At 55.6% G+C, this 57671-nt stretch carries 54 protein-coding genes and 1 tRNA gene (2 of these 55 cut by a window edge); 40 read left to right on the top strand and 15 right to left on the bottom strand.

Annotated features, from left to right (window positions below):
• From QP109_RS02385 to QP109_RS02290, 20 genes are all read left to right on the top strand, one after another.
• Positions 1–1473 carry the 3' portion of an HAD-IIA family hydrolase gene (locus QP109_RS02385; RefSeq protein ID WP_285023084.1) on the top strand. The gene continues 999 nt to the left of window position 1, outside the view, so only the last 1473 of its 2472 coding nucleotides appear in the window; the start codon falls outside the window, past its left edge; the stop codon is at positions 1471–1473.
• Positions 1473–1682 carry a hypothetical protein gene (locus QP109_RS02380; RefSeq protein WP_285023082.1) on the top strand — a complete coding sequence of 70 codons (210 nt, stop codon included), beginning with the start codon at positions 1473–1475 and terminating at the stop codon, positions 1680–1682. The genes QP109_RS02385 and QP109_RS02380 overlap by 1 nt, the downstream gene beginning before the upstream one ends.
• Positions 1679–2512 carry a TlyA family RNA methyltransferase gene (locus QP109_RS02375; RefSeq protein WP_270772330.1) on the top strand — a complete coding sequence of 278 codons (834 nt, stop codon included), beginning with the start codon at positions 1679–1681 and terminating at the stop codon, positions 2510–2512. The genes QP109_RS02380 and QP109_RS02375 overlap by 4 nt, the downstream gene beginning before the upstream one ends.
• Positions 2509–3357 carry an NAD kinase gene (locus tag QP109_RS02370; RefSeq protein ID WP_285023079.1) on the top strand — a complete coding sequence of 283 codons (849 nt, stop codon included), beginning with the start codon at positions 2509–2511 and terminating at the stop codon, positions 3355–3357. Before QP109_RS02375 ends, QP109_RS02370 begins: the two co-directional genes overlap by 4 nt.
• On the top strand, positions 3354–5024 hold the full coding sequence (gene recN / locus QP109_RS02365; protein ID WP_285023077.1) for a DNA repair protein RecN: 1671 nt from the start codon (positions 3354–3356) through the stop codon (positions 5022–5024). The genes QP109_RS02370 and recN overlap by 4 nt, the downstream gene beginning before the upstream one ends.
• On the top strand, positions 5021–6199 hold the full coding sequence (steA, locus tag QP109_RS02360; RefSeq protein WP_285023075.1) for a putative cytokinetic ring protein SteA: 1179 nt from the start codon (positions 5021–5023) through the stop codon (positions 6197–6199). Before recN ends, steA begins: the two co-directional genes overlap by 4 nt.
• Before the next feature lie 11 nt (positions 6200–6210).
• Positions 6211–7137, top strand: a complete 927-nt coding sequence (locus tag QP109_RS02355; RefSeq protein WP_285023074.1) for a copper transporter — start codon at positions 6211–6213, stop codon at positions 7135–7137.
• A gap of 147 nt (positions 7138–7284) precedes the next feature.
• Positions 7285–9006 (top strand): CTP synthase, encoded by a 1722-nt coding sequence (pyrG, locus tag QP109_RS02350; RefSeq protein WP_285023073.1) that lies wholly within the window; start codon positions 7285–7287, stop codon positions 9004–9006.
• The gene (locus tag QP109_RS02345; RefSeq protein ID WP_101628226.1) at positions 9003–9653 is read left to right on the top strand and encodes an NUDIX domain-containing protein; all 651 of its coding nucleotides are present in this window, start codon (positions 9003–9005) and stop codon (positions 9651–9653) included. Before pyrG ends, QP109_RS02345 begins: the two co-directional genes overlap by 4 nt.
• 93 nt (positions 9654–9746) lie before the next feature.
• Positions 9747–10457, top strand: a complete 711-nt coding sequence (locus tag QP109_RS02340) for a helix-turn-helix transcriptional regulator (protein WP_285023071.1) — start codon at positions 9747–9749, stop codon at positions 10455–10457.
• 38 nt (positions 10458–10495) lie between these two features.
• Positions 10496–11944: a Fe-S cluster assembly protein SufB gene (sufB, locus tag QP109_RS02335; protein WP_101628225.1), complete on the top strand. Its 1449-nt coding sequence runs from the start codon at positions 10496–10498 to the stop codon at positions 11942–11944.
• A 1-nt stretch (position 11945) separates the two neighbouring features.
• Entirely contained in the window at positions 11946–13124 is a 1179-nt protein-coding gene (gene sufD, locus QP109_RS02330; protein WP_285023069.1) for a Fe-S cluster assembly protein SufD, read from the top strand.
• 56 nt (positions 13125–13180) lie between these two features.
• Positions 13181–13933: a Fe-S cluster assembly ATPase SufC gene (gene sufC, locus QP109_RS02325; RefSeq protein ID WP_006680947.1), complete on the top strand. Its 753-nt coding sequence runs from the start codon at positions 13181–13183 to the stop codon at positions 13931–13933.
• 5 nt (positions 13934–13938) lie between these two features.
• Complete coding sequence (locus tag QP109_RS02320; protein ID WP_285023067.1) at positions 13939–15231, top strand: SufS family cysteine desulfurase; 1293 nt, start codon at positions 13939–13941, stop codon at positions 15229–15231.
• Entirely contained in the window at positions 15231–15698 is a 468-nt protein-coding gene (sufU, locus tag QP109_RS02315) for a Fe-S cluster assembly sulfur transfer protein SufU (protein ID WP_285023066.1), read from the top strand. The genes QP109_RS02320 and sufU overlap by 1 nt, the downstream gene beginning before the upstream one ends.
• Positions 15695–16120 carry a metal-sulfur cluster assembly factor gene (locus tag QP109_RS02310; protein WP_101628221.1) on the top strand — a complete coding sequence of 142 codons (426 nt, stop codon included), beginning with the start codon at positions 15695–15697 and terminating at the stop codon, positions 16118–16120. The genes sufU and QP109_RS02310 overlap by 4 nt, the downstream gene beginning before the upstream one ends.
• Entirely contained in the window at positions 16086–16262 is a 177-nt protein-coding gene (locus QP109_RS02305; protein ID WP_285023065.1) for a hypothetical protein, read from the top strand. The genes QP109_RS02310 and QP109_RS02305 overlap by 35 nt, the downstream gene beginning before the upstream one ends.
• Before the next feature lie 256 nt (positions 16263–16518).
• Positions 16519–17586, top strand: a complete 1068-nt coding sequence (locus tag QP109_RS02300) for a hypothetical protein (RefSeq protein ID WP_285023063.1) — start codon at positions 16519–16521, stop codon at positions 17584–17586.
• A gap of 46 nt (positions 17587–17632) precedes the next feature.
• Complete coding sequence (locus tag QP109_RS02295) at positions 17633–19300, top strand: ABC transporter ATP-binding protein/permease (protein ID WP_285023062.1); 1668 nt, start codon at positions 17633–17635, stop codon at positions 19298–19300.
• Complete coding sequence (locus QP109_RS02290; RefSeq protein WP_285023061.1) at positions 19300–21018, top strand: amino acid ABC transporter ATP-binding/permease protein; 1719 nt, start codon at positions 19300–19302, stop codon at positions 21016–21018. The genes QP109_RS02295 and QP109_RS02290 overlap by 1 nt, the downstream gene beginning before the upstream one ends.
• Before the next feature lie 63 nt (positions 21019–21081).
• On the opposite strand, the gene QP109_RS09270 is transcribed toward QP109_RS02290, so the two are convergent.
• The 4 genes from QP109_RS09270 to QP109_RS02275 are packed head-to-tail and all read right to left on the bottom strand — an operon-like array spanning position 21082 to position 23416.
• On the bottom strand, positions 21082–21171 hold the full coding sequence (locus QP109_RS09270; protein WP_350224204.1) for a hypothetical protein: 90 nt from the start codon (positions 21169–21171) through the stop codon (positions 21082–21084).
• A gap of 16 nt (positions 21172–21187) precedes the next feature.
• Entirely contained in the window at positions 21188–21385 is a 198-nt protein-coding gene (locus QP109_RS02285) for a hypothetical protein (protein WP_285023060.1), read from the bottom strand.
• Between the two features lie 31 nt (positions 21386–21416).
• On the bottom strand, positions 21417–22739 hold the full coding sequence (gene tgt / locus QP109_RS02280; protein WP_285023059.1) for a tRNA guanosine(34) transglycosylase Tgt: 1323 nt from the start codon (positions 22737–22739) through the stop codon (positions 21417–21419).
• Positions 22736–23416, bottom strand: a complete 681-nt coding sequence (locus QP109_RS02275; RefSeq protein WP_285023058.1) for a queuosine precursor transporter — start codon at positions 23414–23416, stop codon at positions 22736–22738. Before QP109_RS02275 ends, tgt begins: the two co-directional genes overlap by 4 nt.
• A gap of 111 nt (positions 23417–23527) precedes the next feature.
• On the opposite strand from QP109_RS02275, the gene QP109_RS02270 reads away from it, so the two are divergent.
• Positions 23528–25138, top strand: a complete 1611-nt coding sequence (locus QP109_RS02270) for an ABC-F family ATP-binding cassette domain-containing protein (RefSeq protein WP_285023056.1) — start codon at positions 23528–23530, stop codon at positions 25136–25138.
• A gap of 119 nt (positions 25139–25257) precedes the next feature.
• On the opposite strand, the gene QP109_RS02265 is transcribed toward QP109_RS02270, so the two are convergent.
• The 4 genes from QP109_RS02265 to QP109_RS02250 all read right to left on the bottom strand — a co-directional run bounded on the left by QP109_RS02265 (position 25258) and on the right by QP109_RS02250 (position 28719).
• Positions 25258–26031, bottom strand: a complete 774-nt coding sequence (locus tag QP109_RS02265) for an amino acid ABC transporter ATP-binding protein (RefSeq protein ID WP_285023054.1) — start codon at positions 26029–26031, stop codon at positions 25258–25260.
• Positions 26028–26930 (bottom strand): amino acid ABC transporter permease, encoded by a 903-nt coding sequence (locus QP109_RS02260; RefSeq protein ID WP_101628213.1) that lies wholly within the window; start codon positions 26928–26930, stop codon positions 26028–26030. Before QP109_RS02260 ends, QP109_RS02265 begins: the two co-directional genes overlap by 4 nt.
• Positions 26931–27001: 71 nt before the next feature.
• Positions 27002–27931: an ABC transporter substrate-binding protein gene (locus QP109_RS02255; protein ID WP_285023053.1), complete on the bottom strand. Its 930-nt coding sequence runs from the start codon at positions 27929–27931 to the stop codon at positions 27002–27004.
• 95 nt (positions 27932–28026) lie between these two features.
• The gene (locus QP109_RS02250; protein ID WP_285023052.1) at positions 28027–28719 is read right to left on the bottom strand and encodes a DUF4191 domain-containing protein; all 693 of its coding nucleotides are present in this window, start codon (positions 28717–28719) and stop codon (positions 28027–28029) included.
• A 112-nt stretch (positions 28720–28831) separates the two neighbouring features.
• On the opposite strand from QP109_RS02250, the gene QP109_RS02245 reads away from it, so the two are divergent.
• Positions 28832–30223, top strand: coding sequence for a protein kinase domain-containing protein (locus tag QP109_RS02245; protein ID WP_285023050.1), 1392 nt, complete (start codon positions 28832–28834; stop codon positions 30221–30223).
• A gap of 98 nt (positions 30224–30321) precedes the next feature.
• On the opposite strand, the gene sucB is transcribed toward QP109_RS02245, so the two are convergent.
• Both sucB and lpdA read right to left on the bottom strand, forming a co-directional pair.
• Positions 30322–32052 carry a 2-oxoglutarate dehydrogenase, E2 component, dihydrolipoamide succinyltransferase gene (sucB, locus tag QP109_RS02240; protein WP_285023049.1) on the bottom strand — a complete coding sequence of 577 codons (1731 nt, stop codon included), beginning with the start codon at positions 32050–32052 and terminating at the stop codon, positions 30322–30324.
• Between the two features lie 27 nt (positions 32053–32079).
• Entirely contained in the window at positions 32080–33453 is a 1374-nt protein-coding gene (gene lpdA, locus QP109_RS02235) for a dihydrolipoyl dehydrogenase (RefSeq protein WP_285023047.1), read from the bottom strand.
• 175 nt (positions 33454–33628) lie between these two features.
• Between lpdA and QP109_RS02230 the strand changes: the two genes are divergently transcribed.
• Positions 33629–34129, top strand: coding sequence for a hypothetical protein (locus QP109_RS02230; RefSeq protein ID WP_270772366.1), 501 nt, complete (start codon positions 33629–33631; stop codon positions 34127–34129).
• A 92-nt stretch (positions 34130–34221) separates the two neighbouring features.
• On the opposite strand, the gene QP109_RS02225 is transcribed toward QP109_RS02230, so the two are convergent.
• On the bottom strand, positions 34222–34683 hold the full coding sequence (locus QP109_RS02225) for a tRNA (cytidine(34)-2'-O)-methyltransferase (RefSeq protein ID WP_101628207.1): 462 nt from the start codon (positions 34681–34683) through the stop codon (positions 34222–34224).
• A 244-nt stretch (positions 34684–34927) separates the two neighbouring features.
• Here QP109_RS02225 and QP109_RS02220 point away from each other — a divergent pair, with 244 nt between their 5' ends.
• Positions 34928–35635 carry a DNA polymerase Y family protein gene (locus QP109_RS02220; RefSeq protein WP_285023046.1) on the top strand — a complete coding sequence of 236 codons (708 nt, stop codon included), beginning with the start codon at positions 34928–34930 and terminating at the stop codon, positions 35633–35635.
• A gap of 384 nt (positions 35636–36019) precedes the next feature.
• On the opposite strand, the gene QP109_RS02215 is transcribed toward QP109_RS02220, so the two are convergent.
• A complete protein-coding gene (locus tag QP109_RS02215) occupies positions 36020–36211 on the bottom strand; it encodes a hypothetical protein (RefSeq protein ID WP_207760318.1) in 192 nt (63 codons plus the stop codon).
• Here QP109_RS02215 and QP109_RS02210 point away from each other — a divergent pair.
• The 4 genes from QP109_RS02210 (at position 36194) to QP109_RS02195 (ending at position 44248) form a co-directional block, all read left to right on the top strand.
• Entirely contained in the window at positions 36194–36280 is an 87-nt protein-coding gene (locus QP109_RS02210) for a helix-turn-helix domain-containing protein (protein WP_243381234.1), read from the top strand. The genes QP109_RS02215 and QP109_RS02210 overlap by 18 nt on opposite strands.
• Before the next feature lie 129 nt (positions 36281–36409).
• Complete coding sequence (locus tag QP109_RS02205; RefSeq protein ID WP_285023045.1) at positions 36410–38278, top strand: site-specific DNA-methyltransferase; 1869 nt, start codon at positions 36410–36412, stop codon at positions 38276–38278.
• Complete coding sequence (locus QP109_RS02200; RefSeq protein WP_285023043.1) at positions 38278–40845, top strand: DEAD/DEAH box helicase; 2568 nt, start codon at positions 38278–38280, stop codon at positions 40843–40845. Before QP109_RS02205 ends, QP109_RS02200 begins: the two co-directional genes overlap by 1 nt.
• 214 nt (positions 40846–41059) lie before the next feature.
• Complete coding sequence (locus tag QP109_RS02195; RefSeq protein ID WP_285023042.1) at positions 41060–44248, top strand: DEAD/DEAH box helicase; 3189 nt, start codon at positions 41060–41062, stop codon at positions 44246–44248.
• A gap of 58 nt (positions 44249–44306) precedes the next feature.
• Here QP109_RS02195 and QP109_RS02190 read toward each other — a convergent pair whose 3' ends face one another.
• The gene (locus QP109_RS02190; RefSeq protein ID WP_285023040.1) at positions 44307–44966 is read right to left on the bottom strand and encodes an HAD family hydrolase; all 660 of its coding nucleotides are present in this window, start codon (positions 44964–44966) and stop codon (positions 44307–44309) included.
• A gap of 193 nt (positions 44967–45159) precedes the next feature.
• Between QP109_RS02190 and QP109_RS02185 the strand changes: the two genes are divergently transcribed.
• From QP109_RS02185 to QP109_RS02160, 6 genes are all read left to right on the top strand, one after another.
• Positions 45160–45654, top strand: coding sequence for a MarR family winged helix-turn-helix transcriptional regulator (locus QP109_RS02185; protein ID WP_502929265.1), 495 nt, complete (start codon positions 45160–45162; stop codon positions 45652–45654).
• A gap of 176 nt (positions 45655–45830) precedes the next feature.
• A tRNA-Leu gene (locus QP109_RS02180) sits at positions 45831–45916 on the top strand.
• A 114-nt stretch (positions 45917–46030) separates the two neighbouring features.
• Positions 46031–46714, top strand: coding sequence for a DsbA family oxidoreductase (locus QP109_RS02175; RefSeq protein WP_285023039.1), 684 nt, complete (start codon positions 46031–46033; stop codon positions 46712–46714).
• The gene (locus QP109_RS02170) at positions 46711–47751 is read left to right on the top strand and encodes a GNAT family N-acetyltransferase (RefSeq protein WP_285023038.1); all 1041 of its coding nucleotides are present in this window, start codon (positions 46711–46713) and stop codon (positions 47749–47751) included. The genes QP109_RS02175 and QP109_RS02170 overlap by 4 nt, the downstream gene beginning before the upstream one ends.
• Positions 47752–47825: 74 nt before the next feature.
• Complete coding sequence (locus QP109_RS02165) at positions 47826–48923, top strand: FAD-dependent oxidoreductase (RefSeq protein WP_270772454.1); 1098 nt, start codon at positions 47826–47828, stop codon at positions 48921–48923.
• 31 nt (positions 48924–48954) lie between these two features.
• Positions 48955–49254, top strand: coding sequence for a DNA primase (locus QP109_RS02160; RefSeq protein WP_195224330.1), 300 nt, complete (start codon positions 48955–48957; stop codon positions 49252–49254).
• Positions 49255–49378: 124 nt separating this feature from the next.
• Here the strand turns inward: QP109_RS02160 and QP109_RS02155 are convergent, their stop codons facing one another.
• Positions 49379–50317 carry an aldo/keto reductase gene (locus QP109_RS02155; RefSeq protein ID WP_285023037.1) on the bottom strand — a complete coding sequence of 313 codons (939 nt, stop codon included), beginning with the start codon at positions 50315–50317 and terminating at the stop codon, positions 49379–49381.
• Positions 50318–50404: 87 nt separating this feature from the next.
• On the opposite strand from QP109_RS02155, the gene QP109_RS02150 reads away from it, so the two are divergent.
• Entirely contained in the window at positions 50405–51259 is an 855-nt protein-coding gene (locus tag QP109_RS02150; protein WP_285023036.1) for an undecaprenyl-diphosphate phosphatase, read from the top strand.
• 33 nt (positions 51260–51292) lie between these two features.
• Here QP109_RS02150 and QP109_RS02145 read toward each other — a convergent pair whose 3' ends face one another.
• The gene (locus tag QP109_RS02145) at positions 51293–52171 is read right to left on the bottom strand and encodes a RecB family exonuclease (protein ID WP_285023034.1); all 879 of its coding nucleotides are present in this window, start codon (positions 52169–52171) and stop codon (positions 51293–51295) included.
• 79 nt (positions 52172–52250) lie between these two features.
• On the opposite strand from QP109_RS02145, the gene QP109_RS02140 reads away from it, so the two are divergent.
• The 5 genes in view from QP109_RS02140 to pafA are tightly spaced (at most 56 nt apart) and all read left to right on the top strand, a layout consistent with a single transcriptional unit that may run on beyond the window.
• Entirely contained in the window at positions 52251–53294 is a 1044-nt protein-coding gene (locus tag QP109_RS02140; RefSeq protein ID WP_285023033.1) for a tRNA (adenine-N1)-methyltransferase, read from the top strand.
• Positions 53287–54837, top strand: coding sequence for a proteasome ATPase (gene arc, locus QP109_RS02135; RefSeq protein WP_285023032.1), 1551 nt, complete (start codon positions 53287–53289; stop codon positions 54835–54837). The genes QP109_RS02140 and arc overlap by 8 nt, the downstream gene beginning before the upstream one ends.
• Before the next feature lies 1 nt (position 54838).
• A complete protein-coding gene (gene dop / locus QP109_RS02130; RefSeq protein WP_285023030.1) occupies positions 54839–56362 on the top strand; it encodes a depupylase/deamidase Dop in 1524 nt (507 codons plus the stop codon).
• A 56-nt stretch (positions 56363–56418) separates the two neighbouring features.
• The gene (locus tag QP109_RS02125) at positions 56419–56601 is read left to right on the top strand and encodes a ubiquitin-like protein Pup (RefSeq protein ID WP_101628190.1); all 183 of its coding nucleotides are present in this window, start codon (positions 56419–56421) and stop codon (positions 56599–56601) included.
• A gap of 1 nt (position 56602) precedes the next feature.
• A protein-coding gene (pafA, locus tag QP109_RS02120) for a Pup--protein ligase (RefSeq protein ID WP_285023029.1) crosses the window boundary here: on the top strand, positions 56603–57671 show its 5' portion. The gene runs 317 nt beyond the window's last position; only the first 1069 of its 1386 coding nucleotides appear in the window; the start codon lies at positions 56603–56605; the stop codon falls past the right edge of the window.

Below are 57671 nucleotides of genomic sequence, written 5' to 3'. Positions count from 1 at the left end.
GGTCTGCTCATCGTCGATGATGCGTTGGCTGTATTGCCCGCAGACACGGATCCCTTCCTCCTGCGTCGCTTGAACGAGGTCAAGATTGATCGTCTGCGCGAACTTGGACGCGATGATGAAGCCGACGAACTCGAATCCCAACTTCCTGAAGAAATCGAAGACCCCGATATCGTTGATATTTCGCTCTATGCGGATGCTGACGTTGACAATAAGCGCACTCAGCTTCGTGCAATGTCAAGACCGCTGGTCGAAGAATTCGATGTTGCCCTCTTTGATCTCGATGGCACCGCATGGAATGGTGATGAGCCGATCGAACATGCAGCTGACGCAGTGAAAGAAGCACGCGAAGCCGGCATGAAGACCGTGTTCGTTACGAATAACGCGATGCGTAGCCCTCGCCAGGTTGCCGACAAACTGAACACGATGGACTTTGAAGCAGATCCGTCGATGGTGATGACCTCCGCCATGGATGTTATTGCTTTGATGAAGGAACGTATCGAAGACGGTTCGAAGGTCTTTGCTATCGGTGGCGACGGTCTTCGCGTTGCACTGACTGAAGCGGGATATGAGCTTGTTGATTCCGCTGATGATGAGCCGGTTGCCGTTGTTCAGGGCCTCGACAAGGACGTGAACTGGGCGCTCATGTCGGAAGGCGCATTTGCCATTCAACGTGGTGCGCGCTTCTTCGCAACGAACCTTGACACAACTCTTCCACAGGAACGTGGCTTTGCTCTTGGCAACGGCTCTCTTGTCGCCGCCATTGAACATGCAACGGGCAAGCGTGCGTTTGCAGCGGGCAAGCCGGAACCGGGTATTTACCAGCGTGCTGCTGCGCTGGTTGGCGGCGAGAAGCCGATCGCTGTTGGCGACCGCCTTGAAACCGACATCCTGGGTGCTATTCGCGCAGGCATGCCGGCAATGCATGTTCTTACTGGTATTCATGACGCACAAGCCATTGTGACGGCTCCTCGTGGCCAGCGCCCCAGCTTCCTTGCCCTCGATATCCGAGGCCTTCAGGACACTCATCCGCGCGCTAAGCACCACCTGGATAACTCCTGGACCTGTGGCGTCTCTCAGGTCGTCCGCATCGCACGTCGCGGTGGAATTTTCGTCGACGATGTTGAACTGGCCGAGGATGAGATCTACACGATTACGCTCGACACCTACCGTGCAATGGCGGCAGCAGGCTGGGATTACTCTGACGAAAACGCCGGAGAGACCCCGCGTTGCCCCAAGCTCACAGTCGTTCCGAACGACGATGAGTCCGGAATCGTTGTTGCGCCGATTGAAATCTTAGAAGACGCAGAAAGCGACGAGGGCTTCACCTCCTCTGACGAACTGCTTGCAGTTCAAGCAGATGAACTTGATGAAGCATTGGAAACTCCTGCGTTCCTTCCCGGCGAAGAAGAACTCGAACGTCTTCTTGCCGAAACTGAAGACGATGACGAAGCGGGCGAAACTCAAGGCGAGTGATGACTAATCTCAGTGACGGTTCTGGGGCGAGCGTGACGCCGCCCCAGAACCGGAGCCTCGGCAATGATGATGCTCGCCAAGCTACGAATTCAGGGCAGAATATCCAGTCTGAAACAGTGAGCATCGAAGAGCTTGAACGCGAAATCGTTCGTTTGAAAGAACGCGACGTTGTTCTACGCACGCGTCTATCCGGTCCGGAGTTCTTGTGAAACTGCGTCGAATTGATTCGGAGCTTGTGCGCAGAGGATTGGCTCGATCTCGTACCCATGCCCAAGAAATGATCGCTGACCAGCGTGTGAAGCTCGACGGAGAAATCGTCCTGAAGCCCGCACGTCAAATGGATCCTGCACAGGCGATCGTGATCAGCGAGGCACCAGAGATTGAATACGTGTCTCGTGGCGCGCATAAGCTGGCCGGTGCCCTAGATATTCTGGGCGATACTGCTCCCACGATCTCGGACGCAGTGTGTATGGACGCAGGCGCTTCAACCGGTGGATTCACTGAGGTGTTGTTACGCGCGGGAGCGCGCCAGGTGTTTGCCGTTGACGTTGGTTACGGTCAGCTTGCTTGGAAGCTCCAGTCAGATCCTCGTGTCGTCGTGATGGATCGTACTAACGTACGCACGATGAAAGACGGTGATCTGGATCCGAAGCCACAGATCGTTGTTGGCGATATGTCCTTTATTTCGCTGACGCTTGTTATCCCGGCTCTCGTTGAAGTTGCAACCGATGACGCTGATTTCCTGCTGATGGTGAAGCCGCAGTTTGAGATCGGCAAAGAACGTCTCGGCCACGGTGGCGTTGTTCGCAACCCGAACCATCACGTGGAAACCGTCGAAAATGTTGCGCTCTGCGCCATCGACAACGGTCTAACAATCCGTGCAGTCGCAGCATCGCCTCTTCCGGGGCCTTCTGGGAACGTTGAGTACTTTATTCATATGTCCGCATCTGGCTCAGGCGGAATTGATGCTGATGAGTTACGCTCACGTATCAAAGAGGCAGTGATTGCTGGCCCCGCAGATTCGAAGGGACTTCAATGATTCGTCGCGTCATGCTTGTCTGGCATAGGCATCGTCCTGACGCCCAGACAGCAGCATCGGTCATGATGAGCGAGCTCGACTCTCTTGGCGTCGAGGTCGTCGAAGACGCGCGCCCAAATTCTGCCGATCTTGTTCTTGCCCTCGGTGGCGATGGAACGATCCTTGCGGCAGCTGAATATGCTCGCCGTTGCGATGTGCCCCTTCTCGGCGTGAACCTCGGCCACATGGGCTTTCTTGCCGAGGCAACCGATCAGGGGCTCGACGAACTGGCACAACGCATCGCGAACGAAGATTTCCATCTGGAAACCCGCATAACGTTGGACGTTGTTGTTCGCCAACCCGATGGGACGGTCATTACTGACTGGGCGTTGAACGAAGCGGTCGTTATCCACACGGATGTTGCCCATCCGGTGCATCTTGCCCTGGCAGTCGACGGACAGGACGTTTCAACGTACGGCGCTGATGGCATTGTTTTGGCGACGCCAACGGGCTCAACCGCATATAGTTTCTCCGCTGGAGGACCAGTTGTATGGCCCGATACCGAGGCAATCGTGATGGCGCCGTTGGCGGCTCATGGATTGTTTACGAGGCCGCTTGTCGTGGGTCCGTCTTCCAAGCTTGAAGTGGGCGTGCTCAGTGAAAACTGGACCTCGCCAGAACTATGGTGCGATGGAAAACGACGGACCAGTTTGCCTCCGGGCTCCAGTGTGACTACCACGGTTGGTCAGTGGCCGGTGAGACTTGTCCGTCTTGATGACACCCCATTCTCGACTCGTCTGGTTCAGAAATTTAATCTTCCGACCCGCGGTTGGAGGAACGGACGTAACAGGTCGGTCGCGAAATGATTTCAACGATTGAAATCTCCGGGATCGGTGTGATTGACCGCGCCACTCTTGATTTCGGTGAGGGTCTCACGGTTCTTACCGGCGAGACGGGTGCCGGTAAGACGATGGTGCTCACATCGGTAAACCTTCTATTGGGCTCGCGGGCAGAGCCAGCCTTAGTGCGCGAAGGACGATCTCGCGCGCAAGTCGATGGTGTCTTCACTCTGGATGAGCAACAAATAGCTCCTCTGGTCGAAGAGGGAATTGACGTTGAAGATTCAGAGCTGATCGTTTCGCGTACCGTTCTTGCCCAGGGTCGCTCGCGCGCACACGTCGGTGGGCGAATGGTTCCAGCATCGGCGCTTGCCCAGACAGTTGCCCCCCTGATCACAGTGCACGGGCAGGCCGAACAGATGCGTTTAAAAAACCCGAACGCGCAACGTGACCTCGTAGATTCCTACGGCGACCAAGCGCACCAAGACCTGCTGGCCGAATACGGGAAAGCCTGGAAAGAAGCGGTGAACGCCAAACGTTCTTTCGACGACATTACGAAGAACGCAGATGAGCGTATCGAAGAAACAGAATCGTTGAGCGCAGCTCTTGAAGCGATTGATGCTTTCAACCCTCATGAAGGTGAGGACGAAGAGCTACGACTCGAAGCGCGTCGCCTGATGAGCGTGGAAGACCTCCGACGGTTTATTGATACTGCAACGGCTTTCATCCGAGGAACTGACGATACAGATGGAGCCTCGAGCCTTCTTCGACAAAGTCGCGATCAAATTTCTTCCGCGCGCAGTCTCGACGAGTCGCTCGCGTCTCTTGAACGACAGGCAGAATCCATCGCAATCGATGTTGAGACTTTGGGGGATGACCTAGGAGCCTACGCTCGTAGCCTCGACGCTGACCCCACTCGTCTTGCATGGGTTCATTCGCGACGCGCTGATCTGAAGAAACTTCTTGAAGGCCGGGCCGATGATGCGAGTGGCCTCATTGAATGGGCGCAACGCGCACGTAAGCGTCTTGAAGAGCTTGTGACCAGTGGAAATAATCCTGAGGCCGCCGAAAAGAAACTGAAGGAAGCTCAAGCGCGCGTCCTCGAAGTCGGTTCATGCCTCCACGATTCCCGCGTCCGATGCGGTCGTGAGCTGGCGGAAAAAGTAACGGGAGAGTTGCACGCGCTTGCCATGGCAGACGCGAAGCTTATTAGTACCGTTGAAAAGACAAAACCTACGTCGCATGGCCTCGACGAGGTCACTATCCTGCTTCAACCGCACTCATCGGCCACACCACGCCCACTTGGGCAGGGAGCCTCTGGTGGCGAGCTGTCCCGCATCATGCTGGGACTCGAAGTCGTCTTGGGTGAAAAGAGCACTACGAAGACCTTCATTTTCGACGAAGTTGATGCGGGAATTGGCGGGCAAACGGCGACTGAAGTGGGTGCCCGCTTGAAACGCCTGGCACAAAACCGGCAGGTTATTGTCGTCACTCACCTCCCGCAGGTCGCTGTCTTCGCCTCGCACCACCTAGTGGTGACGAAGAATGACGGTCTCACCGACGTGCACGTGGTGGAAGGTGAAGCCAGAGAGGCTGAATTAACGCGGATGATGGGTGGAGATGCTCACTCTCCGGCGGCGCGCCGGCACGCTATCGAAGTCCTGACTTCAGCCGTGCCACAATCACAGGGATGAGTAGCGAAAAAATCCAGTCCGCTTCAGGCGCGACACAAATCACGGGTATCGCACGCGTTGACAGTCGTGTTCGAAACATTACTGCTCGCATGGAACCCGGTGACATTGCAGTAATCGATCAGGTTGACCTTGATCGTCAAAGCGCGCACGCTCTCGTGTCGCGCAAACCGAAGGCCGTCCTTAATGCCGCGCCTTCTTCATCAGGTCGCCAACAGGTGCGCGGGCCTCGTGTGCTTCTCGAAGCAGGAATCATCATCATCGATGATCTTGGCCCCGACGTGATGTCCCTGCATGAAGGTGACACCATCACAATCGACGGTGGTCGTGTTCTTCGCGACGATGAAGTCGTATCGACAGGTCGTCTGCTTTCCCTGCGCGATTTGGAAAACGACGAAGTTGAAAGCCGACAGCTCATTTCAACGCAGATCGGTTCGTTCGCAGCCTCGATCGAAGAATTCCTTGATCGTGATGGAGACGTCCTACGAGGTGTTGGTGTTCCGACCTTTAAGAAGGACCTCGAAGGAAAGCCCGTTGTCGTCGTCCTTGACGACTCCCAGACCAAACAACAGCTGAAGAACCTGAAGCGTTGGATCGGCGATGCTTCTCCGATCATCATCGGCGTTGACGGAGGTAGTGATCTGGCGCGTTCTGCCGGGTTTAAACCTCAGATCGTTGTCGGTGACATGGATCAGATCGGCGATAAGGTTCTTCGTGGAGCAGGCCGTAGGATTCTTCGACGCGGTCACGACGGTATCGCTCAAGGAAGCGAACGACTCAACCGCATGGGGCTGCACGCCGACGTCGTCGAAATGTCGGGTTCGTCCGAAGACGTTGCCCTGCTGGTAGCTAAGCATTCGGGTGCCTCGTCGATCGTTCTCGTCGGTGGCCACCACGATCTTGACGATTTCGTTGACCGTGGTCGCTCCGCGATGTCGCCGTCATTCTTTACTCGACTCGTTGCCGGGGATGAACTCGTTCAGGCTCGAGCAGTTGCCGCCACCCACCGCCCACGACTCTCAGGTTTCTGGATCGTGCTACTGGCGTTGGTGATGATTGGTGGAATCGGTGTTGCTCTCTGGGCGACGCCGTGGGGCAACGATTTGTTCTCATCGATTATTTCGCTTGCGAGCCCGTCCACCCCAATGTCCCCTGACTCTTTGACGAACCTCAACTGAGGAGATACAAAATGATGAATTTCCGTTACCACCTGGTATCGCTGATTGCAGTGTTCGTGGCGCTTTCGATCGGTGTCATCCTCGGTTCTGGTCCGTTGCAGTCCCGAATCTCTGGGGCTCTTGCAGATAAGAATGCAACATCTTCCGTTGCCGATGCCCAGGCTCTTGCTCAGGCTCAAGCTTTGGCAAGCGCTGAAGCAGCAGGTCTTGATGCGATTGCATCGAACAAGCTTGACGGCACTCTGTCCGGCATGAAAGTAACAACAATTGGTCTGCCCGGAGCTACGGCTGAAGACATTACTACGGTCAGCGATCAGCTGTCCGCCGCTGGCGCCGAGGTAATCGGCCATGTCTCGCTGACGGACAACTTCGATAACGCTGGAATGTCTCAGTACCGTGAGACCCTTTCAAGCCCGCTTTCGAGCCATATGTCTAATCTGCCCTCATCTGCATCGGGCGAAGCAATCATCAGCTTCGGCATCGTTGCAGTCTTGACGACTACGGGTTCTGAAACGGACCTCGTGAAGGAGATTTTGACTGACGATTCCACTCCGATCATGTCGATCACCACGGATCCGGCCGGAGCAACGGAAGCCATCGTTGTCGTCGGCCCGCGTGCTTCGACAACTGCTTTAGCTCAGAACTCTGCAGATGCTTCCCAGTCTGGCGTTGTGGAACGTGCTCCTCAGGCGTGGATGGGTCTTGCTCAGGCGGTCACTTCTGTTCCGAAGTCTGCGGTTATCGTCGCCGATGCTTCGACGGATTCGTCCATGGGACAGGTTCTGCGCACTCAGGGTGCCCAGGTTACGTCAATCGATTCGCCTGGTACGACGTTGTCGGCAATCTCAGCCGTCATCTCCCTGAAGGATGCGTCTGCAACTGCTCGCGCATACGGCGTTCAAAATGGCGCCACTGCGGTTATACCCGAGCTTCCGTGATAGGAGCTATCGCTTCGCCTCAACGTTCGTGACAGCGAGCCACTAGCGCTTCTGCCACGTGATGTTTCCAACTGTGCGGTGCGTATCATCTTGACCTTTTGAGTCGAGGCGATACGCACCGTTTTGTTATGCTGGAGTCCCATGGTGATGTCTTCAACGCGCGCTATGGGCGCAGATCAAATGGTGACCAAGCAGATTTTTGTTACTGGCGGTGTCGTCAGTTCACTGGGTAAAGGCTTGACCGCTTCAAGTCTTGGTCGTCTTCTTCGCTCTCGTGGTCTTTCTGTTGTTATGCAGAAGCTTGATCCGTACATTAACGTCGATCCGGGCACAATGAATCCCTTCCAGCACGGTGAAGTTTTCGTGACGGAAGATGGTGCTGAGACCGACCTCGATATTGGTCACTACGAGCGTTTCCTTGATGTTGCTCTTTCGGGTGACGCAAACGCGACAACCGGTCAGGTCTACTCGACGGTGATCGCGAAGGAGCGTCGTGGTGAATACCTTGGTGATACCGTCCAGGTTATCCCGCATATTACTGATGAAATTAAGCGCGTGATGCGTTCCCAGGCTCATCCCGACGCCGAGGGCAACACTCCTGACGTGATTATCACGGAAATTGGTGGCACCGTCGGTGATATTGAGTCTCAGCCGTTTCTCGAAGCCGCACGTCAAGTGCGCGCCGATCTTGGTCGCGAGAACGTTGCCTTTGTTCACGTTTCGCTGATTCCGTTCCTGCCGGCTGCCGGCGAACTGAAGACGAAGCCGACGCAGCACTCTGTTGCTGCTCTTCGTTCGATTGGTATTGCTCCCGATGCTCTTGTGCTGCGCACGGATCGTCCGCTTCCTGAGGGAATTAAAGGCAAGGTTGCACTGATGTGCGACGTCGACCGCGATGCCGTCATCGAGTGCAAGGATGTGTCGTCGATTTACGAGGTTCCACCGACGCTTCACCGTGAGGGACTCGATGCCTACTTGGTTCAACGTCTTGGATTGCAGTTCCGCGATGTTGATTGGACGGAGTGGAATGGTTTGCTCGAGCGGCTTCATTCCCCGAAGTACCGCGTTGAGGTTGCTCTGGTTGGCAAGTACATTGATCTGCACGATGCGTACCTGTCGGTTCAGGAAGCCATCAAGCACGGTGGCTTTGCAAACAATGCTCGCGTTGATATCCGCTGGGTTGCGTCCGACGGTTGTGAGACGCCCGAAGGTGCCAGTCGTGAACTTGCCGGTGTAGATGCGATCTGTATCCCCGGTGGTTTCGGTGTACGAGGCATCGAAGGCAAGCTTGGTGCCCTGCGCTGGGCACGTGAACACGGCGTTCCTACTCTGGGCCTTTGCCTTGGCTTGCAGTGCATGGTGATTGAAGCATCGCGTAACATGCTGGGTCTGGCTGGCGCTTCTTCGACGGAGATGGATCCCGAGACTTCCGATCCGGTTGTTGCCACGATGGCTGACCAGATGGACATCGTTTCCGGCGAAGGTGATCTTGGTGGCACGATGCGCCTTGGCTCTTACCCTGCAAAACTCGCCGAAGGTTCGATTGTTGCTCAGGCGTACGGAACGACCGAGGTGACTGAACGTCACCGTCATCGCTACGAGGTCAACAACGCCTATCGCGATCGCCTTGAAGCGGCGGGTCTGCATATTTCCGGTACTTCACCCTCGGGTGATCTGGTTGAGTTCGTTGAGCTTGATCGTTCCTTGCACCCGTACTACGTGTCGACCCAAGCTCACCCGGAGTTCAAGTCGCGTCCGACGAACCCGCATCCGCTGTTCGTGGGCCTCGTCCACGCTGCCCTGGAACGCCACAAGGGACGCTACTCGTCGTATCAAGGCACTCATGCCGTTGAGGAATCAGCGAAATGACTTTGCGTGAGGTTGCGGCCTCTCAGGCGAAGGCCGAAGGCGATACTCCAGCTCAATTCGAGGTCATTGAACACCGTCATCTCTGGGATGGGCGGGTCATCGGGCTTGAAGAGGACGAAGTTCGTCTGATTGAAGACGCTGAACCTGTTCTTCGCCAGTACACCACGCACCCAGGTGCGGTCGCTGTCGTGGCGCTGCGGGGCGAAGCTGGCAACGAAGAGGTACTTCTTGAACGTCAGTATCGTCATCCGGTGCGAGCAAACCTATGGGAAATTCCCGCGGGATTGCTCGATATCGAAGGGGAAGACTATGTTCTTGCAGCCCAGCGAGAACTGGCTGAAGAAGTTGATCTTCAAGCAAATCAATGGGATGTTCTGGTCGACTACTTCACGTCGCCGGGAGGATCTGTTGAATCGCTTCGTATCTTCCTCGCGCGTGATCTGGTCGAGCTTGATCAGGAGTTCGAACGTCTGGACGAAGAGGCACTCATGGTGAGTTCCTGGGTGAAGCTTGATGACGCTGTGGACATGATATTTTCTGGCAAGTTGCACAACCCGTCTGCAGTAACTGGAATTCTCGCAACCTGGAATGCGCGAGCACGTGGTTGGAAGGGCCTGAGACCTGCGGATTCACCCTGGATGCGCTAAGGAAACGTGTGGCGTTTTTGACACGTCTGAATTTCGATAAGCATATTGTGCGTAAAAGGACGTAGACTCTGACATAGATTCCCACGTGAACAGATGATCGGAGGCCTTGTGGGCGAACAGCTCGATGCGCGAACTCGCGAGCAGGTTCTCGATTTGATCGTCGAAAAGGGGCCCGTGACTGCAACCGTCATCGCTCGAATTCTTAAGCTGACTACCGCAGCCGTGCGCAGGCATATCACCATCTTGTTGGATTCGAAAGAAATCATGGAGATGGAACCGGCGCAGTTGAAAAAGCGTGGTCGTGGACGCCCGGCTCGTCACTATGTCGCAACACCGAACGCGCACACGAAGTTGCCTGACGGATATTCCGAGCTAGCTGTCAAAGCTCTCGGATACCTTGGACAAGTTGGTGGTGGGGAAGCGATTGATTCTTTCGCGGCCTCTCGTTCGCGTGAAATTGAGCGTCGCTATGCGCCTATCGTTCGCGAAGCTGGTTCAGACCCGAAGGTCCGTGCTCAGGCTCTTGCCGATGCGCTGACTCAAGACGGTTATGCGGCGACGGTTCGAGACATCGGTAATGGCCATTTCGCTATTCAGCTATGCCAAGGGCACTGTCCTATTCAGGAAGTTGCCGGTGACTACCCGCAGCTCTGCGAGGCAGAAACCCAAGCGTTTAGTCGACTTCTTGATGTTCACATTCAGAGGCTTGCAACTCTTGCCGGCGGTGGTCACGTCTGTACGACTCACATTCCCGTGGGCGCACCCGTGCTTCGTTCGGCTTCACGAGCAACTCTGCGTAAGTAGAGCGTGCTTGAAATTAAGAATGGAAGGTTGAGACCACTATGACCCAGTCACCGCAGGTCACTGACCTCGATGACCGTCAAATGAGTGATGATGAAATCATCGACTCAATTGGCGCGTATGAGTACGGATGGCGCGATAGCGACGAGTACTCAAAGAATGCTGAATACGGCATTAATGCGGACGTTGTTCGTTCGATCTCGGATCATAAGAATGAGCCGGAGTGGATGCGTGAACGTCGTCTGAAGGCACTTGAAATCTTCGATCGCAAGCCGATGCCTACATGGGGCCCGGATCTTTCGGATATCGACTTCGATACGTTCAAGTACTACGTCAGCCCCACCGACCGTCAGGTGAATTCGTGGGAAGACCTTCCTGAGGAAATTCGTCACACCTACGATCGTCTGGGTATTCCGGAGGCTGAAAAGAATCGCCTGGTCTCCGGCGTCGCTGCCCAGTACGAGTCTGAGGTTGTCTACCAGCAGATTCAGGAAGATCTTGAACGCCAGGGTGTCATCTTCCTCGATACCGACACGGGTCTCCGTGAGTATCCGGAAATCTTCCAGGAGTACTTCGGCAAAGCTGTTCCCTCCGGAGACAATAAGTTCTCCGCACTGAACACCGCCGCTTGGTCGGGTGGTTCCTTCGTCTACGTGCCACCAGGCGTCCACGTCGACATCCCGCTTCAGGCCTACTTCCGCATTAACACTGAGGCTCTTGGCCAGTTCGAACGTACGCTGATCATCGCCGATGAGGGCTCCTACGTTCACTACGTCGAAGGATGCACCGCGCCGATTTACGACGAGAACTCACTGCACTCAGGTGTTATCGAGATCTTCGTCAAGAAGGGTGCGCGCGTTCGCTACACGACGATCCAGAACTGGTCGACCAACGTTCTGAACCTCGTGACCCAGCGTGCCATTGTCGAAGAAGGCGGAACTATGGAATGGGTCGATGGCAACATGGGTGCCGCGATCACCATGAAGTACCCCGCCTGCTTCCTCATGGGCGAGCATGCCCGTGGAGAGACATTGTCTATCGGTTTCGCAGGCCCCGGTCAGCACCAGGATACTGGTGCCAAGATGGTCCACATGGCACCGCACACCTCTTCTTCGATCGTGTCGAAGTCCGTGTCTCGTGGCGGTGGCCGTACTTCGTACCGCGGTCTGGTTCAGATCAACGCCCGCGCACGGCACTCGAAGTCCAACGTCCTTTGCGACGCGCTTCTTGTCGACAAGGTTTCACGTACCGACACCTACCCCTATGTTGACGTCCGAACCGATGACGTCGAAATGGGTCACGAAGCAACCGTTTCGAAGGTGTCGGCAGACCAGCTCTTCTACCTGATGAGCCGTGGCCTTGATGAGAACGAAGCAATGGCAATGATCGTTCGTGGCTTCGTTGAGCCGATCGCGAAGGAACTCCCGATGGAGTACGCGCTCGAACTCAACCGCCTGATCGAACTGCAGATGGAAGGATCCGTCGGCTGATATGACGACACAAGAAGTGATGAATAAAGCGCACTCTCACGGCAGCGTCGAAAAGGGTGGCCACGCCTCCCGCGCAGACCGCCCGGTTTCCTTCGATCTCGACGCAATCCCGACCCCGCATGGTCGCGAAGAAGACTGGCGTTTCACCCCGATGCGTCGCATCGAACGTCTTTTCGAGGTTGAAAACTATGACCAGGGCGATGCCCTAGTCACCGTTGAGGCTCCTGAAGGCGTGACAGTTGAACAGGTTGATCGCTCCGATTCTCGCTTGGGTACTGTCCTTGCTCCCGGTGATCGCACAGCGGTTGTCGCATGGAACCAGTGTGCTGAGTCGACAATTGTTTCTGTTCCTGCCCAGATGCAGGTCAGCGAACCGATTCGTCTGAACGTTGACGCTGTTGAAGGCACTCGCGCCCAGCACATCTTCGTTGAGGTCGGCGAACTCGCCGAAGCGACGATCATCCTGGACCACCGTGGCTCTGAAGATGCAGCAGTCAATCAGACCATCGAAGTGAATGCAGGCGATGGCTCGAAGGTCACCTTCGTTTCAATCCAAGAATGGGATGACACCACACTGCACGCCTCAAACCACCGACTGGCACTGGGCAAGGATGCTTCCCTGACGCACATCGTCGTTACTTTCGGTGGCGACCTGGTCCGTATCTCTTCCGATACTGATTTCCGAGGCCCCGGTGGTGAACTCAACATGTTGGGCCTGTACTTCGTTGACGGCGGTCAGCACCTCGAGCACCGCGTGTTCGTTGACCACTCCCAGCCGAACTGCTACTCGCGAGTCACCTATAAGGGCGCTCTACAGGGCAACGACGCGCACTCGGTGTGGATCGGCGACTGTCTGATCCAGGAAGCAGCCGACGACACCGACACCTACGAACTGAACCGCAACCTGGTCCTCACCGAAGGCGCCAAGGCCGACTCTGTTCCGAACCTCGAAATTGAAAACGGTGAAATCCGCGGAGCTGGACACGCATCCGCAACAGGCCGTTTCGATGACGAACAGCTCTTCTACCTGATGAGCCGAGGAATCAGCGAACACGAGGCGCGTCGTCTTGTTGTCCGTGGTTTCTTCGCCGAGCTCATTAATCAGATTGGTGTGCCCGAGGTGGTTGACCACCTCATGGAGGCCGTCGAGGCCGAACTCGCCAAGTCCCGAACGAACTGACCCTGCGCGCCATGTGGCGCATCACTATTGCGGCCTCGCGCCGACAAGGAGAAACAATGTCGACTTTGACGATCAAAGATCTGCATGTCACGGTTGAAACCGCTGACGGCCCCAAGGAGATCTTGAAGGGCGTGAACCTGACCATCAAGTCCGGTGAAATCCACGCCATTATGGGTCCGAACGGTTCGGGCAAATCCACTCTTGCCTATGCACTCGCCGGCCACCCCGAATACACCATCACCCAAGGCGAAGCATGGCTCGACGACAAGCTCATTACTGAGATGAGCGTTGACGAGCGCGCCAAGGCCGGTCTGTTCCTGGCCATGCAGTACCCGGTTGAGGTTGCGGGCGTTTCCGTTTCCAACTTCCTGCGTACCGCTAAGACCGCCATCAACGGTGAAGCGCCGCAGATCCGTCAGTGGGTCAAGGACGTGAAGTCCTCTATGGAGCACCTGCGTATGGACGAAGACTTCGCTGAGCGTGACGTCAACGTCGGCTTCTCCGGTGGTGAGAAGAAGCGTCTTGAGATCCTCCAGATGGAACTCCTGCAGCCGACCTTCGCAGTACTGGATGAAACCGACTCCGGTCTGGATGTCGATGCTCTGCGCATCGTGTCTGAGGGTGTGAACCGTGTCCATGACACCACCGGCTGTGGCGTCATGCTGATCACTCACTACACGCGCATTCTTCGCTACATCAAGCCGAGCCATGTTCACGTGTTTGTGAACGGCCACGTTGCCGCCGAAGGTGGCCCCGAGCTTGCTGACCAGCTTGAAGAAGAAGGCTACGACAAGTACCTGGGTCTCTGATCACCATGAATTCGCTTCTCGGAGCAGACTTTAGCGCTGTAGAGCTCGAAGCTATCCGTTCGGACTTCCCGATTCTCGCTCGACTGGGGCGCGGAGGGAAGCCGATCACGTACCTTGATGCCTCTGCAACGTCTCAAAAGCCTGCCAGTGTCATTGATGCGGAAGCGAATTTCTACCGTCGTTCGAATGCTGCTGTTCACCGCGGAACCCATATTTTGGGGGACGAAGCGACCAGAGTATTCGAAGACGGGCGCGACGCGCTCGCCTCGTTTATCGGTGGGAGCAGCGATGAGATCGTGTGGACCAAGAACGCGACCGAAGCCATCAACCTTGTTGCTCTGTCTATCGGTCATGCGTCTGCCGGCCGTGGTGGCACGGCTTCGACTCCACTGAGAATTGGGCCAGGAGACGCGATCGTCATCACTCGCGCAGAACACCATGCGAACCTCGTTCCGTGGCAGGAATTGTGCGCACGAACCGGCGGGGAACTCAAATGGTTGGATCTGACGCCCGACGGTCGCATTGACCTTGAGACACTTGACGTCATTACGCCCAACACTAAGCTGGTTGCTTTCACTCACGTGTCGAATGTGACGGGCGCGATCTCTCCCGTCGATGCGATTGTCGCAAAGGCGCGCAGTGTTGGAGCTCTTGTTTTGGCTGATACCTGTCAGTCGAGCGCGCATATGGCGATTGATGTTCGTGCCATGGACGTGGATTTTGCGGTCATGTCGTCACACAAGATGCTTGGCCCTACCGGCGTCGGTGCGTTGTGGGGCAGACGGGAACTCCTCGACATGATGCCTCCGGTTTTAACCGGCGGATCAATGATCGAATACGTGACGATGGAGGAATCGACGTACATGCCCGCTCCCGAACGGTTTGAAGCGGGATCTCAGCCCGTAGCTCAAATCGCAGGTTGGACGGCTGCGCTTGAATACCTGAGCGCTATTGGTATGGATCGCGTACACGCCCATGAGAAAGCTCTAACACAGCGTCTGCTTGATGGGGTTGCCTCACTCGACGGTGTGAAAGTCCTTGGCCCAACAACCGATGTGGATCGTGTGGGCGTCGTGGCGTTCGCAGTCGATGGTGTCCATCCGCATGATGTCGGTCAGATTTTGGATGCTGATGATGTCGCGATTCGTGTCGGTCATCATTGCGCGATCCCACTTCATACGTTCTTCTCTGTTCGATCGTCCGCACGAGCATCCGTTGCAGTGTCGACGAATGAAGAAGAAATCGATCGTCTGGTCGCATCCCTTGGACGCGTGAGAGAGTTTTTCGGAGGATTCTGATGTCAAGCTTGGATCAGCTCTATCAGCAGGTCATCTTGGATCATGCCCGCGCCAAACACGGCCGAGGCGATGTGGAAGAGATCGCGGCCTCGTCGCACCAAGTAAACCCGACGTGTGGCGACGAAGTAACCCTTGGCGTTACTCTCGCTAACGACGGCTCGATTGAAAAGCTTGTGTGGGATGGCGATGGCTGCTCGATTTCTCAAGCATCTCTATCCATGCTGAACGACTTGGTCGCGAACCACTCGATTGAGGAAGCGCGCGTAGCATATGCGTCCATGGAATCGATGATGCATTCGAGGAACAGGGGAGTGCCCGACGAAGTCCTCGATGCTCTGGGTGATGCAGCGGCTCTTGAATCCACCTCTCAGTTTGCCAATCGCGTGAAGTGTGCACTGCTCGGCTGGTACGCCTTGCGTGACGCGCTTGCACAGCTCGGAACCGACATCGCAGGAGGTAATAAATGAGTAACCCCATGGCAGCTCCGGAGCCTGTGGAGCAGCGTTTCGGTGCGCCACCGGCACAAGAACAGCCTGAGAACGTTCGCCAGATTGACGGCACAGACATCGTTGAAAACGGTTCTTTGAAGGGCGAAGATGTCCTCGAAGCACTCAAAGACGTCATCGATCCTGAACTTGGCATTAACATCGTTGACCTTGGACTGGTCTACGGCGTGAACATTGCTGAGAACGACACAGTTGTTCTCGATATGACACTGACCTCTGCTGCCTGCCCGCTGACGGATGTCATCGAGCGTCAGGCACAGTCCGTTCTTTCCGCGTTGACGCCTGAAGTGACAATTTCTTGGGTGTGGATGCCACCATGGGGGCCGGATCGTATTACTCCGGATGGTCGTGAGCAGCTCCGCGCAATTGGTTTCAACGTCTGAGCGTGATCAGTGGTGGACTCTCGACGCCGGCACGGTTGAGGACACGCCGATCAAGGGATTGCGGGGAATCATGACAGGTTCGCTTCTGCTTCTTGCCGGAGGGGTGGCACTCAGGCTACGCAAGCGGAGCACCATTCAGTGACTGCCTAGTATGTCTGGCAATCCCGAAGATCAGATGAGGCTGGGTGTGCCCTTCGTGCGAAAACTGTTCGCGCACGAGGGGCACACTCGTGTTTACACCGGGGCCGAACACACAGTTGGATAGGACGGTCATGGAGTGGTTCAAGGCACCCTTGTTATTCGCAACCACGTAGGATGACCTAAGAAAATATCGTGATCGGTCAATATAGTTAAGTCGATCAAAGCTTGACTGTGTGAATCAACAGGGGAGGCGATGAATGGGAGCCAATGACACGTTAGTCGCCCGCACATGTGACATTGTTCAGATGTTCGCATCGGGAGCGACTTCTTCAGATGTTCGTTCCAGCATCGACACCGAGGAAGAACCCCTGTCACACCTGGTTGACTACCTGTCTGCTGTCGATGAGGTCCCGCCCACAACTCAAATCGCGATTTTGGTTGGCGCTCACTCATACGACAGGCGCCCAGCCTTCACGAATTTTTCTACGTGGCTAAGAAGCGCACGGGAGCAAGGGTACGGTGTTCGCCAGCTCACAGATATCGACCAGGCGATCTTCGAATCTCTTATCATCATCGACGCGAATCAGGCGAATAACTTGCCTTACAGCACGATCGAGCACCTAGCAGAAAGTGGCAAACAGGTCCTCCTTATTGCTCCTTCGACCACGCAACCTTTAGACTCCACTTTCGCGAAGATCGCCGGAGTTCAGTTCGAGGGGGAGTCTCACCTTCAAAGGCTCGACGAGGCCAATGATGCAACGTGGCACCTTGTCGGTCGCCTCACTCAGCCATCACTCAAGGATGCCGGAACTCATCTGAAGACTTCGACTGCGCCCCTGAAACTTACCGCGACTGATCCGAGCCTTGAACGAACACGTCAACTAATGAATGAGCCTCGGCCAGCATTGCGCGCAGCAAACTGGGCACGTATCTTCACCCCGGGCGACTCGACCACCACGTTAGCGAGCGTTGATGATCCACTCAGTGAGCTTGATGGTCGCCCGATCATCACCAAACGTGCCGTCGCAAACGCACACGGGGAAACAGGCGGAAACGTGTGGCTTGTCGGCGCTGATCTTGATGCATTCACCCGAGCAACACTGCTCAGACTCATTAGCGCTCATGCGCGTGTCCGGCCAACGAACCTAGAATTCCCACGCGGTATCGAAGTTGTCCAACGCGCTCACATGACGTTCATTGTGAATCACGGTAGCACGATGGCAGAACTCTCCAACGTTCATGGATCCGATGTAGTCAGTGGTAACAGGTGCACGGGGCACGTTGCTCTTGCCCCGCACTCGGTCATGGTCGTCGTCGAAGAATAACAGCCGTTCAGTCGTTATTTCCTGAGCCTCATATCGGATTGATGAAATGAAACAGATAAAAAACTCGGTCATCACCGACCGTGGACGCCGTGATTCGATTATTGTCGCCGCTTTGCGATTGGGATATCTGATTGCGTTCGGAGTCGTCCTTGTGTGGCTTGGAATCCAAATTGGGAACTACGCGATTGGCGGTCGTACGATTTCGCTTCTTATCCCGATCATCGCCTGCCTTTTCGTTGCGACCTTCGCCGGAGTTGAAATCGCATACGGTGACAAGGCTGCCCGCGGAGAAGAAAAACGTATTCGTCGCGATCTTCTGATGCGTGTGTTCAGCTCAACCAGTGAAGAAGCATCTGATCAAGCGCATGTTGTTCAGCTGGCAACCGACAATACGGAACGTGTCACTGAATTCCGCCAGGTCTACTTGGGCCCGACAATCGCGACGATTGTGGCACCGTTCCTCACTCTCGGATTTGTCGCCGTTGCTTTTGACTGGGTTCTGGGGTTGGGAATCATGGTGCTTTGCCCGCTGATTCCTTTGCTGCTTGGTGGCTTCCAGAAGCTTTTCCGTAAGCGTTCATCGGATTCGCGAAAACAACGAGGCCAACTGGCTGGCCGTTATCTTGATGCGATCCGAAATCTCATCACTATTCGTCTGTTCGGGGCTGGGCCACGAATTGAAGAGGATCTGCGCGTTCAAGGTGAGAAAAACCGAAGCGCAATCATGAAATTGCTGGCAGGAAACCAGATCGTCATCATTGTTCTAGACGGGTTGTTTTCGCTGATCCTGATCTGTGCCACGGCTGCACTCACAATCACACGATTTAATGCGGGTGCTGTCGACCTAGGACAAGCGATCGCAACGATGCTTCTGACCGTACTGCTCGTCGAACCGTTGGTGCAGGTCGCCGGCTTCTTCTACATCGGAATGGGCGGTATTGCATCGCAGAAAGCAATCGGGCGTTACACAGCGATCCATGACCGCGCCTCCCATGCCCTAAGCCACGCTTCGATCGCAAACGACGGATCGATCAGTGTTGATGGTGTTTCCTACGACTATGGTCGCGGTGAAGTGTTGCACGAGGTCACTTTGAAAGTCCCAGCTGGTCATCGCGTGGCAATCATCGGTCGTTCGGGAGAGGGCAAGACTACTCTTCTTCGCCTGCTACGCGGTGACGTGAGACCGCAGTCCGGCTCCGTTGCTGTTTCGGGCAACTCTTTGACATCTCTGTCAATCGATCAGGCACACGCTTTAAGCGCCTCGGTTGCGCAATCAACCTGGCTTTTCACCGGTTCGATCGCTGACAACTTACGTCTTGCACGCTCCGATGCCAGCGAAGAAGAGATGTGGCAGGCCTTGAAACAAGCGCAGGTCGCTGATGAGATTGAGCGGATGCCCGAAGGCCTTCATACCCAGATTGGAGAGCAGGGCGGGCTGATCTCCGGTGGGCAAGCGCAACGAATCTCGATTGCTCGGGCTCTTTTATCCGGGCGCACGATTCTGCTTCTCGATGAGCCCACGTCTCAGGTTGATATTGAATCCGAGAAGAAGATTATTCGAGCGATTTCTGAACTTGGACGCGAGTGGACGATTGTGCTGGTGACACACCGTAAGGCTCTGCTTGCACTTGCTGACTTAGTGTATGAGATGCACCAAGGGGAACTGCACCGCGTGAACGCAAACGAACAAACAATTGGCCAGGAGGTTCTCTGATGGAATCACAGCCGAGCGTTCTTCAGCTGATGAAATGGCTGACTTCGCATACGCGAGACGTCCACAAGCCCCTCTATGTCAGCACCCTTTTCCGCCTCGTCAATTTGTCGATGGATATTGTGCTCTTTGCCCTGGGGGCAGCAGGAGTCGTCGCAGTGGTCACGGGAAATGGAAAATGTGCCACGATCCTGTTCTGGCTAGTCGTTGTTGCTCTGATTAAAGCTAGCGCCTACTACTGCGAGCAATTCACCGGTCATTACGTCGCTTTCAAGGCGCTGGAACTACTGCGCACGATGGTGTTTTCGCAACTGTGGCCAAAGGCCCCCGGGATTGTGTTGCGTTCGAAGAGTGGCGATGTCCTAGCGTCACTGACGCGCGACGTTGACCGGATTGAAGTCGTGTATGCTCACACGTTCGCGCCACTCGTTTCAGCCGTTATCGTTCCACCCGCATTTCTTATCGGTGCTGGCATTGTGTGGGGATGGCAGATCGTCGCTGTTCCGGCACTGTGCATCCTGATTGCTCTTGCGGTTGTCCCGTTCCTAGGGGCGAGGCGCTCACTCGAGGCAACCAAACAAACACTTGAACTTCGCCGGCACCTGGCTCAGCATGTCACGGACTCTGTCTTTGGCGCTGAAGAGGTACTGGGCTATGGGCATGTGAATGAACGCCTTGAAGAGATGGACGTTATCGGTTCTCGGATCTCATCGTCTGCGAGCGTTGCCAAACGCGGTAATGCGTTGCGTCGCGCGTTGAATGCTGCACTCACACTTGTCAGTGCTCTCGCAATCGCCTGGTCAGCAATGAATGCCGGCTATTCTCCCGTCATCGTCGCGATGGCGACTGCTGGAACGCTACGCCTTTTTGAAGGGCCACGTGGCGTTGAAAATGCGACCGGATATCTGGACCATTCACTTTCTGCTGCGCGCCGCCTCTGGGAAATGTGCCACGCGCCCGCAAATGTGGATGACGGCGATGACGAACTCACCCTTGACCACGCTCCGACGCTAACTTTCGAGAATGTTACTTACACATACCCGTCAGCGAGCGACCCTGCCCTGAAAGATGTCACTATTTCGGTCAAAGGCGGCGGACATGTTGTACTGGCTGGACCATCAGGGTCTGGAAAATCAACGGCAATGACAATGGTGTTACGCTACGACAACCCCGATTCGGGGCGCGTTCTGATCGACGGCGTCGATATTTCAACGTTCACTCTGGATAGTTTGAGACACAGCGCGGTCGCTGTTTCGCAGAAGAACCAATTGCTCAACACGACTATTCGCGACAATGTCACTTTAGGTGCGCCGAACGCCAGTGATGAACAGGTTTGGCGTGCTCTTGAACTCGCATGCGTTGCTGATGAAGTACGAGCGATGCCACAGGGGCTTTGTACGCGTGTCGCCCAGGGAGGTAGCGCTCTGTCCGGTGGCCAAGTTCAGCGTCTGAGTCTTGCACGTGCACTGGTGATGAACCCGAAGATTCTGATCCTCGATGAAGCAACCGCACAGCTGAACTCTGAGTTGGAAGCCCAGATTCGTCACAACCTTGACAACTTGGATATGACGATCATCGAAGTAACGCATCGCCTTGAACTGATCGATGGCGCAGATCAGATCGTGCTTCTTGACCGCGGTCGGATTGTCGGCGCCGAAAGCCCAGCAACGATACGCTCCGAAGGGAGCTCCCTTGAAGAGTTCTTCACGAGGAACGTCTAGTTGAGGAAGCATGAAGTCGGCACTCACGTGTGAGTACCGGCTTTGGTGCAATAAGGAAGGGGATCATACGGTCTTTGCTCCCCGTGTGTTGCACGTGGCGATTGAATCGTTTTCGAGCCCACGCGTCAACCACTTTTGACATTGCTCGGACAAACCGTGAGTCCACGTGTCAGCGTTGGAATGACCCTAGTACTGCTCTTGCCAGATAGATGGTTGTCTGCGCTGCTCGACCCGTCAGATCTGAACTTCCCAACAACGAGGTCAGATCAATGCCGGTGAACTGTGAGATCAGGAAGACTGCGACCTCCAAACCAATGGATCCGCCACCGATACCGGCGCTCGACGTCCACCACGGAACCTGAGACAACCGGAATCCAACCGTGCTTGTTCGTTGAAACTCATGAGTGCCGCGCCCTGGTTGATCCCCCTGCGTATTTGCCCAACATATCTGCGCGGAAGGCTTCAAAATTACCGTTGTCGATGGAATCACGAATCGCATCAACCAGTCGAACGGTGAACCACTCGTTGTGGATCGTGGCCAGGGTAGAGGCAAGGATTTCGTGTGCCTTGAACAGGTGATGAACGTAGGCAGCACTGTAGTGCGTGCACGTGTAGCAACCACAACCTTCGACCATCGGGTTGAAGTCCCTCTTGAACCGAGCGTTCGTAATGTTGAAACGCCCATTGGGGGAGTAAATGGCAGCGTTACGGGCAACGCGCGATGGATTCACGCAGTCAAACGTATCGGCGCCCGCCTCAACACCTCGGAAGAAATCGTCAGGTTCGGATATACCCAGCAGGTGACGCGGACGATCCTCGTCGAGTTCTTCGCTGACCCACGACACAATCGTGCCGAGGTTTTCCTTCTCTAGGGCACCACCGATTCCGAAACCATCGAAACGCGTGCCGTCTTCATCCATATCGTTCATCGTGCGGGCTGCGAGCCGGCGCAGATCCTCGTACTGAGCGCCCTGAATGACGCCCCAGAGCTGCTGGTACGGCTTGTCTGCACGCACTTCGGTCAGGCGTGCGTGTTCGCGCAGACAGCGCCTCGCCCACTCGTGCGTGCGCTCCAGCGACATTTCCTGGTAGGAACGCGGGTGGAGCAGGCTGGTCAGCTCATCGAAAGCAAACATGATGTCTGAGCCCAACTGATGCTGAATGTTCATCGATACTTCAGCGGTGAAGCGGTGCTTCGTACCGTCGATGTGCGAGCTGAACACGACACCGTCATCGTCCACGACTGCAGTGGATGCTTTCACGGCCTGCATGTGGAGCTTCGGGTCGTTCGGGTCGGCTGCACCGGAAAACTCTTGGGAGAGCACCTTTTTGAAACCAGCACCCAGCGAAAGAACCTGGAAACCGCCGGAGTCCGTGTAGGTGGGTCCCGGCCAGTTCATGAATTCGCCGAGTCCGCCGGCCTCGTCAACGAGGTCAGAGCCGGGCTGTAAATACAGGTGGTAGGCGTTCGCGAGTACCGCCTGGGCACCCAAATCCGCGACCATCTCGGGGACGAGCGCTTTCACGTTCGCTTTCGTCCCGACGGGAATGAAGGCAGGGGTGCGAATATCGCCGTGGGCGGTGTGCAGGATTCCAGTACGGCCGAGACAGCGTCCACTTTCCAGACGCGATCCCACATCGAAGCCACGGTCCGGTGAACCGGGTTGAGCACCCAGAGGGCGTTCATTGGATGGGGGAGCAGCAAGCCATTGTTCACTCATGCGGCAAGAACCTCGTTCGATGTTAGACCTTCGCGCTTGCGGACGAAGGCAATGACACGGTAAGTGATGGGCAGGAGGATGATTTCAACGCCCACCTTGTAGACGTATCCGGTGATGATGTAATTCGCAAATTCGGCCCCTGGAATAACACCGATGAAGGCGATCGTGCAGAAGAGGACGGTGTCGAAAAGCTCGCCGACGACGGTGGAACCAACGAGGCGTGCCCACAGGTGATCAGCACCCCAGCGTTCGCGAATTTTCACGAGGACCAGTGCGTTGACCAGCTGGCCTGCTAGGTAGCTGATGATCGAGGCAGCCACGATACGAGGCACGAATCCAAGGACCGCTTCGAACGCAGCCTGATTAACGTAGCCGGGGCCAACCGGTGCGACCTGAACAAGGAGGAAGGTGAGTGAGGCCAGTACTGATGCGACGAATCCGAGGACGATGACGCGACGAGCACGACGGAAACCGTAGACCTCGGACAAGACATCGCCCAGAACGTAGGTCAGCGGGAAAAGGATTGCTCCACCGTCGAAGACAAGATGGATCGGTCCCGCCTCAAGCGCCGTGACCTTGGTGCCCGCAATATTCGAAATGAGAAGGAAAGCCACGAACATCACGGCAATAATGTCGAAGATCTTTGGCGTGCGTGCCGATTCTTCTGGCGAAGTCATTGAAATACTCCTACCTCTGTTTCAGATGTACGTCTTCAATTGTGCCTGTCCGTAGGGCGTATCACCCTATTTGAGTAGGGTGTACCTGCCCACAACCACTAAAATTGTCGGGTGATCAACGTACAAGACTTCTCCCTTAACATCGGGCCAAGAGACCTTGTGAAGAACTCGTCCTTCAGGATTGATAAGGGAATGCGTATCGGCCTTGTCGGTCGCAATGGTGCGGGAAAGACGACAACTATGCGTCTTCTTGCCGGCGAATCAGATCATGGTGCCGCTGAGTACTCCGGCACGATTACGAACAACGGAAAGATTGGGTACCTCGCTCAGGACACTCACATCGGTGATCAGTCCCTCACGGCTCGCGAACGCATTATCTCGGTGCGTGGAATCGACCAGATCATCGCAAAGATCCGTAAAGCTGAACACGAGATGTCAACGACTGAGGGCAATCGCCAAGTGAAAGCAATGGAGCGCTACGTGCGACTCGATCAGGCATTCACGAACGAGGGTGGCTGGGCCGCGAACGCTGAAGCGGCACAGATTGCCCACTCACTGGGCCTCGAAGATCGTGTCCTTGAACAGCGCCTCGACACTCTATCTGGTGGTCAGCGCCGACGTGTTGAACTCGCACGCGTCCTGTTCTCCGGAGCTGACGTGCTTCTCCTTGACGAGCCCACAAACCACTTGGATCACGATTCGATCATGTGGTTGCGCGACTGGATCAAGACATTCCCCGGTGGCGTCATGATGATCTCCCACGACGTGAAGTTGCTGGGGGAGAGTGTCAATCAGGTCTTCTACTTGGACGCGAACCGTGCCAAGGTCGATATCTATCACCTGGGCTGGGATGCCTACCTGAAGCAACGCGAAGAAGACGAACGCCGTCGTCGCAAGGAACGCGCAACCGCTTTGAAGAAGGCTGAACAGCTGAAAGCCCAGGGCGAAAAAATGCGTGCGAAGGCCACAAAGGCAGTGGCAGCTCAACAGATGCTACGACGCGCTGAAGAGCTTTTTGCTCAGGCCGGTAGCAAGGAAGTTCAGGAAAAGGTGGCGCGTCTGCGTTTTCCGGAGCCTCTTCCATGTGGCCGAGTTCCGCTGACTGGCGAAGGCCTGTCGAAGTCCTTTGGATCGTTGGAAGTGTTTACCGGTGTTGATCTTGCAATCGATAAGGGAGCAAAGGTTGTTGTCCTCGGTTTAAACGGTGCCGGTAAGACCACCTTGCTACGAATCCTCGGTGGCATCAGTGAACCTGATTGTGGCACGGTTGTTCCGGGGCACGGGTTGAAACTTGGCTACTACGCGCAGGAACATGAAACCTTGGATAATTCCAAGACTGTTTTCCAGAACATGGTTAATGCTGCGCCGAACCTCGACGATACTCACGTCCGCAACGTCCTTGGTCAGTTCCTCTTCTCGGGTGACGATGCAGACAAGCCGACGTCCGTCTTATCCGGTGGGGAGAAGACCCGTCTCGCTCTGGCAACACTCGTTGTTTCTGGCGCGAATGTCCTTCTTCTTGACGAACCGACGAATAACCTCGACCCTGCGTCTCGCGAAGAAGTCTTGAATGCGCTCGATACGTATGAAGGTGCGGTCGTTCTGGTGACACACGACCCGGGCGCTGTCACCGCGTTGAATCCCGATCGTGTTCTGTTACTCCCGGATGGGGACGAGGACCTCTGGGACGACTCTTACCTTGATCTCGTCACCCTCACCTGATCTGACAGTGCTACGCACTGGCTGACTGCCCTGCGTAGCACATATGGGTGTGGGCCCAGCGATTTCGCTGGGCCCACACCCAGGTCAGAATCGTGTTGGAGCAGGAGCCTCGTACCACGTTAGAGCACCTTCGAGAAGAACTCTTTTGTACGCTCTTCCTGCGGATTGTCGATCACGTCAGTGGGGCTACCGGCCTCGACGATAACTCCCTCATCCATGAAGACAACCGTGTCAGCGACCTCACTGGCGAAGCCAATTTCGTGCGTAACCACAGCCATTGTCATGCCTGACTTTGCCAGATCCTTCATGACCTGCAGAACTTCGCCCACCAGCTCGGGGTCGAGCGCCGATGTCGGTTCGTCGAAAAGCATGATCTCCGGATCCATCGCCAGAGCGCGAGCAATCGCCACACGTTGCTGCTGACCACCGGAAAGCTCCGAGGGGTAGTGATCCGCGCGATCGGATAATCCAACGCGTTCAAGCAGTTTAAGCGCACGCTGTTTCGCCGTTGCCTTATCTACCTTCGCGACATGGATCGGTGCTTCCATGACGTTTTCCAACGCGGTCTTATGCGGGAATAGGTTGAAACGCTGGAATACCATGCCGATGCGCGAACGCTGGGCGGCGATCACCTTGTCAGGTAGTTCGTGTAACTGGCCAGCCTCGTCCCTGCGGTATCCGAGAAGCTCGCCATCAACGCTCACTTCACCAGCACTAATCTCTTCGAGCTGATTCAGACAACGTAGCAACGTCGACTTACCCGAACCCGATGGACCCAGAATCACGCACACCTCGCCGGACGCGATCTCAAGATCAATACCCTTGAGCACGTGAAGGTCACCAAAGAACTTGTGGACGCCCTTGACGCTCACCATAGGAGTTGAAGATTTCACGGTGTCACATCCAAGAATTGAGTCGAGGTTGAAGCGGTCGCGTTATCGCGACGATCAAAGCCCTTACCGAAGTAACGCTCAATGCGTGCCTGGATCCACATCAAAATGCTCGTGATGAACAGGTACCAAAGAGCGGCCGCAATCAACAGCGGAACCGGCTGGAACAGGGACTGGCCCTTTGTCGATGCGACGAACGTCAGTTCCAACGTGAACGGAATCGCCGAAACAAGCGATGTCGTCTTCAACATTGAAATCGTTTCATTGCCGATCGGCGGGACAATCACGCGCATCGCCTGGGGCAAAATAATGCGACGGAAAATCATCGACCGAGGCATACCAAGAGCAGTGGCAGCCTCCCACTGACCCTTATCAACAGACAGCAAACCGGCGCGAATAATCTCAGCAAGGTAAGCGCCTTCGTTGAGTCCCAGACCAACGAACGCCATCCAGAACGGCGTGAAGTATATTGCCGTGTCGAAAGAAACGAACGGCGGAGCAAACGGAATACCAAGCTCAATCTGCGGGTACAGCGTGGGTAACAGTGACCAGAAGATCAACTGCGTGTAGATCGGGGTACCTCTAAAGAACCAAATATAGGCTGTGGCAACCCAACGCAGAACCGGGTTAACCGACTGGCGCATAATCGCAAACGTGATGGCGAGAATCGTGCCAATCACCATCGCGATAACAGTCAGAATCAACGTGTATACAACGCCTGAAACGATCGTCTTCGAGAAAAGCCATTTGCCAACGACATCCCACTGGTAGTTGTCATTGGTAATGAAACCCTTGGCGAGGAGCAACGCAAAGATCGCAACGATCACTGCGCTGATCCACCGTCCGGGCCGAGGTACCGGTTTAGCCTCAATGAGGGTGATGCCGTCTTTAACGTGTGCCATATGTTTTATGTTTACCTTGCTCAGTATGGGGCTAACGCCATGCGGTGCTAGCCCCATACGCTGAGTTCAAATCAGAGACCGGGGTTCAATTCGGCCTTGGTCAGACCTGCATTCTCGGCGCCGTAGGCTGCGAGAATCTTGGTCAGGTAGCCGTTATCCATCAAGTACTGCATGGCCTTTTGGATTGCGTTGGCCAGTTCAGTGTCGTCCTTGGCGACAACAATACCCTGAGGCTCGGACTCGATGACGTCACCAACCTGCTCGAGCTTGCCACCGGAGAGTTCAACCGTGTAGCCGATTACGGTGGAATCAGCCAGAGTGGCGTCGTACTGACCACCGATGACCTTGGTTGCAATGTCGGTCTGAAGGTCGAGGGGCATAACCTTGATTGCTTCGTTGCCCCCAGCAACGCATTCTTCGGACAGGTGCTCAGCGTATTCCTGCTGGTAGGTGCCGTTCTGAACGCCGATTGTGGTGCCACACGCGTTGGTGGGATCGAAATTCTTCGGGTTGCCTTGAGCAACAGCGTATGCGGAGCCGACCTCGACGTAGGAGATCATGTTGGTCTCAGCAAGACGCTCTTCGGTGATGGTGAAGGAAGAAACGCCGATATCAAACTTGGAACCGAGGCCCGGGATGATGGTCGGGAACTCTGCGTGAGTCGTGGTGCCTTCTTTAAGACCCATCACCTTTGCCAGAGCATTGACGATATCAACGTCGTAGCCAACGGGGGTCTGGCCGTCTTCGGCGCGGAACTCGCCGGGGGCGTAGTCGGTGGATGCGCCGTTACGCAGAACATTTCGTTCCTTGACTGCGGTGGGGACCAGAGCGGCGATTTCATCGACGGTTTCAATCGACGAGGTGTCGAATGATTCAACCGTGGTGGTCGATGTTGCTCCCTCACCGGACTGAGAAGTCGAAGAGGTTGACGGGTCGGAGCATGCGGCGAGTGCCATCGATGCGGTGGCAGTCAGGAGGAGTGCTGCGGGAAGCTTGCGCATGGGAGTACCTTTCGGAGATTTTCTCTCTACGCATATAAGTATGCACCCCTATGCATATTATGCATAGGGGTGTCTCAGCATTTGAGTCGAAGCTCTCAACGACCGCGCATCGCCCTGCGGTTCGGGCGAGCCTTCATCGGATCAATTCCCTTGGGAATCGGCAGAGCATTGGACTGCAACGCATTCAAACGATTCGAAACGGCAGGAACCTCTTCCTTCGTCAGAATCTTCTTGAAACCACGCAACTTACCCTGCAGCTTCGCAAGTTCCACCTGGTCTTCATCGTGGCCAGTCTGGATAATGTGAACAGGAACGTTCTTCACAACGCGTTGAACCTTCTTACGCTCAGCTAAAAGAAGTGGCTGAACGTGGCTGGAAGGACCTTCGGAAATAAGAACAACACCGGCACGACCGATAATTCGCCAGATAACATCCTGCTCGCGCGTAACGTTAATCGGCTGCTCGGGAATGATCCAACCGGACTTGATCTGCGACAAAACAGCGTAGACAGAGCCGACAGTGCCATCGATCTGATCGTACAGAGCGCGACGCACCAAGAACGAGAGCAGTGACATCGCGACTGTGCCACCCACCAAAACGCCCAGAATTGCCCAGACAATGTAGTTCGCGTGCATCAGGGCGGCGATCACCAGTGCAAGACAGATCGTTAGGATCCATGCTCCGGCAATTGCCCATCCGATCCACGGATAGGAGCGCTTTGTAATACGGTATGCGTCCGCAAGGTTGTGGTACCAGCGACGCTTCTTGGGGGCAGTGTTCTCACTCATAGCGAACCTATTCTACCTGTAGTGGCGATATTCCAATGCATGGGATCGCAGTTATCCACAAGCTTAGGCAGAGTCGGTCGCTTTCAAGAAATCTGGACCGCACAATGCGGCTATGAATATGCATTCACATCGCCTTGGAACGATTGCGTTTATGACCTCCAATGGTCCGCTGTGGGAGGCGACTCGTGACAATAAAGCAGTGCTGATCAGCGTGTATAGCTTTGATATCGCGCGTGACCAGATGCAGCGTTGGATTGCATGGCGTGGCCTCGTGCACCCGAATGTGGCAGAGCTGGTAGAAGTATCATGCCAGCCGGATGGTCGCGTGAGTCTTTCTCAGCGTCGCTACGCCGGGAGAACCTTGCAGGAGCTACTCGATAGCGGTCAGCAACTGAACGACAACCAGCGCCGACGTATCGTCGCCGATGTGCGTGCTGGCGTTTGTGCGCTACATGATAAGGGAATTATTCATACCGATATTGCGCCACCAAACATTGTTGTCAGCGCTGATTTTCACGCGACGCTGATTGATATTGCCATTCCCGCGCAGGCCGGTGAAGGAACCCCCGGTTTTTCCCTGTCTGCAACAAAGGATCAGCGCAGTGACGATGCCGCAGTTGAAGCCATCGCATGCGCATTGAATATTGATCCACACGGGCTTAATCCCACGCGCGTCGAGCAACGCCCGCTACAACTAACAGCTGATTCACGCTGTGAGAATCTGCCTCAGATGAATGAGGCAGTTACGTGGCGAAAGGAACGCCTTGCCGATGAACGTCCACGGGGATTGCCAGCGACTCAGGCTCGGCGACGTGGTGCGCTGGCGGGAATCATCATCGTTCTCCTTAGCGTCATCTATGGAATGACGAGGCCACCCACACTATCAAACGCGCCCGTGTCAACGGGCGGAATTAAGGCACAGTCGGCGCCCTCGAGTGGGGGTATTGAACGATCTCGACATCCAGATGCCGCGCAATCTGCGCCACTGAGTGAAAATAGGCAATCGGGAGAGACTCAAGAAGAAACTGAGCCGGCAGATCCGATGACGGGAATGGGCCTGGGACAAGGAATCCAACCATTTGGTCGCGATCAGGTTGCTTCGATTGACGACTTCGCAATCGATGGCTGCCCCGACATCAGCCAGGCGAACGACATTGTCTCCACTTTTATGCATGTGCGAGATCAAGCAGTGATGGACCGTAATATCGCTGACCTGGACAATTTTATGGAAGGGGATGCTCTTCGAGCTGAAGCTGAAAAGATTGCAACCCTTCGTCGCTTTGATGCGTTCGTTAAACATCTGCAATCCGAATCGCACGTGGTCAACCAACCAAGCTGTTCGGACACGGAGCTCACAATTGAAGCAACGGTGACACAAAGTGAATACCAACGCTGCGACGGGGCAAGGTGTGTGACTCTTCCTGCTAGTACCTCGCAAGACATAGTGATGACTTTTATGCGTCTGACGGGACGAGTTTCACGCACCGCTCAGCAAACACCTTAGGCGGATATGGCAAACCCCCAGTTCCCACCGGTTTCCCGGCACGAACTGGGGGTGCCTGAACGTCAGATCGGCACATTACCTTGCCAGATTGGCTCTACTCAGAGAGCAAGGTCAGCGTCGAAGTTTGCTTCTTCAAGGCGCTTCTTGACCTCCATGAGGTAACGAGCCGCATCGCCACCGTCAACCAGACGGTGATCGTACGACAGCGACAAATACACCATCGAGCGGATTGCAACGGACTCGGAACCGTCGGCTGTCTTGACAACCATCGGACGCTTCACGATCGTGCCAACACCCATGATTGCAGTCTCGGGCGAGTTTAGAACCGGAGTATCGAACAGTGCTCCGCCGGAACCGGTGTTCGTGATGGTGAAGGTGGAGCCGCTGAGCTCTTCCGGACCAACCTTGGCGTCGCGGGTGCGAGCGGCAAGATCGTTGATCGAAGCTGCGATACCCGGGATATCCTTGGTGCCCGCATCCTTGATTACCGGAACCAGCAGGCCACGCGGGGTATCAACTGCAATACCGATGTGCTCATAGTCGAAGTAGGTGACCTTGTTGTCATCAATGGTTGCGTTGATCTTCGGGTGGAACTGAAGAGCCTCGGTTGCGGCTTTCACGAAGAAGGGCAGGAAGGTCAGCTTGGTGTTGTGCTTGGCGATGAACGCATCCTTCGAGCGTGCACGCAGAGCCGCGACCTTGGTAACGTCAACCTCGACCACGGTCGTCAGCTGAGCAGAGTTCTGCAGGGACTCCATCATGCGACGAGCGATCGTCTGACGCAGACGCGACATCTTCTCGGTCGTGCCACGTAGCGGTGACGGTTCACGCTTCTGCGCAACCGGAGTAGAAGCAGTCGGAGCCGAAGCAACGGGGGCCGGGGTAGCAGGAGCCTTGGCGGCTTCGCGGGCTGCAACAGCGTTCTCGATGTCTTCGCGACGGATACGGCCACCAACACCGGTGCCGGTGATCGTTGCCAGATCAATGTCGGCCTCGCGAGCAAGCTTGCGAACGATCGGGGTCACGTAGCCGGTGTTTGCCACTGTTGCCGGAGTCTGCGATGCGACCGGAGTGCCGGTCGGGGCGGCGGTTTCAACAGCATTGCTCAGCTGATCGAGGGTTGCCGGGACCGGAGCCGGGGTTGCAGGAGTGGCAGGAGCAGCCGGTGTGACCGGAGCTGGAGTGGCTGTGGGAGCCGGAGTGGCTGTGGGAGACGGAGCGGCAGGAGCTGCGCTAGGAGCCTCAGACGAAATGATGGCGACAACGGTGCCAACCGAAACGGTCTTGTCTTCCTCGACGCGGATTTCAGCGAGGAAACCGGCTGCGGGGGACGGAACTTCGGAATCGACCTTGTCGGTGGAAACCTCGAGCAGAGGCTCGTCAGCTTCAACAGCGTCGCCAACGGACTTCAGCCACGTGGTGACGGTACCTTCGGTCACGGACTCGCCAAGGGCGGGCATGAGGACCTCGGTGCCGGAAGCGGGAGCAGAAGCGATGGGTGATGCAGGCGCAGGAGCCACCGGCGCCGCGGCAACGGGTGCCGGCGCCGCCGGAGCTTCGGCTACAGGTGCCGGAGCGGAAGTGGCCTCGGATGCGTCACCGATCATTGCGATTGTAGTGCCGACCTCGACGGTCTCGTCCTCGGGGACGAGGATCTCGAGCAGCACGCCCGCCACGGGGGACGGAACTTCGGAGTCGACCTTGTCGGTCGAGACCTCGACGATGGGTTCGTCAGCTGCGACCGTGTCACCGACGTTCTTCAGCCAGGTGGTGACGGTGCCTTCAGTGACGGACTCGCCCAAGGCGGGCATTGTTACTGCGGTTGCCATGGATGTTCTCCTTGAAAGACGGGTGTGCTAGTTGTGGGCGTGCAGGGGTTTGCCGGCGAGAGCCATCGCTGCTTCGCCAATGGACTCATTCTGACTTGGGTGGGCGTGAATCAACGATGCAACGTCGGTTGGGTAGGCCTCCCAGTTGACCATTAATTCTCCTTCACCAATCTGCTCACCAATGCGCGCACCGATTCCGTGGAAACCGACGATCGGTCCATCTTCAACGCTCACGAGCTTGATGAAGCCCTGAGTATTCAGGATATTAGACTTTCCGTTGCCCGCAAGGTTGTATTCGACGGTTCTCACCGAATCACCGTACTTCTCACGCGCCTGCTTTTCGGTCAAACCAACCGAAGCGATTTCGGGCTCGCAGAAGGTAACGCGCGGAATTCCGGACTCATTGATGGGTGCAGGTGTCATTCCAGCGATTTCTTCAGCGACGAAAATACCCTGAAGGAAGCCGCGGTGAGCAAGCTGAAGGCCCGGCACAATGTCGCCAACTGCATAGATATTGGCGACGCCGGTGTGCAGGCGATCGTTGGTGATAACAAAGCCCCGATCCATTGTGATGCCGGCGTCTTCGTATCCAAGCCCCTGGGTAACCGGGCCTCGACCAACTGCGACGAGCAGGACATCTGCGTCGAGGTTCTTTCCGTCTTCGGTCGCAACGTGGACGCCTGATGCGTCCTGGGCGGCCGAAGCGAAACGCGTGTTCGTGTGGAACTTGATGCCACGCTTACGGTAGGCGCGCTCAAGCTGCTTGGAAACTGACTCGTCTTCATTGTTTGCTAGGTGGGGCAGAGCCTCGATGATGGTGACGTCAGCGCCGAAGCTCTTCCACACGGAAGCGAATTCGAGGCCAATGACGCCACCGCCAAGGATCAGCGCAGAAGTAGGAACCCAGTCCATCTGCAATGCCTGATCGGAGGTGATGATGCGACCTGCAATATCGAGTCCGGGGAGGGAACGCGAGTAGGAGCCGGTCGCAAGGACAATGTTGCGGCCGGTGATGTCGCGTCCGTCAACGGTGACGGTGTTGGCGTCAGTCAGGCGACCCCAGCCCTTGATGACCTCGACGTTGCGCGAGGACAGCAGACCCTGAAGACCCTTGTAAAGCTTGGTGATGACTGAATCGCGGTAGGCGCCGACTTTCGCCATGTCGATGTCTTCGAAGATGGAACGAATGCCGAATGCTTCGGATTCGCGGACAGTGTCAGCGGTTTGTGCTGCGTGCAGATAAGCCTTCGTGGGGATGCAACCGCGATGGAGGCAGGTGCCACCAACCTTGTCTCCATCGATCAAGGCAACTTTCATTCCCAGTTGGGAAGCGCGTAAAGCGGTGGCGTATCCACCGGATCCGGCGCCCAGTACGACGATGTCGTATTCTGGTTCGCTCACGTCTGAGACTCCTTACGTCTTGTTTTCTGTTCACAGTCTTGTGAACCGTCTAGGCCTATTGTCCCACTTGTGGGCAATGATGTCCTCACGCAGACGGATGAGACGAGGTGGAACCGACCACACCGAACATTCGTGCGAAGTGAGGATGATGGTGGGCGCAACGTATGATCAACCTATGAATGAATCCCCGCAGCTTTTGGAGGGCGCCGACGTTTCCGGCAATGACAAGAGTGTGAAAGATAGGCGCCCGCGAGCGCTTGGCCTTGGTCGTCTTGTCATGGCTATGTTCTGGGTGCTTGGGGCTTGGGCGTTAGTGACAGCGATCGTTGATTTGTTTCATCATCAGAACACCCTCCCGTGGGGTCCTCAAATTGTCGCGTTGATTGCGGGAATCGTCTATTTCGTTGGTGCGGCGGGCTTGACGCACAATGGCAGGAGAATGCGCATTATTGCCGGCTACAGCATCGGTATCAGCATTGCGGCGCCGATCATTATCGGTATTGCAGGCTTTGATGTGCCCGATCTGATTGTGGCTCGTTCGGCGTGGAGCCGGTGGGGTGCGGACTTTTACTATCTGCCACTCATTATTTCCATGATTGGTGTGGGGTGGATGTGGAGGTCGAATCCGCGCCGGATTGTGGAGTTAGCTGAGCGCCTTGAGCGGCCTCGTTCGTAAAAATGGCGGTGGTGAAAATTTCGGCCTCGCCCCAATGTGCGGGGGACGAGGCCGATTGTGCTTTGTGAAGCGGAATATAGTGTGGGGTCGGTTTAGATTCCACCTGGGAAACCGAGTTGGCGCCACGCTTCGTACAGAACAATCGATGCTGAATTGGCGAGGTTGAGAGAGCGGAGTCCCGGTTGCATGTGAATGCGGACGCGATCTTCGACGCGGGGGTGATTCATTGCTTCTTCGGAAAGGCCGACGGATTCTCGGCCGAAGAGGAGTCCATCGCCGTCCTGATAGGAAACGTCGGCGTACATTGTTGAGGCTCGTCCTGTGAATGCCCAGATGCGTCCGGGAACTTCCGCAAGTGCATCATCAAGGTTTGGGTGTACTTTCACGTGCGCGAGATCGTGGTAATCCAAGCCTGCGCGCTTGAGTTTTGTGTCGGACATATCGAATCCCAGCGGTTCGACCAGATGGAGCATTGATCCGGTGCATGCAGAGAGGCGGATTGCTGCGCCTGAATTTCCAGGAATTTCGGGTTCGAAGAAGATGATGTGAAGCACTCGTTTATCTTGCCACCATTGTTGGTGCGACGGGTAGCCGAAAGAACGTGGACTATTGCAATCTGATTTGTACATGGTCGCACCTACTGTATAGAACAGATGTTCTAAATAGGGGGGTGGGAACATGGAAGTCGATGTGGATCGTCTGAAATTGGTGCGCGCAGGTTTGCGTCAAGCCGAGGAACAAACGGGGCTGATTCATTCGGCGTCAATAGGGGGTGCAAGGTCAAAAAAGGAGGGCCTCATGAGGTTCATTGCTTTATGGATTCCTGACTGGCCTGTGAACTCGCTGGTCATCGATCTTCCTCCGGGTGCTCCAGGAGCAGTGGGGCATCGCGGAAAAATTGATGTCGTTTCTTTTAGTGCGCGCAAACACGGTGTGCGCCACGGCATGCGTATTGAAACGGCACGGTATCTGTGCCCAGAGCTCATCATCGTGCCTCGGGATCAAGAGCGTGAAGGTAGAAGTTTTGACGCTGTTATCGAAGCCTTCGAGTCAGTTGTAGCCAAAGTGATGTGTATGCGTCCGGGCTTAAGTTGGGTGTGGGCTACTCCCGCTACGCGTTGGCACGGAAGCGAAGAAGCAGCCGCAACTGCCATCGTTGATGCTGTTGCACAACAGGTTGGTGTCGAAGCCTTCGTCGGGGTCGCGCAGGGAGTATTTGCTGCAACATATGCGGCGCGAACCCAAAGAATTGTGACCGATCAAGAAATGCCCTCATTTCTTGCCTCAATTCCCGTTCGTTACATTCTGGAACTTCTTGACGGTAAAGAGAAAGAGCAGGCAGCTCAAGACATTGAATTGCTTGCCACTTTGGGGGTGCACACCTGTGGGCAGCTCAAAGATTTAGGTAAGGGCCAGATATATGCCCGTTTTGGAAGCAATGCTGATATCTACTGGAAACTCAGCGAAGGGCACGATGTTTTCGTCCCGCCCATGGAATCTGCGTAGCCGGACCGAAGCGTCACTTCAGTATTCACCGTCAAGGTGGTTGGGATCCGCGTGAACGCATTGCTTTTATTCCCTGGAATACTCCCAGCTTTTTAACACCTGGGGCAGGGGAGTGGGACGGGACAATCGATATGAGCCCTCAGCCCCTACTATCCGTTCGGCTCCCAGTGCATCTGAACGACTCTTTTTCCTCACCTATACATGTTGCTCAATGCGGGAAACTGAGTGAAGAACCAGCTTGGATATCTGTTCCGAAAAACAAGCGAGGTGCTCAGTCGCGCATGGATTATTGTGGCATTGTTGAAGCTTTTAACCCGACTTGGATATAAAATGGCGGCACAGTCGCGCTGGCGGCGTGAGTAGTTCAAAAGCGGGGTCAGTGGTTCAACCCAAGTGCAAGACATAATCGATGAAGGGACACTTGGTGGCAGGAGAAACAAGAAGGCTAGAGGCCGCGGAGATCAGCGTCGGGAGGCTGTTGACCAGCGGCGACTTCGAGTTCGTCATTCCGGAGTAATCGCCAAACTCGGCAAAGGAGCCAACATTCAAACCGACACCTTGCTCAGGATCTGCCAATTCCTCGACTGCGACATAGCCGACATCTGCGAAGCAATCCCAGCAACACCGAAGGGAGAGACCGACTAGATGGCCAATCAGCGTCTACAGCTCACCTGGTACAACAAGGACAAGGCTCTCATCCCCACTGAGACTGGGAAGTACGGGTACACGTGGGTTGACCCCTCTGATCCGCGTTACTGCGAGACCCATACCCTCGTGCTGGACGACTATGTGCAAGGCACCCAGACGCCGAAGTCTGACGAGTTCGCCTACTCCGAGCGCGCTGACCTGGAGCCCCAGGATGACAACCTGCTGATCTTAGGTGAATCGGGCGATGTCCTCGAAGCCCTCACCCGCGTGCCCGAGCTTGCCGAGAAGTACGTCGGCAAGGTGAAACTGATCTACATCGATCCGCCGTTTAACACCGCGCAGACGTTCGCTTCCTACGAGGACAACCTCGAGCACTCCATCTGGCTGACCATGATGCGCGACCGGCTCCTCCACATGAAGAAGCTGCTTGCCGACGACGGCTCCATCTGGGTGCATCTCGACGACGTTGAAAATCATCGCATGCGCCTGTTGCTCGACGAAGTGTTCGGAGCGGCTAAATTCGTGGCAGAAATGCAATGGGAAAAGACGTACTCACCACGCAATGATTCGAAGAGCATTCCTTCGATCACGGATAAAATCCTAATCTACCGAAAGTCTGAAGATTTTACTCCGAACCGTCTTCCGCGTACTGCAGAGATGAATGCTAGGTATTCCAATCCGGACAACGACCCACGTGGTGCATGGAAAATGGGCGACCCCACTGCGCCCGGAGCGAAGACACATCAAGGAATGGTGTTTGGAGTTCAGCACCCTATTACTGGGGAAATTCGATACCCGGCTCGAGGAGGGCACTGGCGGTTTGGGCAAGATCGTTTCTTAGAAATTATGCGTGGCTGGAACAGTCAGTATATTCTTCGGGAAATTGATGACTCCGCCATTCGGGCTGAAATGTGCGGCGTGGCTGAATCTGAAATCAGACCCCGTGTTCCCGCGCTGGTTATCGAAGAATTCGATTCGCAAGTAGCAATGCGGGCGTATAAAAAAGGGAACTGGCCCCTTGTATATGTCACCAACGGCGGTGTAGGTGGCTTTGGACGGAAGTCGTACCTAAAAGGCATGCCGGGGCGTACTCCAACGAATCTACTGTTCCACAGCGAGGTGGGTCATACCGACGGCGCCAAAAAGGAGATCCAATCCCTTTTCCCTAACGTGAGCGCTTTCTCAACACCGAAACCCGAGCGCCTCCTGGAACGGATAATTCATATTGCCTCCAATCCTGGTGACATTGTTCTTGATGTGTTTGCTGGGTCGGGGACGACGGCTGCGGTGGCGCAGAAGATGGGGCGGCGTTGGGTGACGTGTGAGTTGTTGGAGTCGACTTTCACGACGTTCACGCGTCCCCGTTTGGAGAAGGTTGTCAACGACGAAGACCCGGGAGGGATAACCCGGACGAAGGGCGAACGTGTCGACGCTACGGAAGATGGGCTGCCTGATGGTGTTTCGCCGGAGGACGCCGCGAAATTCACGAGCGTGCTCAACAAGCTGATCAAGGACGACCCGGAATTAAAGAAGAGCGTCGAGGTGAAGTCACTGAAGGCCGCTTCGAAGACCAGGCGTACGAAGGAAGTGGTGAACTGGCGTGGTGGTGGCGGCTTCCAGGTGGCGCACCTGTCGCCTGCGTGTTTCGACTATGACCCCGCCTTGGATCGGGTGATGCTGACGGCGGCTGCGACCGGACAGGCTCTGATCGAGTCGGTGGCCGCGAATCTCGGGTTCACGCTGTTGCACCCGGATGATGACTACATTTTTGATGCCCGTCGTGGCAATGCCTTGTTGAAGGTGGTGGAGGGTGTGGCCACGCCTCAGGTCGTTGACTGGCTGGCCTCCCAAGTTCAACCCGGAGAGACGATCGTGCTAGCAGCAACCACCGTGATGGACGGGGTCCGCCAGCATCTACGCAGACTGGTGAAGGGGTCGCGGGTGGTTGCCTTGCCGGATGATGTGTTCCGTTACAGCGAGGGTGGTGAGCTGTGATGGCTAAGCGGCTGAATATCAGTTTTGATTCGGACATGTTGGAGTCGATCAGTGCCGAGTTCGACCTGCGTGCTCCGAATAAGGAAGCACTGCGCCAGCTGGTCTTCACTCTCGACGGTGACTATGACCCGGACGTGATGCAGGTGCTGAACCTTGCTACGGGTGTGGGGAAGACGTATTTGATGGCGGCGTTCGTGGAGTATTTGCGTCGTCAGGGTGTGGGTAATGTGGTGATTGTGACGCCCGGTAAGACGGTGCAGGCGAAGACGGTGCAGAATTTCACTCCCGGCACACCCCGCTATATCACCGGTGCGGCGCTGCCGCCCGAGGTGGTCACCCCGCAGGACTATTCGGCGTGGATCGCCCGGCAGAACGGCCCCGCCCAGCTTTCGTTCGGGCGGGAAACCTTGATGTTGGCGTTCATCTTCAACATTCAGCAGTTGATCGCGCCGAAGGAGGTCGAGGGTGACACCCACGGCGCTACGCAGGATGCGATGCGCCGTAAGCCCCGCCGGTTCGATGAGAACGCTGGTGTGCTTTTCGACTACCTGAAGGGTCTCGATGATCTTGTGGTGATCGCCGACGAGTCTCACTTGTACGGGTCGAGCGCGGCGGCGTTCAATGCAGCGTTGAAGGAACTCGACCCAGCAGCGGCGATTGGTTTGACCGCGTCGGTGGACAAGAAGATCGATCATGTGATCTTCGAGTACCCGCTCTACCGCGCCATCCAGGACAAGTATGTGAAGGCCCCGGTGTTGGCGTTCCGCAAGACGGGATATGGTAGCGACGAAGCCTCTGAGGAGCAGCAGTTGCGGGATGCTCTGCAGCTGCGTGCGCTCAAGCAGGCGTACTATGACTCGTATGCGGCTTCCCAAAACCGCGATCATGTGAATGCGGTTGCGTTCGTGGTCTGCTCCGATGTGGAGCATGCCACTCAGGTTGCTGAGCTGCTGCGTACCCCGGAGTACTTCGGCTGGGAATCGGCTGTGCTGCAGGTGGACTCTAAGCACGAGGATGAGTTGACCCAGCGTCGCCTCGACGAATTGGACCGGCCCGAATCGCCTGTGCTGGCAGTGGTGAGCGTGAACAAACTCAAGGAAGGTTGGGATGTCAAAAATATCGCGGTCGTCGTGACACTACGGGCGATGGCCTCCGAAGTGCTTACCCAGCAGACCATGGGAAGGGGCCTCAGACTGCCGTTCGGCAGATACACCGGCGTGTGGCAGATTGACCAGCTCGACATCATCGCTCACCAATCCTTCACCGAATTGTTGAACGCCGAGAACGTGCTACAGCAGTTCGGATTGGACGAAGCCGTCCCCGAACCCGACAAAGCCAAGGTAGAAGAGGTGATCCGTAAAGCCGCCGAAGAGTCCAACACGGATACAAGCACAGACACGACCGGTGGTCAACCATCGACTACGACTATGCCGGGGACCGGTGCTGGCACCGGTGGCGTAGAACCGCAGCCGAGCACCGTTCCCGGCAACGGCGGTGACGAAGGTCTGGGTTTGCCCGGTGTCGGAGTTCGCACCATCACCGCCCCGGAGGATCAGCCCACCTGGGAATTGGTCTCGATCGGACGGAACCCCAACTTCGCCGATGTGGCCTACCAGTTCCCGGTAACCACGATGACTGTGCAGCAGCCACCCATTGACCTGTCCGAAATCAGTGACACCGAGATTGAGCAAGCAGCGCGTCGGGTCACCTCTGCCGGGGACGTGCTGCTGCGCAAAGAGATCATCGCCGCCCTAGGCAAGAAACTCCGGGCAGAGGATCGAGAAAGCGCCGAAGTCGACTCCGTCCACATCGCCGACGCCGACGCCGAGGAGGCGCTGGTCAAACTAGTGATCAACATGTCGCTGGTGCCCAAAACCGAACAGACCGCCCGCTACGTCGCCAGGTTCCTAGTGCCGAAGTTCATGCAAGCAGTGACGTTCACCGGCTGGACCATCAAATCCCTCGACTCCGCCCGCGCCGAACTCCTAGCTCTGATCAAGAACTACACAACCGAGACACTGCGAGCCACCCGCGAGGTGCCGACCATACACCCCAAGTCAATGCCAGGCACCGGCTACACGCTCCCGTTGGGTGAGAAGGTGCATGACCAGATCGAGAGTCGTGACCAGTTCGTGCGAGGCCGGGTCTACGGCGGCTGGTTCAAGTCGCTATTCGCAGAGGAATCCTTCGACTCCTTCACCGGCGAATACCAGCTTGCTCGCCTGCTCAACACGTCGCCGGGGATCGTGTGGTGGCACCGGTTGCATCCGCAAGACCAGGCGTTCGTGTACTACAACGCGAAAGACCGCTACTTCCCCGACTTCGTGGCCTTGGACACCAACGGGGTGCATTGGATCATCGAGGGCAAAGACGAGCGCGGCCGCGATGACACCAGGGTGCAGGCCAAGCGTCAGGCTGCCGAGGCGTTGGTGCGCCGATTGGTTGCTGAGGATACCTACGCCGGTCAGCACTGGGGCTATCTGATCGCCTACGAGCAAGACACCGCCCGCGCCGACTCGTGGGAAGACCTGAAAGCCTTCGCCAGCCCGGTCAGCAACGCCCTGTAGCTGCGAGTTCGCCTGCGCGCATCAAAGCATTCGTATCTCGCACGGTCCTTGGATAATCCGTGACAACAGGTGGGATGATTCATCGCCCGCGCGAGCATACCTTCGCGTCATCACCGATCAAGGAAGCGATCTCCTTCTGATTTATACAGACAAACAACGGTGGATAGAAGAGGCTTTCTCAGCAGAATCTGACGGTGAAAGATAAACTGACAGAATGCGCATTTCATCCGAAGAACTTCGTCGCGTCGCTGAGTTCGACGAAGCAATCATTCGCAATCAAGTCGGCTATGCTGCCTGGGCGCGCGCGAGTGCACTGTGTGAAGGAAACAAAGTCACCGATGTTGAGATCGGTGACGACGGAGTTTTTAGCGGACGTGTGGCTTCAACGGGGCTTCGTCTCAAAACCTGGGTTGGACTCAACGGAGGGCAACCTGTTCTGACCTGCGCATGTATTGAAGGGAAAAACTGTCAGCATTCGGTTGCTCTGTTCCTTGAATTACGACGTCAAAGCAACGAACTCACAACGGAAGACGAACCAGAGTGGAAAACGCGTCTCCGCTCCTTCACTCATGCTGGGGATTCAAGCGGAGAGCCAATCGCACTATTGATTGACACTCTGGACCCAGAGCGCCCGTATTGGATGCACCCACTACGCCCCGGCAATCGCATCCAATGGACAAAGAAGCGAGCAACTTGGCCGGATCTGGTGTCGACGCAGTGGGCTTCAGTTTCAGATGGATTATCGCGTTCTCACATCGGACTAATCAGAGAAGGTTATCGTCTTGCAAAAGTGGATGATGGTCGCGCGGCACGAAATGAAATTAGTCTTCAGATGCTCGGAGTGGATGCTGCACCGTGGCTACTCAGACTGATCAGCCAAGGAATCGAACTCTACTCTAGCCTTGACCCACTGACACCCATACATTTTGATCGATCATCGTGGGATCTGGGCTGCGATCTCAGCCTGCAAGGGGATGAACTGCTCCTGCAGATGATGGCCTTTGATGGGGATAAACGTATCCTCAAACCTCGAATTGATACCGCAACTCGCCTGCTCATCTTGGACGGTGGCACACGGGTAGCCCGTGTTGGTGGGCAAGAACTCATGACCCTGTTCGAACGAGGGCCGATCTGTGTGCCCGCCGACCAGGTCGCCGAACTGGCGACCGCGTATATCCCGCATCTCAAACGTCGTTTTGAAGTTTCTTCAATTGATTCGTCAGTCGATCTTGGCGAAGAAGCAACAGTGCGCATTGTTGGACAATGCGACCTTGTCGAAGGAAAAGAATTCACCCTCACCTGGTGGGCGGAATACGACTATTCAGGTTCCCCCTCGCGAGTCCGACTTCAGCAGGTCATGGATTTAGAAGACGTTCGATCGATGCTCGCTTCCCTGAAAACTCTTGCGCGACAGCATGTGCCCGCTTCTTTGTGGGACGGAGAATTCAAAAACCTCCGACTCCCCGCGTGGACTATCCCGCAATTTCGAAAAGATGTGATCGATCAGCTGAATGACTCGCGTCTTGCATGGGAGATCAGTGACGCAGTACTGACGTTCATGATTGATGAAGTCCCGCTCCATTCATCGATTCGCGTCACGCCAAGCGAGGCGCACAATGACTGGTTCGATCTGGACGTTAGACTCGACGTCGGTGGGTATCCGGTTCCATTCAGTGATGTTCTTGAAGCAGTCGCCCACTCGGAACGCTATCTCTACGTTGGCGGGCACTGGGTCAGCATCGACAAAGAAACAATTGAATCCATCGCAGCACTTCTCGAAGAAGCGCGAACCCTTTCTTTTGATGATGAGCCACGCCTCGTACCCACACATCTTGGCCTCTGGGAAGATCTCGACTGCCTTACGGATACGACTGTCGACTCCCAGCAGTGGGAAGCCCGTCTTGAACACCTGCGTCACGCCGGCGCAGATATTCCACTCCAGAACCCCGTGGGTGCCACCTTGCGCCCGTACCAGGTTGACGGAGCGCGCTGGCTGATCGCTCGAGCCTGTAGCCAAACAGGTGGCATTTTGGCAGACGATATGGGGCTCGGTAAAACCCTTCAGCTTTTAACTGCTCTTGCCTCCCTCAAAGAGGCGTCAGCATGCGAAGAAAACGAAGAATCTGACGTCGCATCATCTCTCAAATGCGATCTGCCTACGCTTGTCGTCGCGCCAACATCGGTTTTAAGTACCTGGGAAAAAGAAGCTCAACGATTCTTCCCCGATCTCAATGTGCGCACGATCAATACAACGGGGAAGAGGCGCGAAAGGAGCCTCGCCAGCGAAATCGAAGGCGCAGACATTGTTATCACCTCATACACAATCGTGCGCATCGACGACGAAGAATGGAAACAGATTCCTTTTAACGGCCTTATTCTCGATGAAGCGCAAAATGTGAAGAATCCCAGGACCGCCATTCACCGTGTGCTGCAAGGAATAGAAAGAAACTGGACTTTTGCGGTCAGCGGAACCCCGGTAGAAAACTCTCTTGGCGACCTCTGGTCGATCATGGCCCTCGCAATGCCCGGACTACTTCCCAAATGGTCCCTTTTTAACGACAAAATTCGTCGACCCATCGAAAACGATCACGACGTCACGGCATTGAACCATCTTCACTCTCTTCTTAGTCCCAACATGATGCGTAGAACCAAAGAAGAAGTTGCCACTGACCTGCCCGACAAGATCGAATCCGTTATCACCATTGACCTCGGCACGGAGCACCGACGTATCTACGATCAACACCTCATGGCAGAGCGCGCAAGAATACTCTCACTGACCGATGATCCGAGTGCAAAAATCGATATCCTCGCGGCGCTGACACGTTTGCGCCAACTCGCATTGGATCCCGGTCTTGTCGACACAACATGCGGACACATCGGCTCGGCAAAAATCGAGTACCTCGCCACTCAACTTGAACAAATCATCCCAAGCGGACACCAAGCTCTGATCTTCAGCCAATTCACAACGTTCCTTACCCGCATACGTGACTACTTAGAACGACGTGGAATCGCCACAGTCCAACTCGACGGATCCACAACCCGCCGAGACGAAGCCATCGAACGCTTCAGATCCGGAGAAGTCCCCGTATTCCTCATCTCTCTGAAAGCGGGAGGTACCGGCCTGACACTCACGGAAGCAGACTACGTGTACATGATGGACCCCTGGTGGAATCCTGCAGCTGAAGCACAAGCCGTCGACCGAGCCCACAGAATCGGCCAAACAAAGAAAGTCAACGTGTACAGGCTGGTCGGCGCTGACACCATCGAAAACAAAGTCGTCGCACTCCAAGAACGCAAACGCGAACTCGTATCAACAGTCGTCGAAAGCGCAGGAAATGTTGAGGGTGGCGAGCTCTTATCCGGGCTCGACATGTCCGACCTGGTGGACCTTCTCGATAACTAGCATCCGCACCTCGTACGCTTGCGAGACTTCCGCTAGCTGTACAGATGAGCTGAAAGGTTCAGAGCGTGAACCCCAGCAGGTGCGCAAGCTCTTCGGGGGTATGCGCGATAGCAATACATTCGTCAAGGTCGCCGTCTTTCGCGTAACCCCAGCTCACACCCATGACGTCAATACCAGCTTGCTGAGCTCCTTCAACATCCCAGCAGGAATCACCGATCAGAACGGGGCGGGAGATATCCATTCCCTTGGCGCTCAGGCGCGAAAGCGCATCGGCGATAACTGTTGCTTTCGAAGAACCGGGACCCGGAGTTGCGCCGGCAATGACGTCGAAAGCGTCAAGAATTCCCAGATGTTCCATTTGTGCCAGAGCAAGTGGCTCTTGCTTCGACGTAGCCGTTGCCACGGGAATCCCAGCGTTGTGGGCGCCACGCACTACTTCGTCCATTCGAGGAAAGAGTGGGGGCTCAAGGAAAATCGCGCGGTACAGTGCCCGGTATTCATCGACGAGTTCTTTCACAATCTCGCCTTCAAAGCCAAGGTCAGCAAATGACCACCAGAGCGGGGGACCAACGTACTTGCGCATTGCATTCGCTGGCGGGGTAGTGACGCCACGCTTGGAAAGAACCGTGTTGAAGCAGTGGATCACTGCGGGGGCAGAATCGACAAGAGTGCCATCAACATCGAAAAGTACGCACGTGAATTGTGTTTCTGCGCTCAACCAACTACTCCTTCATCGCTTGCGTCTTAATGGTGGCACGAGGCCGCGCGCATTGAGAAACTCTCGGCATTTCGTGGCGCGGAGCAAACAAGCATAACGGTATGCGAGCAACCGTCTCACCACTCACTCAAAAATATGGGATAGACCAGGGTTTATCAGTGCTTTTCCAGCTTCATAGAATATTCTTCAACACGTGAAAGAAAACGAAATGAAGAGTCCCGCGCTTCTGGATACTGATTCAGCTCACTTGCGTCAGCGTGCTTGGCGACTTTATTTCGAAGCGAATGGGCGTCTTCATGGCCTGTTGGAATCCAACTTGAAGAAGAATTTCGGCCTGTCGGTGCCCGATTACAACATCCTGCTTGCCCTGTCCGAAGCGCCTGGTCAATGTCTAAAAATGGGTGAATTGTCCGGCCAGGTTGTCTATTCTCCGTCACGCCTAACCTATTTGGTCACTCATTTAGAACGAGACGGTTGGGTAAAGAAAGTGATGTCGAAGGAAGATAGGCGAAGCTATCAAGCGTGTCTGACTTCACAGGGCGTGCGGATCGTGAAGGAAGCAACTCGTCTTCATCAAGAGACGCTTCGCGAATTCTTGCTTGCGGATATGACCGATGAGGAAATATCCCAGATTGTGAGGGTTTTTTCCGCGTTGGATGAGCGACTGCGTTCCCGGAACAAGAATTAACTCTGCTGGGGGATCTTCCTCGTCGCCACTTCCTGTGGACACTGACTATCGGCGCTATTCCAACAAAAATGCTGATGGTCCCTAGGAGTTTCTCCTTTCGATTTGGCAGTTCGGCTACCAACCGTGTTAGAGTTTTCCACGTTCGACTTGAGGTAATCAAGAAGAGCAAGTCACCTGCGCGGGTGGCGGAATAGGCAGACGCGCTAGCTTGAGGTGCTAGTCCTCGTATTAGAGGGTGGGGGTTCAAGTCCCCCTCCGCGCACAGATGGAAGTCCGGAGCTTGAATAAGTTCCGGGCTTTCGTTTTATCTCGGATTTTTCTTACACCCGTGAAGAAAATCCGGATCAATGCAACGAAGCGATGAAAGAGCGTGCGAATGCATATTGATCTTTGGTTCGATGTGACCTGCCCATGGTCGTACCTGGGTATTCGACATTGGCGACAGGCGCTGTCCTCTTTCGATCATCGTGACGAGGTGGAAATTACGCTTCACGCTTTCTTCCTCGACCCCGAATTGGATAGTGCCCGTGAAGAACCTCGTCGCGTCTATCTGATGAACGAAGGCGAACTCACGTACGAGGAAGCAGTGGCACTGGACGAGCGACTTGAAAAGCTTGGACGTGCAGAAGGCGTCGTTTTTGACTTCGAGAAACTAATCGTTGCTCCATCCTCATATGCACACCGCGTGATCAATGCCGCCCGCATCGAAGACTACGATCGTGACACTCTTAATGGTCCCGACTCAATGCAGTTGAAGCTTGCCGAAGCTTTAGGACGTGCCCACTTTGAGATGGCCCTCGATATTTCAAACAGCGACGTTGTGATCGGTTGCGCACAGGACCTCGGGTTGGACGCTCAGTTCGTCCTCGATGCGCTGACTGATCCGCACACTGCATCCGATGTCTTCTCTGATTTCCAGATCGGTGTGCAGATGGGCATCGACCGTGTGCCCACCGCTCTGATCGATCGAAAGTTCGTTGTTCAAGACCATCAGACCGTTCCTGCACTTGGCAATATTCTTGCTACAGCGTGGGCAAACACGGGGAAGGAAGAAGTATGAGTGAAACAGTGTCGCAGACTCTTCAAGGATCGCGCGTCACCTTGGTTCCGATGAACCTTGATTTCGTCGACGCAATTACCGAGGTGTTCCAAGACGCACGCATTAGCGAAACGACGACCGTTCCCCACCCCTATACGAGGGATATGGCGGTTGAGCACCTTTCGCGCTCTGAAGAGTCTTGGAAGAACGGTAACGCTGACTGGGCGATTCTTTCTGCCAAGAATCAAAGGTTCCTTGGTCGCCTGGAGTTTTGGCGTGGGCAGCGTGATCCCAAGTCGGCTGAGGTCGGCTACTTCATCCGCACTGATGCCTGGGGTGAAGGGTTCATGACCGAAGCGCTCGGTCTTGCCGTTGATTTTGCCTTTGATCAGATGGATGTCACCCGCATCGACTGGTACTGCCACGTTGAAAACTGGGGTTCTTGGAAGCCAGCGTGGCGCAACGGTTTTAAACGCGAGGGGATCCGCAGGCGAGCTGAAGGCCCGGACCTCTGGCAGGCAAGCCTTCTGGTCACGGACACTCGCGAACCGAAGACCCCGTGGGATGGGCCCGGTGCCGGACAGGGACCTGCCCTTGATCCTTCGCGCCCAGGAAAGCTTGTTGAGCAGTTCCACCGAACCTACTCCATGCCCGTGCGCCTTGGTACCGGTGCCCTGCCAACCATCGACTACGAACGCCTCAACATGCGCATGTCACTGATCCGCGAAGAATTCGCTGAACTGATGGGCGCCGTGTACGGACCTGTTGCACGGAGCCTCGTTGAAGAAGCAACTGAAAAGGCCGTTGACGGTGACGACCACACGCGAGATCTTATCGAAACTGCCGATGCTCTGGCAGATCTCGTCTATGTCATCTACGGAATGGCAATCGAATCGGGTATCGATTTGGATGCGGTTTTAGCTGAAGTTCAGGCCTCGAATCTGTCGAAGCTGATGCCCGACGGTTCGGTAAAACTGCGTGAAGACGGCAAAGTCCTCAAGGGACCGAACTTCTTTGTCCCCAACATCGCCCGAGCACTCGGTGTCGATCAGGGCTGACGCGCCCGATAATCCCGCGTGAAAACCCTTATCACGTGCAAGAATTAGACCAGCTCGACGTGAAGGAGAATGAAGTGGCTCGTGTTGTCGTTGTAGGTGGCGGTTACGGTGGCGTGACTGTTGCAAAAGGACTCGATCCCATCGCTGATGTGACGCTCGTTGAACAAAAAGACCAGTTTGTTCACCACGCAGCTGCACTGCGCGCAGCCGTAGACGACGTGTGGCAGGAAGCAATCTTCATGCCCTATTCGAACTTGCTGACACGAGGCGAATTCGTTCACGGCACTGTTTCTCAGATTGTCGGTAACACCGTCCATATTTTCGGTCGCGAACCTATCGAAGCGGACTACGTTGTTCTTGCAACCGGCGCAACATATCCCTTCCCAGCAAAGTACTCGTCAGCGAAGTCCGTTGTTGCAAAGGCTCGTTTGAACCAACTGCACGAAAACCTTGCTGGCGCACGCTCCGTCATGCTAGTTGGTGGTGGCACCGTCGGTATCGAATTTGCCGGCGAACTTGCATACGCTTACCCGGACCTTGACATCACAATCGTCGAGAAGGCCGATCAGATTCTTTCTGCCCCCGGCTACTCCGAAGACCTGCGTCAAGAAATCTCCACGCAACTGGCTGAGCTCGGCATTCGCGTGATCACCGGTTCTGAGCTTGCTTTCCTGCCTCCGCACAACGTTGGCGAACTCGGTCACTTCCATGTGTCGACCCGCAAAGGTGAAGATGTTGAAGGCGATATCTGGTTCCAGTGCTACGGCTCTCGCGCGAACACCGGCTACCTCGCCGGTACCGACTACGAGCCCGTGTTGCGCCCGAACGGCACAATCCGCGTTGGTAAGAGCTTGCAGGTCGAGGGCCATGACCACACGTACGCCGTTGGCGATCTGACGGACGTTCCCGAGTCAAAGCGTGCTGATGCTGCTCGCCAGCAAGCACGCGTTGTCATCGCAAATATTTCGTCTCAAATTGCCGGCGATCAGCCCGAAGCAATCTACGAGCCTACGAAGGAATGGGTGATCCTTCCGCTGGGGCCGAATATGGGTGCATCGCAGCTGGTTGACTCTGAAGGTGTGTCTCGCATCGTCGGTGCTGATCAGACAGCAGAAATCAAAGGCGCTGACCTGATGGTTTCTGTTATCCGCTCGCAACTTAATCTTCCGTGAGCCCAGCTCGCATAAGGTCTAGGATCTTCTCATGACTCATGATCCTCGCGTAGCGCTTGACGCATTGATTGCAGCCTTTGAAGCTCATTACGTTGCATGTTCGCAGGCAACCGATGATGACTCTTCGACGCTCGAAGAAGCAGAGAACACTTTGCGCGATGCGTTCTTCACCTACGACGACGAACTGTTCACACAGTTCGGTGTCGAGCTTCCCTTCGATCTTCTCGACGATGATTACGACGAAGATGATGATGAGGAAGAGGACGATGATGAATCCTACGATGAGGATTCAGACGATTCGGATGATGATTTCATCGACATCGACGACTGAGTGATTTTAAGAATTCTTGTGCGGCGCGATATCAGACGCTTGTTTGATACCGCGCCACACTGTCTGGTCAACGTCGCGTTTGAAAGCCCAAAGCTGAGGGCTGGGATCTAAGAAGTATGCGTTCTTACGAGTACGCGACTTCGTTGAGCACTTGGCGAATCGGGGCAGGCAGAGGCTCGGTTGAGTCAAGGATGTGGTCAAGCTGTCGTACATTTCGCGGACCGCAGATTGCTGAGGCAATGCCCGGCATATCTCGTACCCATGCAAGAGCAACGTCACCTGGATTGCGATCAAGCCCTTGCGCGGCGCGAACAACTGCTTCAACACGTCCCGCATATTCGTCGGTCAGGAAAGGAGCAACAGTGGGCAACATATGTTCGGTAGCCCCGCGCGAATCCGGGGGAGTGGAATGGCGGTATTTTCCAGTTAACACCCCACCGGCAAGTGGAGACCGAGCAAATACACCCAATCCTTCGCCGGCCAGATGTGAACGCAAGCTATGGGTAGCCGGAGCAGTTAACAGGCTGACGGGAAGCTGCGCTACCGCTGGCTGAACAAGCCCGTGCTCACCAAGGCGGGTGAGGGCGCAGGCTGTTGTCCACGTATCCCAGCCAGAAAGACCGACATAGTGAGCGCGCCCTGAACGGGACGCTGCTTCAAGCACACCCAGCGTTTCTTCGAGCGGGACACTGGGGTCGGGCTCCGCCATCCACACGTCCACATAGTCGGTATCTAAACGAGCAAGAGCATCGTCCAGGCTGCGCAACATGTCACCACGCCCAGCCGAGGAAACCCAACGACCTGACTGGTCGCGACGGGTTGCCCCCCTCCACGCAATCGTCAGGCGGTGGCGCCCGACCCGGTTCATCGCTGCCCCAAGAACGTCGGTGGCCATTCCTTCGCCGTTCATCGGCGAACATTCAACAAGCGTTCCACCCGCATCGACAAAGTGAGAAAGCATTTCCCATGCTTCTTCACCATCGGTGTCGCGTCCCCACGTGAGCGTGCCCAAGCCAAGTGACGAAACCCTCAGACCACTGCGACCGCACTGACGAATTTCCATAGCCTCTAGCCTAGCCGTGTCAGGTTGCACAGGTTTCGTGGCACACCGCTTCGCCAATACGTGCCAATAGCCCGTAGAGTTTCGACTATGACTTGGTTCGATGCGATTCTTCTTGGCCTCGTGCAGGGACTTACTGAGTTCCTGCCGATTTCATCTTCGGCTCACCTCAGGATTCTCGGGGAACTTGTCGGCAATGCTGACCCGGGCGCGGCTTTTACTGCCATCACCCAGATCGGTACTGAAACCGCAGTCCTCATCGTGTTCTGGAAAGACATTGTCCGGATCGTGTCTTCTTGGTGGAAGTCGCTTCCTATTCGTCCGCGTGAAAAGCGTCTGAGCTCAAGCGATCCCGACGTCCGCATGGGCTGGATGATCATCGTTGGCTCGCTCCCGATCGGGATCCTTGGTCTTGCATTGGAAGACTGGATTGACGTTTCCTTCCGTAACCTGTGGATTACAGTTGTCATGCTTGCCCTTTTCGGTGTTCTTCTGGGTATTGCTGACCGCTATGCTCCTCAGAAACTCACTCTTGACCATATGTCCTGGCGCGACGCGATCCTCTATGGCCTTGCCCAAGCAATGGCCTTGATCCCCGGCGTCAGCCGCTCGGGTGGAACGATCACGATGGGACGCGCATTGGGCTACACGCGCGAGGCAGCAGCCCGCTATTCCTTCCTTCTTGCCATGCCAGCAGTTTTCGCATCCGGCCTGTACAAGGTGTACAAGGTCTTCTCTGGCGGAGATCACGTTGATGTTGCCCCAACCGTCGTCGCCACACTGATCGCGTTCGTTGTGGCATGGGCAGTCATCATCTGGTTCCTCAAGCTGGTTTCAACGAAGTCATACAAGCCGTTCGTGTGGTACCGAATTGGCTTGGCTATCGTCGTTGCAATTCTGCTGGTGACCGGAGTACTCACCGCAGCGTCAACTGCGGTGATGTAGCTGATTGCCCAGTTCTTTCGCCCAGTATGGGGTCTACGTGGGTTCCTGCATTGAAGCGCGGACCCGCGTTTGTAGTAGGCGCTGAATGCCGTCTGCTGGCGCATCGGGAAGCACCCCGTCAAAGAGAGGACAGTGGGCGCGCACACCGCACCAGTTGCATAGTGGATTGTGTCGAGGCGCGAATTCCCCACGCTTCGCATCACGCTCAATCCGATCCCAAATATCTGACACTTCGTCTTCGAAGCGTTCAATGTCATCGGCCGTCGGATCAAATGTCAGGGTCTGACCCGCTTTGATGTAGACCAACTGGGTGCGCAACGGCATCCGATCGGTGAGTTTCAACAGCAGGGCGTAGAACCGCATCTGGAACAGGGCCTCGTCTTGGAAACGAGGCGAAGGCGCCTTACCCGTTTTATAGTCGACCACACGCAACTCCCCAGCAGGGTTACGGTCAATGCGATCGATGAAGCCACGCAGGCGCACACCGTCGTGAGTGTAAGCATCCACGCGCTTTTCGCGCGCAACTGGTTCTAGGCGTTGCGGATTTTCGAGTGTGAAATAACCGCGCACAACATCACGGGTCTCGTTGATCCATTGATCGAGCGCGGCCTCGTCGTCGAACATCGCAACAACATCATCTAAAGAGTCTTTTGTTGCAGCCCACTCTTGGTCGAAGAGGCTCATTGCCGTATCTTCATTTCGGTCCGCTTGAGCCACATCGAAAAGCTTCTCCAATACCGAATGCACCAGCGTGCCGGCAGCGGTTGCACGCGTGGGAGGTTCTTTGATGCGATCGACCACATGCAGGCGGTACTGCAACGGGCATTTCAAGTATTCCTTGGCTCGTGAAGCAGAAAGAGCGGGGTCGAAAGAACCTGAAATACGTGGGTTCGACTCGGTAGTGGCAGTCATAGGACAACGGTAACGCGAAACGTGTTCACCAGCAGATCTCACAGTGGGAGCTGTGGATAGCCGCGATAGACTTTCTGGGATGAATACACAGCCAGATACAACCGATAACTACGCGCCGCTTGGTCAGCAGAATCGGCGTGGTCTCTTGGAAGAAGGTGATCGCGTTCAGGTTCGTGATCCAAAGGGGCGATTCCACCAAGTGATTTTGACGCACGGCGGAAAGTTCCAGTCGAACCGTGGTGAGTTTTTCCATGATGATCTCATCGGCAAACCCGATGGGCAGGTCATTACGACTGAAGAAGGTCGCCAGTTCCAGATTATGCGCCCGTTGATGGTTGACTACGTGATGTCGATGCCACGAGGTGCAGCGGTTGTGTATCCCAAGGATGCCGGTGTCATTACGCACATGGGCGATATTTTCCCCGGCTCAGTTGTCGTTGAAGCTGGTGCGGGGTCCGGCGCGTTGTCGATGGCGTTGTTGAACGCGGTTGGTCCGACTGGGCGTCTGATCTCAGTTGAGCGTCGCGAAGAGTTCGCCGATATCGCACGAGGAAATGTCGAGCTCTGGTTTGGTGCGCCGCATCCTGCGTGGGATTTGCGCGTCGGCGACTTAGCTACCGAATTGGAAGCGATGGACCCGGCCAGTGTTGACCGCGTAGTCCTGGACATGCTGGCGCCTTGGGAAAACATTGATGCTGTTTCACACGCTCTGATCCCCGGCGGCGTGCTGGTCTGCTATGTCGCGACGGTTACGCAGCTGTCGCGTCTTATTGAAGACTTGCGTGCAAGCGAGAACTTCACGGATCCGATCACCTGGGAAGACATGCGTCGTGAATGGCACGTTGACGGTTTGGCTGTCCGTCCCGAGCACCGCATGGTTGCTCACACTGGTTTCCTGTTGGTTACGCGCCGTCTTGCTCCGGGAATTAACCCCCAAGAAAGGTCGGTTCGTCCCGCGAAGTCGTCTGAAGGTCTGGGTGGCCAGTGGGATGGGGTTGATGAGTGGAATGAACAAAACGTTGGCGTTCGAACGGCATCTGAAAAGAAGTTGCGCAAGGTTCGTCGTGATGTGATGCGTCAGGCTGACCAGTGGGTTGAGGGAAGGATCAGCACAGATGAGTGATGACTTCCACGCAACTCGCATCGAAGAGATGCAACGCCTTGTTGTCTCTCTGGAAGCGAAGAATGAACGCCTTGCCCAGGCATTGTCCCAGGTTCGCGGACAGTTGGTGAAGGTGCAGTCTCAGCTCCTTGAAGTGAATCGTCCGCCACTCACGATGGCCGTGTTTGTATCCGCGGATGTGCCTTCGCGTCAGATTGAAGCGATCGTGAACGGTCGTCGTATGCGCCTCGCTGTTGCACCTGACCTTGATCTTTACTCGCTGTCGTATGGTCAGTGGGTGCGCGTCGACGACAAGATGGTCGCCGTTGCCGCTGATGGATTCTCGAGGTCTGGTTCAATTGCCTCGATTCTTGAGCTGGTGGGTGATGACCGCGTGCTGGTTGCAGGCGAAGCTGGCCAGGAGCATCTGCTGATGTTGGCAGGCCCTCTACGTCACGGCAATCTGCGTCTCGGCGACGCGTTGATGGTGGATCTACGTAGCGGAATCGCGTTGGAAAAGATTGTGCGATCCGATGTCGAGCAGCTTCTCACCCCAGAAACTCCCGATACGACATACGACGATATCGGTGGTTTGGATGCGCAGATTCGTCAGGTTCGTGACGCAATTGAGCTTCCCTTTAGTCATCCCGAGCTCTACCGCGAGTACGGTTTGCGTCCGCCCAAGGGCATCCTGCTCTACGGTCCGCCCGGATCAGGTAAGACGCTTATTGCAAAGGCAGTCGCAAATTCCCTGTCGGGTCGGACAAGTGGCGTGAAAACCTACTTCTTGTCAATCAAAGGTCCAGAGCTTCTGAACAAGTTTGTTGGTGAAACTGAGCGACACATTCGCGCGATCTTCGCGCGAGCCCGTTCACTTGCTGCTGGCAATATCCCTGTCGTTATTTTCTTTGACGAAATGGAAGCCCTGTTCAGGACGCGTGGAACCGGTATCTCATCGGACGTAGAAACGATGATCGTTCCCCAGCTTCTTGCGGAAATGGACGGTGTCGAGGCCCTGGATAACGTCATCATCATCGGCGCCTCGAACCGTGCTGACATGATCGATCCTGCCGTCCTTCGCCCCGGCCGACTGGACGTGCGCATTCGCGTGGATCGGCCTGATCGCACGGGTGCCCGCGACATCTTCTTGAAACACTTGAACACTGACGTGCCACTTCATGATGATGAAATCGGCGTCGGCATGACCCTCGGCCAGGCACTCGGAAACATGGTCGACCAGGCACTTGACGTCTTGTTTCGCGAAGATGAAACGACTGCGCTCTTTGACGCCGTGCTGGCATCTGGGCGCACGAAGCGCATTCACCTTGGAGATATCGTCTCTGGTGCCATGATCGCCGGAATCGTTGAACGAGCAAAGAAACATGCGATCAAAGAATCGCTAACAGGCGGGGGATATGGCCTGTCGGCGAAGCACCTGCTTGCCGGTGTTAAAGAAGAAATGGGCGAGTCTATTGAACTCGCAGTCTCTTCGTCTCCCGACGACTGGGCCCGCACCATTGGCCTGCGTGAAGAAATCGCATCAATCGTTGCCTTGGAGGCCTGAGATGACCCACGTGATTGGAACCGAAACCGAGTACGGCGTCTATCGCCCAGGTGATGCATGGGCGAACCCCATTGCACTTTCGTCGCAGGCGGTTCGTCTCTACGCTGAGATTTCTCGCGATGGGACGCCGGCACAGGGCGCTGCACCCGTTCGCTGGGACTACCGGGCTGAGGACCCGCTCAACGATATGCGCGGTATCCGCTTGTCACGTGCGGCCGCCGACCCCTCGTTGCTGACGGACGATCCATATCACTTGGCGCCGTCGGGTGGCAGTGAGCAGATTGAACGCCCAACTCCAGAAGAAATGGCTTTGCCTGCACAGACCACCGCGGTTTTGACGAATGGTGCACGCCTGTATGTTGACCACGCTCATCCGGAGTATTCCGCTCCAGAAGCGTTGGGTGCCCTTGAAGCCACGCTCTATGATCGTGCCGGCGAGGTGATCGCACGCCGGATTATTGAAGAATCGCTCAAGAGCGAAGACGGTCCTATCGTCCTAGTGAAGAACAATACGGACGGTAAAGGCGCCGCCTACGGAACTCACGAGAACTACCAGATCCCCCGCAGTGTTGACTTCGACGATGTGGTTCGTGGACTGACTCCGTTTTTTGTTTCTCGACCGATCATATGCGGTGCTGGACGCGTGGGTCTGGGACAGAAATCTCAAGTTCCAGGGTTCCAGATCTCTCAGCGAGCTGACTTCGTCGAAAACGAAGTGGGCTTGGAAACCACCTTTAATCGCCCGATCATTAATACGCGCGACGAACCGCACGCGAATCCGGCACACTACCGGCGTCTGCACGTCATCGGTGGTGACGGCAATATGTTCGATGTCTCAATCCTTTTGAAACTTGGCGCAACATCGCTGGTCTTGTGGGCAATCGAGCAGGGGATTGGGCTGGAGTGGGAAGCCCTCACGCTCGATGACGCCGTGCAGGAAACATGGAACCTTAGCCACCACCCGAATCTTGATTACAAGATGAACACGGCTGGTGGACGCGCATACACGGGACCTGAATTGCTTCAGGTGTATTTGGATCTCGTTCTTGCAACCTTCGACCGAATGGGCATCAGCCCCGAAGGTGAAGACCACGCGATTCTGACCCTCTGGCAGGACGTCCTTGATCGTATGCGCGCTGATATATTCTCTGTTTCCACTGAAGTTGAATGGATCGGCAAGTATCAGCTGTTGGGTCGAAAAAAGGATCGTCTGGGAGTTGAGTGGAACGACCCCCGTTTGACAGCGATGGACTTGCAGTGGGCTGATCTTCGCCCGGAGTACTCGCTTGCTTTGAAGCTGGGTAAAGCCGGACGCATCAAGAGACTCTTTAGTGACCAACAGGTTGAAGATGCAGCCTCTCAGCCTCCGACAACGACCCGCGCCTTTGCCCGCGGTCACGCTGTGGCGTCACGTCCAGACTTGGTGAAAGCCTCGTGGACGTCCCTCGTCATTGATCCGGGGCAGGGGAATCTTATCCGCTATCCGATTGCGGATACTGCGCAAACACGTAGCCCCGTGGAATGATCCGCACCGGTGGAATAATTTCACATCGTAAAGAAACACAGGTTTAGGAGATACGAATGGATATCCGTCAACTGTTTAGTCCTTCGGGGGACAACGACGAATTCGACGATACCGAGGCTGCTGGCCAGGTCCACGCCCAGACTCAGTCGATTGATGATCTGCTCGACGAAATCGACTCTGTGCTTGAAACGAATGCAGAAGCGTTCGTTCAGGGCTTCGTCCAGAAGGGTGGCCAGTGAAGTGAGGCGTCGCGTAGTCGGCATCGAAACTGAATATGGCCTGATGAGCGCCGCACCGCCCGGGGTTCCAGCAATGGACGCCGACATGGCTGCACGCAAGCTCTTTGAACCGTTGCTACATCGGGGACGATCATCGAATCTCTTCTTACGCAACGGTGGCAGGCTCTACCTTGATGTTGGCTCGCACCCCGAATATGCGACTGCTGAATGCGATCGCCTAGAAGACCTGTTGAACCAGGATCGCGCAGGCTCACTGATGCTCGCGATGCTGGTAGCTGATGCTGATCGCTCGCTTGAAAAAGAGGGGAGCACTGAGCGTCTGCACCTGTTCCGCAATAACGTCGACTCGCAGGGAAACTCGTGCGGTTGCCATGAAAACTACCTTCTGCACCGTCGTCGTGATTTCCGTCAGGTCGCAGATGCCCTAGTTTCATTCTTTATCACTCGCCAGATTCTGGTGGGCAACGGTCTGATTCGACGTAATGCCTCCGGTGCGACGCTCGCTTTCTCCCAGCGCGCTGAGCAGATGTGGGATGCCGTTTCATCCGCAACAACGCGTTCACGCCCGATCATCAACACCCGTGACGAACCGTTGGCAGATTCCGGTTCATACCGTCGTATGCACGTGATCGTTGGCGATACGAACGTTGCCGAGCCAACGACTGCGCTCAAGGTGGGGGCCACCGAGATGCTTCTTCAAGCAGTTGAAGACGGCTTGCATATCGAAGACCTAGCGATGGCTGATCCTATGCGGTCCATCCGCGAGATTTCCATTGATTTGACCGGTGGAACTGAAGTCGAACTTGCCGATGGTCGTCGCTGGACTCCCGTCCAAATCCAGCGTGAGATTCGCGAACGTGTCTTGGGCACAATCGACACCGCAGAGCTTGACGATACGCATCGCTATGTTCTTGATCTCTGGGAACGCGGTTTGAACGCGATCGAATCCGGCGATTGGTCTCCGATCGACACCGAACTCGATATCGCTATCAAAGCCAAGCTCTTCTCGTCCTACGTTTCAAAGGCAGGGACGAACCTTGCAGATCCGCGTGTGGCTCGTTTGGATTTGA

This window comes from Pauljensenia sp. UMB9872 (assembly GCF_030212665.1).
Classification (GTDB): Bacteria; Actinomycetota; Actinomycetes; order Actinomycetales; family Actinomycetaceae; genus Pauljensenia; species Pauljensenia turicensis_B.
This window is presented reverse-complemented; position numbering and strand designations above follow the sequence as displayed.

What these genes read in the sequence shown, in the direction of transcription:
- QP109_RS02340 (WP_285023071.1), top strand. Translation starts at nt 9,747, where the DNA reads ATGATCGGAGGCCTTGTGGGCGAACAGCTCGATGCGCGAACTCGCGAG.
- recN (WP_285023077.1), top strand. Translation starts at nt 3,354, where the DNA reads ATGATTTCAACGATTGAAATCTCCGGGATCGGTGTGATTGACCGCGCC.
- sufB (WP_101628225.1), top strand. Translation starts at nt 10,496, where the DNA reads ATGACCCAGTCACCGCAGGTCACTGACCTCGATGACCGTCAAATGAGT.
- QP109_RS02370 (WP_285023079.1), top strand. Translation starts at nt 2,509, where the DNA reads ATGATTCGTCGCGTCATGCTTGTCTGGCATAGGCATCGTCCTGACGCC.
- QP109_RS02380 (WP_285023082.1), top strand. Translation starts at nt 1,473, where the DNA reads ATGACTAATCTCAGTGACGGTTCTGGGGCGAGCGTGACGCCGCCCCAG.
- steA (WP_285023075.1), top strand. Translation starts at nt 5,021, where the DNA reads ATGAGTAGCGAAAAAATCCAGTCCGCTTCAGGCGCGACACAAATCACG.
- QP109_RS02140 (WP_285023033.1), top strand. Translation starts at nt 52,251, where the DNA reads ATGAATACACAGCCAGATACAACCGATAACTACGCGCCGCTTGGTCAG.
- sufU (WP_285023066.1), top strand. Translation starts at nt 15,231, where the DNA reads ATGTCAAGCTTGGATCAGCTCTATCAGCAGGTCATCTTGGATCATGCC.
- QP109_RS02245 (WP_285023050.1), top strand. Translation starts at nt 28,832, where the DNA reads ATGAATATGCATTCACATCGCCTTGGAACGATTGCGTTTATGACCTCC.
- QP109_RS02355 (WP_285023074.1), top strand. Translation starts at nt 6,211, where the DNA reads ATGATGAATTTCCGTTACCACCTGGTATCGCTGATTGCAGTGTTCGTG.
- tgt (WP_285023059.1), bottom strand. Translation starts at nt 22,739, where the DNA reads ATGAGTGAACAATGGCTTGCTGCTCCCCCATCCAATGAACGCCCTCTG.
- sucB (WP_285023049.1), bottom strand. Translation starts at nt 32,052, where the DNA reads ATGGCAACCGCAGTAACAATGCCCGCCTTGGGCGAGTCCGTCACTGAA.
- QP109_RS02345 (WP_101628226.1), top strand. Translation starts at nt 9,003, where the DNA reads ATGACTTTGCGTGAGGTTGCGGCCTCTCAGGCGAAGGCCGAAGGCGAT.
- QP109_RS02200 (WP_285023043.1), top strand. Translation starts at nt 38,278, where the DNA reads ATGGCTAAGCGGCTGAATATCAGTTTTGATTCGGACATGTTGGAGTCG.
- QP109_RS02160 (WP_195224330.1), top strand. Translation starts at nt 48,955, where the DNA reads ATGACTCATGATCCTCGCGTAGCGCTTGACGCATTGATTGCAGCCTTT.
- QP109_RS02255 (WP_285023053.1), bottom strand. Translation starts at nt 27,931, where the DNA reads ATGCGCAAGCTTCCCGCAGCACTCCTCCTGACTGCCACCGCATCGATG.
- sufC (WP_006680947.1), top strand. Translation starts at nt 13,181, where the DNA reads ATGTCGACTTTGACGATCAAAGATCTGCATGTCACGGTTGAAACCGCT.
- QP109_RS02260 (WP_101628213.1), bottom strand. Translation starts at nt 26,930, where the DNA reads ATGGCACACGTTAAAGACGGCATCACCCTCATTGAGGCTAAACCGGTA.
- QP109_RS02170 (WP_285023038.1), top strand. Translation starts at nt 46,711, where the DNA reads ATGAGTGAAACAGTGTCGCAGACTCTTCAAGGATCGCGCGTCACCTTG.
- QP109_RS02320 (WP_285023067.1), top strand. Translation starts at nt 13,939, where the DNA reads ATGAATTCGCTTCTCGGAGCAGACTTTAGCGCTGTAGAGCTCGAAGCT.
- QP109_RS02155 (WP_285023037.1), bottom strand. Translation starts at nt 50,317, where the DNA reads ATGGAAATTCGTCAGTGCGGTCGCAGTGGTCTGAGGGTTTCGTCACTT.
- QP109_RS02230 (WP_270772366.1), top strand. Translation starts at nt 33,629, where the DNA reads ATGAATGAATCCCCGCAGCTTTTGGAGGGCGCCGACGTTTCCGGCAAT.
- pyrG (WP_285023073.1), top strand. Translation starts at nt 7,285, where the DNA reads ATGTCTTCAACGCGCGCTATGGGCGCAGATCAAATGGTGACCAAGCAG.
- QP109_RS02220 (WP_285023046.1), top strand. Translation starts at nt 34,928, where the DNA reads ATGAGGTTCATTGCTTTATGGATTCCTGACTGGCCTGTGAACTCGCTG.
- QP109_RS02150 (WP_285023036.1), top strand. Translation starts at nt 50,405, where the DNA reads ATGACTTGGTTCGATGCGATTCTTCTTGGCCTCGTGCAGGGACTTACT.
- QP109_RS02145 (WP_285023034.1), bottom strand. Translation starts at nt 52,171, where the DNA reads ATGACTGCCACTACCGAGTCGAACCCACGTATTTCAGGTTCTTTCGAC.
- QP109_RS02250 (WP_285023052.1), bottom strand. Translation starts at nt 28,719, where the DNA reads ATGAGTGAGAACACTGCCCCCAAGAAGCGTCGCTGGTACCACAACCTT.
- QP109_RS02295 (WP_285023062.1), top strand. Translation starts at nt 17,633, where the DNA reads ATGAAACAGATAAAAAACTCGGTCATCACCGACCGTGGACGCCGTGAT.
- QP109_RS02195 (WP_285023042.1), top strand. Translation starts at nt 41,060, where the DNA reads ATGCGCATTTCATCCGAAGAACTTCGTCGCGTCGCTGAGTTCGACGAA.
- sufD (WP_285023069.1), top strand. Translation starts at nt 11,946, where the DNA reads ATGACGACACAAGAAGTGATGAATAAAGCGCACTCTCACGGCAGCGTC.
- dop (WP_285023030.1), top strand. Translation starts at nt 54,839, where the DNA reads ATGACCCACGTGATTGGAACCGAAACCGAGTACGGCGTCTATCGCCCA.
- QP109_RS02310 (WP_101628221.1), top strand. Translation starts at nt 15,695, where the DNA reads ATGAGTAACCCCATGGCAGCTCCGGAGCCTGTGGAGCAGCGTTTCGGT.
- QP109_RS02125 (WP_101628190.1), top strand. Translation starts at nt 56,419, where the DNA reads ATGGATATCCGTCAACTGTTTAGTCCTTCGGGGGACAACGACGAATTC.
- arc (WP_285023032.1), top strand. Translation starts at nt 53,287, where the DNA reads ATGAGTGATGACTTCCACGCAACTCGCATCGAAGAGATGCAACGCCTT.
- QP109_RS02175 (WP_285023039.1), top strand. Translation starts at nt 46,031, where the DNA reads ATGCATATTGATCTTTGGTTCGATGTGACCTGCCCATGGTCGTACCTG.
- QP109_RS02275 (WP_285023058.1), bottom strand. Translation starts at nt 23,416, where the DNA reads ATGACTTCGCCAGAAGAATCGGCACGCACGCCAAAGATCTTCGACATT.
- QP109_RS02300 (WP_285023063.1), top strand. Translation starts at nt 16,519, where the DNA reads ATGGGAGCCAATGACACGTTAGTCGCCCGCACATGTGACATTGTTCAG.
- QP109_RS02290 (WP_285023061.1), top strand. Translation starts at nt 19,300, where the DNA reads ATGGAATCACAGCCGAGCGTTCTTCAGCTGATGAAATGGCTGACTTCG.